We start from the raw sequence: 56,732 nt of genomic DNA, 5'->3' as shown, positions 1-56,732 counted from the left end.
ACCGACTGCTATCGCCTGTTCCATGGCAGCCAGGAAGGCGCCGGCGGCCTGACCGTCGACCGTTACGGCCCGCAATTACTGGTACAGAGCTTCCACCAGAGCCTGAGTCGCGACGAACTGCTACAACTGGCCGAGCAGTGCCAGGCCAGCCTCGGCACACAACTGCTACTGGTCTACAACGACCGCTCCCAGGGCAACTCGCGGATCGACCGCACTGATGCGATCTACCAGGCCGAACCGGCTGCACTGGAAGACCTGATCGGCCATGAATGGGGCCTCAACTACCGCGTACGTGGCCGCCATGCTGGGCAAGATCCGCTGTTGTTTCTCGACCTGCGCAATGCCCGCGGCTGGGTCAAAGCGCACAGCGCCGGTAAATCGGTGCTTAACCTATTCGCCTACACCTGCGGCGTCGGTTTGAGTGCGGCCGCTGGCGGAGCCAGCGAAGTCGTCAATCTGGACTTTGCCGAAGGCAATCTGGCGGTCGGTCGTGAGAATGGCACACTCAATCCGCAGCTGCAGCCCATGCAGTTTGTCCAGTCAGACTACTTCCCGGCGATTCGCCAACTGGCTGGCCTGCCGATCAATGCGCGGCGCGGGCAGAAGTTGCCGCACTATCCGCGCCTTGAGCAACGTCAGTTTGATCTGGTGCTGCTCGATCCACCCGCCTGGGCAAAGAGCGCTTTCGGTACGGTTGACCTGCTGCGCGATTACCAGAGCCTGCTCAAGCCAGCGATTCTCGCCACCGCCGATGATGGTGTGCTGATCTGCTGCAACAACCTGGCAAAAGTCGCCATGACCGATTGGCGCGAACAAGTGCTGCGCTGCGCGGAAAAGCTCGGCCGCCCGGTGCGCGATTGGCAGGTGCTGGCACCGGCCCGCGACTTCCCCTCACAAGATGGCCAGCCACCGCTAAAAACCCTGATCCTGCAGTTCTGATCCACGCGCAAGTTCGCAGAAAATCCCCGCGCAGAGCCTCTGCGGAACTGCACACGCGTGCCATACTCCAAGGCACTTCTCGTCGGGATAGATGACGTTTTTATGCTTAAAGGAATAAAGCGCGCTGCCAGCGCCATTGCCATCGCCGTTGCACTCTACAGCCTGCTGGGTTTTCTGATTCTGCCCGGTATCGGCCTGCGCATCGCCAACCAGCAGTTGGCGCACTACGCCGAAGTACCCGCCACACTGCAGCGCCTGCAACTCAACCCGTTCAGTCTGGAGCTCAGCCTCTGGGGCCTGCAGATTGGCGAGGCCGAACAGCAGCAGATCGCCTTCGAACGCCTGTATGCCAACCTGCAACTCGATAGCCTGTGGAGCGGCGTATTGCACCTGGCTGATATCGAGTTGGACAAGCCACACAGCGAAGTGCTGTTCGGCAAGGACGGTCGGCTTAACCTGACCCAACTGTTCAAAGTGCCGCCCAGCCCGCAACCAGCAGTCGAAGAACCGGCCGGCGAGCCGTTCCCGCTGCGTATCGCGCGGATCAAGCTGAGCGGCGGCAACGTACATTTCCAGGATCTGCGCCCCAGCGAGCCCATCGAGTTTATCTACGACGATCTCAATTTCGAGCTGTTCAATCTCAGCACCCTGCCCGACGACAATGCCGACATGAGCCTGGTCGCCACCGGCCCCACCGGCGGGCGGATCGACTGGACCGGGCGCATCAGTCTGGTGCCAATCAGCTCCAGCGGCAGTCTGAAAGTCACTGACGGCAAACTTAAAGCCATCTGGCCCTATGTGCGCGATGCGGTGCCGCTGGTCCTGGAGGACGGCACCGTCAATCTGAGCAGCGACTACAGCCTGAACCTGGCTAAAGGCACCGAACTGCTACTGAGCAATACCCAACTCAGCGTCAGCAGCTTTGCCATCAAGAGCCCGGCGGATAAAGCGTTGCTGCGCCTGGAAAGTCTGGATATGAGCGAAACCAGCGTGGACCTGGCTAAGCAGCAGGTCATCGTCGGCAAGATTCGCAGCCAGAAGCTGGAAACCTGGGCTGCACGCGAGGCCGATGGCCAGCTCGACTGGCAGAAGCTGCTGGCCGGCCAACCCGCCAAACCAGCTCCAGCTCCAGCTCCAGCTCCAGCTCCAGCTCCAAATGAGGGTGGCTCAGGCTCCGCAGCCACGGAAGCCGAACCGGCAAAAGAGCCAAGCGAACCGACCACCGCAGAGCAATCCGCTGACCTGGAAACCGCCACTGCCGACCAGCCGGAAGAGCCCAGCAAACCCTGGCAGGTAATCCTGCGTGACGTGCAACTGCGCGACTATCAGGTGCATCTGGCCGACCGCGCCGGCGGCGCGGAAGTCAAAATAGACCTGGCCCCGCTTAATCTCGACCTGAGCGACTTTGACAGCCTGGGCACTTCACCCTTCGGCCTCAAGCTCGACACAGGAGTGAACAAGACCGGGCAGATCAAGGCCGACGGCCAGGTGCAACTGACCCCGACCACGGCCAAGCTGCAGGTTGCCACCCGCGATATCGACCTGCGCCTGGCGCAGACCTACCTGAGCCCCTTCGTGCGTCTGGAACTGCGCAGCGGTAAGCTCGGTAGCGACCTGGCGGTTGATCTGCAGAGCGTGGAACCGCTGGCCTTCAGTATTGGCGGGCAAGCCGAGATCAACCAGCTGCATACTCTCGACACGCTAAAGGACCGCGACTTCCTCAAATGGCAGCAAGTGCTGGTGGAAGGAATCGACTATCAACACGGCAAGGGCTTGGTGATCGGCCAAGTCAAACTGCAGCAGCCTTATGTGCGCTTTATCATCAATGAAGACCTGACCACCAATATCAGCGATCTGATGATTCCACAGCCGGCAGAGGCCAACGCCAAGCCCGCAGCGGCAAGTAAACCGCTGCCGATGCGCATCGGCGGTATCAGCATCAAGGACGGTTCGGCGAACTTTGCCGACTTCAGTCTGACGCCTAACTTCGCCACGGCTATTCAGCAACTCAACGGCCAGATCGGCACACTCGACAACCAGAGCCCGAAAACCGCCAGCGTCGATATTAAGGGCAAGGTCGATAAGTACGCACCCGTCAGCATCAAAGGCAAGCTGACGCCGTTCGACCCGATGAACAGCCTGGATATCGCCACCAGCTTCAAGAATGTCGAACTGACCACCCTCACGCCCTACTCCGGCAAGTTCGCCGGTTTCCGCATACGCAAGGGCCGCCTCAACCTCGACCTGCATTACCAGATCGAGAAAGGCCAGCTCAACGCCGAGAACAAACTGCTGCTGGAAGACCTGCAACTGGGCGAGAAAGTCGACAGCAAAGACGCCATGGACCTGCCAATCCGCCTAGCCATTGCCCTGCTCAAAGACACCGACGGCAATATCAGCATCCAGCTGCCCGTGCAGGGCGACCTCAACAGCCCGCAGTTCAGCGTTATGCCCATCGTCTGGCAAACCCTGCGCAATCTGGTGCTGCGCGCCGCGCAGGCACCGTTCAAATTTATCGGCGGCCTGGTCAGCGGCGGCAGTGATGTTGACCTCAGCACCGTGCGTTTCAATGCCGGTGACAGCGAACTCGACGGCGACGCGCAGAAAGCGCTGGATACGCTGGCCAGCGCCCTGAAGGAGCGTCCGACACTGCGCCTGGAAGTCGAAGGCATGAGCGCGCAGAGCAGCGACGGCCCACCACTGGCTGCTGCGCGCCTGGAGCGCGAATACCAGAACACCTGGTACAAGATGCTGCAACGCCGTGGGGAGGATGTACCTGCCGAAGCCAGTGAGCTGGTGGTGGATGAGGACGACAAAGCCGTACTGCTCGAAGGCATCTACCGCACCCGCCTCAAACAGCAGCCGCCAGCCGAGTGGGCCGAACTGCCCGACGAAGAGCGCAGCGTGAAGATGCGCGAAGGTGTGCTGCAATCCTGGGCACAAAGTGAACTGCTACAGCGTCAGCTGGCACAGGCGCGAGCTGCAGAAATAAAGAGCTATCTGGTCGAGCGCGGCGGCCTGGCCGACGAACGTATTTACCTGCTGGATGTCAACATGGCACAGGCTGACGCCAATGGCCGCGTCGCCACTACCCTGCATCTCGGCAGCGAGTAAGGTCTCCGTCATATGCGTGCATTGGCTACAACGCTGCTCCTCGCCCTGACGGGCGCGTCGTCTCTGGCTCAGGCGGAGACCATGCGCTGCGGCAGCCAACTGGTCAGCCTGGATGACCGACGCTTCGAGGTGCTGCAGAAATGCGGCGAACCAGCCTTCCGCGATCTGGTCGGCTATTCGCTCGGGCCAAATGAACGGCGCGAATACCAGATCGAGGAATGGGTCTACGGCCCCGATAACGGCATGCTCAGTATTCTCACCTTCGAAGGCACGCGCCTGCGCGCCATCGAACGCCGTCGTAGCCGCTAGCATCTGCCCCGGAAAATTTGATGAAACGACTAATCTGCAGCCTACTGATACTGCTCCCTCTCGGCGCGTACGCCTCATCCACCCTGCGCTGTGGTAGCGCGCTTATCAGCCTGGAGGACTCGTCCAGCGTCGTCAGCAGTAAATGCGGCGAACCGATCAGCCGCGAGTTTGTTGGCTACCGCGAAGTGCTCGATGAATACGGCTTTCGCCATGAAGTGGTCGTGGAAGAATGGGCCTATGGTCCGCGCAACGGCATGTATCAGTTTCTGCGTTTCGAAGGCAATCGCCTGATAAAGATCGAGAGCAAACGAGGTAGATAACAACAGCTCCCATAGTCGCGCACAAAAAAGCCCGCAGGTTATGCCTGCAGGGCTTTTTTACGCCTGATTACAGCTTGCTGCTGAAATCACGCAGCTCGTCCTGAGCCTTTTCCTTGGTCCAACCGTAACGCTCTTGCAGCTTGCCGGCCAGGTACTCGCTATGGCCTTCAGCAACATTCAGGTCGTCATCGGTCAGGTTGCCCCAACGCTCCTTGATGCGACCATTGATTTGCTTCCACTTGCCTTTGATTACGTCAGCATTCATCTGCTTGTCCTCGTCGTTGAGTGGCTGCCAGGCCCATCGCAGCGCCTTGCACGCTTCCATGGATTACTGAGCGGTTTTCAGAGCTTCAGCGGATACAGCACTCACACCTTTGATCTCGCCGGCCTTGGCAATGGCCAGATCACGTTCGGCGGAGCTGGCAACAACCCCGGAAAGCGTAACAACGCCCTTATTGGTTTCGACCTTGATGTCGATACCGCTCAAGCTGCTGTCGGCCAGGAAGGTCGACTTCACCTTACTGGTGATCCAGGTGTCGGAAACCGCATCTTCTGCTTTATCCATCGTCTCACTGGCGGCCAGCAGGGTTGGTTGCACGGTCGGGGTGTCCGCAGCCATAACCGGCCCGGCGAGCAACAGACCCAGCGCGGTAGCGGTCATGGCGGTTACTGCGAAATGCTTGATTGGCTTTTTCATAAATAATGCCTCCTGCGTGTACTGAACAATCTGCAAGCCACTACGAGCTGCAGTCTCCCCAGTACTATCGCAAGCGCTATGCCAACCCTCTTAAAACAAAATAATCTATAATTATCAATAACTTAAAAACAAATGAGATCAGCCTGCCTCGTGCAATCTGCATGTTAGGGCCAAACGAGCAAGGCATATTGCACGACAGCTGCGGCCTCTATAGGCGACGAGGGTAAACGCTTTATCTACAGGCAAAAAAAGAGGGCCCCGAAGGGCCCTCTTTTCTGCTGTTAGCGACGCGGCGATTAAACGCCCGAAGCCTTGGCAGCAGCTACATCCTTGATCGACAGCTTGATACGGCCGCGGTTGTCCACGTCCAGTACCAGTACTTCAACTTCCTGACCTTCTTTCAGAATGTCAGTCACTTTCTCAACGCGAGCGTCGCTCAGCATGGAGATGTGCACCAGACCGTCTTTGCCCGGCAGGATGTTGACGAAGGCGCCGAAGTCGACGATGCGCTCAACCTTGCCGACGTAGATCTTGCCGATCTCGGCTTCCGCGGTGATGCCCAGTACGCGCTGACGCGCAGCCTCGGCAGCTTCCTTGGTTTCGCCGAAGATCTTGATCGAACCGTCGTCTTCGATATCGATCGACGCCTTGGTTTCTTCGCAGATCGCGCGGATGGTTGCACCACCTTTGCCGATCACGTCGCGAATCTTGTCCTGGTCGATCTTCATCGCGATCATGGTTGGGGCGTTAGCCGACAACTCGGTGCGCGAAGTTGCGATGATCTTGTTCATCTGACCGAGAATGTTCAGGCGTGCTTCCAGGGCCTGATTCAGGGCGATTTCCATGATCTCTTCGGTGATGCCCTGGATCTTGATGTCCATCTGCAGCGCAGTAACGCCATTGGCGGTACCGGCTACTTTGAAGTCCATGTCGCCCAGGTGATCTTCGTCGCCGAGGATGTCGGTCAGAACGGCGAATTTCTCGCCTTCTTTAACCAGACCCATGGCGATACCAGCAACCGGCGCCTTCATCGGCACACCGGCATCCATCAGAGCCAGGGATGCACCGCAAACCGAAGCCATGGAGCTGGAACCGTTGGACTCGGTGATTTCCGATACAACACGGATGGTGTACGGGAACACGTCAGCAGCAGGCAACATCGCCTGTACCGAACGACGCGCCAGACGGCCGTGACCGATTTCGCGGCGACCGGTAGCGCCCATGCGACCACACTCGCCCACCGAGTAAGGCGGGAAGTTGTAGTGCAGCATGAAGGGGTCTTTCTTCTCGCCTTCCAGGGTGTCGAGCAGCTGTGCGTCGCGCGCGGTACCGAGGGTGGCAACCACCAGAGCCTGAGTTTCGCCACGGGTGAACAGTGCCGAACCGTGGGTCTTGTCCAGTACACCGACTTCGATGTTCAGGCCACGCACAGTGCGGGTGTCACGGCCATCAATACGCGGCTTGCCGTTAACGATGTTCTCGCGCACGGTGCGGTATTCGATTTCGCCGAAAGCGTCTTTGACTTCAGCAGCAGAAGGCTGGCCTTCTTCACCGGAGAACTTGGCAACGATTTCATTGCGCAGCTCACCCAGACGGGCATAACGCTCGTGCTTGACGGTGATGGTGTAAGCCTGGGAGATCGCCTCGCCGAACTCGCTACGGATAGCGTTCAGCAGTGCAGTGTTCTCAGCTTTTGGCTGCCAGTCCCACGTCGGTTTGGCGGCTTCAGCAGCCAGCTCGGCAACAGCGTTGATCACCACCTGGAATTCGTCATGGGCGAACAGTACAGCGCCCAGCATCTGGTCTTCGGTCAGCTCTTTAGCTTCCGATTCAACCATCAGTACGGCGTCTTTAGTGCCGGCTACGACCATGTCCAGGCTGGAGGCCTTGAGTTGCTCGTAAGTCGGGTTCAGCAGGTAGCCGGTTTCCGGGTGGAAGGCTACGCGCGCAGCACCGATCGGACCGTTGAACGGGATGCCGGAGATGGCCAGCGCAGCCGAGGTACCGATCATCGCAGCGATGTCCGGATCGGTCTTCTTGCTGGTGGAGATCACGGTGCAGATGACCTGCACTTCGTTCTGGAAACCTTCTGGGAAGAGCGGACGGATCGGACGGTCGATCAGGCGCGAAGTCAGGGTTTCCTTCTCGGAAGGACGGGCTTCACGCTTGAAGAAACCGCCGGGGATCTTGCCGGCTGCATAGGTTTTTTCCTGGTAGTGCACGGACAGCGGGAAAAAGCCTTTGCTTGGGTCAGCAGTCTTGGCACCGGTTACGGCGACCAGTACGGCGACGTCGTCGTCAACGGTGACCAGTACTGCGCCGGAGGCTTGACGGGCGATACGGCCTGTCTCGAGGGTAACGGTCGATTGACCGAACTGGAACTTCTTGATTACCGGGTTCACGGTGTTTTCCTTCTCTTTGTTGCCCTTGGGGAAAGCGTTTCTTGCAGCCGTTGTTCAGCATATGAACAGACGGGTCTTACAGAATGAGTGGGCGGTTACGGGAATCGGACCCGCTATCGTCCAAAACAGCTAAAGCAGAAAAGCAAAAGCTGGAAGCAGGGTAAACCCCACTTCCAGCTTCGGCAGTCAGCTACGCGTAAGCATTGCTTAGCGACGCAGACCCAGGCGACCGATCAGGGCGCTGTAACGACTGGTGTCCTTACCCTTCAGGTAGTCCAGCAGCTTACGACGCTGGTTAACCATACGGATCAGACCACGACGGCTGTGGTGATCTTTACCGTTGGCCTTGAAGTGGCCTTGCAGCTTGTTGATGTTGGCGGACAGCAGTGCAACTTGCACTTCCGGGCTACCGGTGTCGCCAGCAGCTTGCTGGTAGTCAGTTACGATTTGGGCTTTTTCTTCAACGCTGAGTGCCATGGGGCAATCCTCTCAGTTAAGAAACGGCTGCAAAGCAACCATTTCAATAGGCCGGGAATCGCTTCCCGTGTTTTTAAGTGAGGTATGACCGTGCCTATTAACAGCCACCCTCGATACACGCACACCAGAGCCGAAACCCCAGGCCTGCGCTACGGTCATGCTGACCGAATCAAACGACGCGGCGCAATGCGCCCGTCTTCGCTCACTTCACCGATACCGATAAAGCGACCGTTGTGATCTTGCACCCGAACCATGCCGAACTTCGGCGCTTCCGGGGCGCGTACCGGCTGCCCTTGCAGCCAGTAGAACGAACTGTGCTCGGAGAACTGCAGCAGCGGCCAGTGCTGCAAACCGCTGTCGACCGGTTGCAGGAACTGGTCAACAGCCTCATTACCACCTTCGCCATGCACCCGTTCCAGCTCTTCGAGCGTTACGGTGCGGCTCAAATCGAATGGACCGGCTTTGGTTCTGCGCAGCTCTGCCACGTGTGCACCGCAACCCAGCAGGTGGCCAATGTCTTCGACCAGCGTGCGGATATAAGTGCCTTTGCTGCAATCGACCGCCAGGCGCGCTTGCTCCGCTTCGCAGTCCAGTAATTCCAGGCGCGCAATAGTAACAGAACGCGGCTCACGCTCCACTACTTCGCCGGCACGGGCCAACTTATAAAGGGGCTGTCCGTCACGCTTGAGCGCCGAGTACATCGGCGGTATCTGGCTGATTTCACCACGAAAACCGGGTAGCGCCGCTTCAATATCGGCGCGACCAACGGTCACTGGGCGACGCTCCAGCACTTCACCTTCGGCATCAGCCGTGGTGGTGGTGACGCCCAGCTGCATCAGGGTTTCGTAGCCTTTGTCGGCATCCAACAGGTACTGGGAGAACTTGGTCGCCTCGCCGAAGCACAATGGCAGAACGCCGGTGGCCAGGGGATCGAGGCTACCGGTGTGCCCAGCCTTTTCGGCATTCAGCAACCAGCGCACCTTCTGCAAGGCGGCGTTGGAGCTAAAGCCTTTGGGCTTATCCAGCAGGATGATGCCATCGACGGCGCGACGAATACGTTTGACCTGGGCCACGCGCTTACTCCTTGGCCTCGGGTTCATCTTCGTGCTGGCGGTCTTCACTGACCGCGCGCTCGATCAATGCCGACAACTGCGCACCGCGAATCACGCTTTCGTCGTAATGGAAACGCAGGTTCGGCACGCTGCGCAGCTTCATTGCCTTGCCCAGCTGCATGCGCAGGAAGCCGCTGGCATCGTTGAGCACCTTGATGCTCTGCACGACGGGATCGACACCCTCCTCAGGCTCACCACCCATGATGGTGACAAACACCTTGGCGTGGCTGGAGTCGCGGCTAACTTCCACCGCAGTGATGGTCACTAGGCCGCCAAGACGCGGGTCTTTGACTTCCAGGCGGATCAACTGCGCCAATTCGCGCTGTATCTGGTCGCCGATGCGCTGAGCCCGGCTAAATTCTTTGGCCATTTCTTACTACCTTCACTCGTCGCGCTGCCTGAAAGCAGCGGACCTAAAAGCGGCAAACGCCCGGCCGCGCAAATGCGGGGCCGGGCGCTGCGTGTTGCGACTCGTGCTTACAGGCTACGAGCCACTTGGACTTTCTCGAACACTTCGATCTTGTCGCCGACCTTAACGTCGTTGTAGCTCTTCACGCCGATACCGCACTCCATGCCATTACGCACTTCGGAGGCATCGTCTTTGAAGCGACGCAGGGATTCCAACTCGCCTTCGAAGATCACCACGTCGTCGCGCAGTACACGGATTGGACGGTTACGGTAGACCGTACCTTCAACCACCATACAACCGGCAATCGCACCGAACTTCGGCGAACGGAACACGTCACGCACTTCGGCAATACCCAGTATGTTCTCACGAACATCGCTGCCGAGCATGCCGGTCAGAGCCTTCTTAACGTCTTCGATGATGTCGTAGATCACGTTGTAGTAACGCATATCCAGACCTTCCTGCTCGACGATCTTGCGCGCGCCGGCATCGGCACGTACGTTGAAGCCGAACAGTACAGCGTTGGAGGCCAGCGCCAGGTTGGCATCGGACTCGGTGATACCACCGACGCCGCCACCGACCACACGCACCTGCACTTCATCGTTACCCAGGCCGCTGAGCGAGCCTTGCAGCGCTTCCAACGAACCACGGACGTCGGATTTGAGGACGATGTTGAGCGTCTTCTTCTCTTCCTGGCCCATGTTCTCGAAGATGTTTTCCAGCTTGCCGGCGTGAGCACGGGCCAGCTTCACTTCGCGGAACTTGCCTTGACGGAACAGCGCAACTTCGCGGGCTTTCTTCTCGTCAGCCAGTACGCTCATGTCGTCGCCAGCATCCGGAGTGCCGTCCAGGCCGAGAATCTCGACGGGGATCGACGGGCCAGCTTCTTTGATCGGCTTGCCGTTCTCATCGAGCATGGCGCGGATACGACCGAAGTTGGAACCGATCAGCACCATGTCGCCTTGACGCAGGGTACCGTCCTGAACCAGCACGGTCGCAACCGGACCGCGGCCTTTATCCAGGCGCGATTCAACCACAACACCACGACCTGGAGCCGATGGAGTGGCTTTCAGCTCGAGGATCTCGGCTTGCAGCAATACAGCTTCGAGCAGTTCGTCGACACCGGTACCGACTTTCGCCGACACAGAGACGAACGGCGTTTCACCGCCCCACTCTTCCGAAGTCACGCCGTGTACCGACAGTTCGCTACGAATGCGATCAAGGTCAGCACCGGGCTTGTCGATCTTGTTCACCGCAACAACCAGCGGAACGCCAGCAGCCTTGGCATGCTGAACAGCTTCAATGGTCTGCGGCATCACGCCGTCGTCCGCTGCAACCACCAGGATCACGATATCGGTCGCCTTGGCACCACGGGCACGCATCGCGGTAAACGCGGCGTGGCCCGGGGTGTCGAGGAAGGTAACCATGCCGCGCTCGGTTTCTACGTGGTAGGCACCGATATGCTGGGTGATACCACCGGCTTCGCCAGCAGCAACCTTGGCACGGCGGATGTAGTCGAGCAGCGAGGTCTTACCGTGGTCAACGTGACCCATTACGGTCACAACCGGCGCACGAGCAAAGGTTTCACCTTCGAACTTCAGCGACTCAGCCAGGGAGTCTTCCAGGGCGGTGTCGCTGACCAAGGTAACTTTGTGACCCAGCTCTTCAGCAACCAACTGGGCAGTTTCCTGATCCAGCACCTGGTTGATGGTCGCAGGGGTACCCAGCTTGAACATGAACTTGATGATTTCAGCGGCTTTGACCGACATCTGCTGAGCCAGATCGCCCACAGTGATGGTCTCGCCAATCTTCACTTCACGCACGATCGGGCCTGTCGGGCTCTGGAAGCCGTGAGCATTACGCTTCTTCAGCTTGGCCTTGCCACGACCGCCACGACGGAAGCTGTCGCTTTCTTCGTCGATGGTGCGCGGCGCAACACGTGGTGCCGGGGCCTTTTCCTTGACGGTCGGGCGATGCTGAGTGGTCTTGCGCTCGCCACCACGACGGTCGGCGTCATCATTGCGGGCCTTATCAGGACGACGAGGCTCGTCTTTCTTACGCTCGTCAGCCACCGGGGCAGCCACTACCGGTAGCTCAACTGCTACAACCGGAGCGGCTTCAACCACAGCCTCACCCGCTACAGGTGCAGGACGCTGTGCTTCTTCTGCGGCGCGGCGCTTAGCTTCTTCGTCAGCTTTTGCTTTGGCAGCTTCAGCGACAGCACGCTGTTCAGCCAGCTCACGCTGCTTTTCAGCTTCGATCTCTTCAGCGCTGCGCTTAACGAAGGTCTTCTTCTTGCGCACTTCAACACTGATGGTCTTACTGCCAGCAACCCGCAGGGTGCTGGTAGTTTTGCGCTGCAAAGTAATTTTGCGCGGCTCTTCTGTTTTGCTGTCGCCGTGACTGCTCTTGAGGTGGGCCAACAGGGCCTGCTTCTCACTGTCAGTGACTGCTTGATCAGCACTTTTGTGTGGCAAACCTGCCTCACTCATCTGCTGCAGCAGGCGTTCAACCGGTGTATTGACCACTTGGGCCAGTTCTTTAACCGTGACTTGCGTCATGCATTTCTCTCCTCAAGCCGCAACTGCTTACTCGAACCAATGGGCTCGGGCGGCCATGATCAACTTGCCGGCTCGCTCAGCGTCGATACCGTCGATGTCGAGCAGGTCATCAATAGACTGCTCGGCCAGGTCTTCGCGGTTAACAACGCCGCGCACTGCCAGTTCATGCGCAAGCGCCTTATCCATCCCCTCAAGCGAGAGCAAGTCTTCGGCTGGGTGGGCATCTGCCAGCTTTTCCTCATTGGCGATGGCTTTGGTCAGCAGGCGATCTTTGGCACGGGCGCGGAGCTCGTTGACGATATCCTCGTCAAAGCCATCAATGCTGAGCATTTCTTCCATCGGTACGTAGGCAATTTCTTCAAGGCTGGTGAAGCCTTCTTCGACCAACACCTGGGCCAGTTCTTCGTCGACTTCCAGCTCATCGATAAAGCGCTGCAGGATGTCGCCTGTTTCTGCTTGCTGCTTGGCCTGAATGTCCGCCTCGGTCATCACGTTCAGGGTCCAACCAGTCAACTGACTGGCCAAACGCACGTTTTGACCGCCACGGCCAATAGCCTGAGCAAGGTTGTCTGCGCCAACAGCGATGTCCATGGCATGGGCATCTTCGTCAACGATGATGGCTGCAACCTCGGCCGGCGACATGGCGTTGATCACGAACTGCGCGGGATTGTCATCCCACAGCACGATGTCTACACGCTCGCCCGCCAACTCGCCGGAAACCGCCTGCACGCGAGAACCACGCATGCCGATACAGGCACCCTGCGGGTCGATACGCTTGTCTTTGGAACGCACAGCCAACTTGGCGCGCGAACCCGGATCACGGGACGCGCCCATGACTTCGATCAGCTCTTCGGCAATTTCCGGCACCTCAATACGGAACAGCTCGATGAGCATTTCCGGGGCGGTACGCGAAAGGATCAACTGCGGACCGCGGTTCTCGGTGCGAATTTCCTTGAGCAGAGCACGCAGGCGCACACCAACACGGAAAGTCTCGCGGGAGATGATGTCTTCGCGCGCCAACATGGCTTCGGCGTTGTTACCCAAGTCAACGATCACGCTGTCACGGGTGACTTTCTTCACGGTGCCGGAGATGATTTCACCCAGGCGCTCGCGGTAAGCCTCGACCACCTGAGCGCGCTCAGCTTCGCGGACTTTCTGCACAATCACTTGCTTGGCGGTTTGCGCGGCAATACGACCGAACTCGATGGACTCGATCTTCTCTTCCAGCACGTCACCAACTTTGGCGTTGGCTTCGACTGCACGCGGCATGTCCGTGGTGACCTGGTGTGCAGGGTCATCAAAGTCACTTTCTTCAACCACTGTCCAGCAGCGGAATGTTTCGTAGTTGCCAGTCTGACGATTGATCGCCACACGCAACTCCACTTCGTCTTCAAAACGCTTTTTGGTAGCAGTGGCTAAAGCCAGCTCCAGCGCTTCAAAAATTACGCTCGCCGGTACACCCTTTTCGTTGGATACCGACTCAACAACCAGCAGTACTTCTTTGCTCATCGTACGCCTCGCCTTTCGCAATCCATTGGATCCGCGCTATCCGCGCCACTTGCGCGGGATCCGCGTCTCAATCAAACCTGGGGATAATGTTGGCCTTGTCGATCATGTCGATCGGCAACAGGAATTCATGGTCATCCACCTGCACCACCACGTCCTGCTCTTCCACACCGCGTAGAAGGCCCTGAAAATTGCGTCGACCTTCAAAAGGTGACCGCAGCTTGATCTTTACTTGCTCACCGGCATGGCTGGCGAACTGTTCAAGTGTGAACAGCGGCCGATCCATACCTGGCGAGGACACCTCAAGGGTGTACTCAGCGCTGATCGGGTCCTCGACATCGAGCACGCCACTGATCTGCCGACTGACAATTTCACAGTCCTCGATCAACACGCCGTCAGGCTGTTTATCAATATAAATTCGCAGCAGAGAATGCCGCCCTTGTGACAGGAACTCGACACCCCAACATTGGTAGCCAAGGGCCTCGACTACCGGGGCCACCAAGGCCTGCAACTGTTCTAGCTTGCTCGACACCTGAACCCCTCGCGCATGCTGTAGAAATAAAAAATGGGCGAATCGCCCATCATCGAACCGCCCTCTAAAGGCCGGTAAAGCTGTCATCCAGCTAGCAAAAAGCCCCTTGAAAGGGGCTCCTCTGCAACTCAATGCGGGGGCTGGTTTAACCCAGCCAGCTTCGGACTTAACATCCGAGGAGCGACTTTGCTGCTCATTCCCACATCAAAGCTGGAGGCGGATTATACGACCTAACCCTGCACAGGGTCAATCGACACTCCAGCAACAAAAAGACCCGCATCAAGCGGGCCTTCCTGAAAAATGGTACCGAGAAGGGGACTCGAACCCCTACAGCCTATGGCCACTACCACCTCAAGGTAGCGTGTCTACCAATTCCACCACCTCGGCAAAATCGTTTACTGCATACAACCTATTACTGCTGCTCTGGAGCCTGAGGTACGTCCGCCGCTTCAACTGCCGGCTTAGCTGCATCAAGAACAGGTACATCTTCAACAGCCGGCTTAGCCTGCTGCACTTCCAGGACTGCTGGATCAGGCAAACCAACCTGAGCCATGCCATCAGCTTTGTCTTTAGCAAAGAACGCTAAACCCAAGCTAGTCATGAAAAAACCGGCGGCAAGTATAGCAGTAACTCGACTCAGAAAGGTAGTACTTCCTTGGCTACCGAATACGGTAGAAGAAGCACCCGCACCGAACGAGGCACCTGCATCTGCGCCTTTACCCTGCTGCAACAAAACCAGCGCAACAACACCGATGGCGCCCAGCAGATGAAGAACAACGATAACTGTTTCCAGCATTTCTTTAGCTTCCTGCGGCGCGACAAATCGCACCGAACTCATCCGCATTCAGAGAGGCTCCACCTACAAGCCCCCCATCGATATCCGGCATACCGAACAACTCGGCAGCACTGGCGGCCTTGACGCTGCCACCATAAAGAATTCTTACCTTGCCAGCCAACTCAGGACTTTTCGCCGCCAACTGCGCACGAATCGCAGCATGCACTTCCTGCGCTTGCGCAGGCGATGCAGTCAAGCCAGTGCCAATAGCCCAAACCGGCTCATACGCGATGACCGCAGCGGAAAACACTTCCACACCCAAAGCATCAGTCACGGCAGACAACTGCGCCGCAACCACCTCAAGTGTCTGCCCCGCCTCACGCTGAGCAAGGGTCTCACCGACACACAGCACCGGGAGCAAACCCGAAGACTGCGCCGCAGCAAATTTACGCGTCACAACTTCATCACTCTCACCCAGCAGCAACCTACGCTCGGAGTGACCGACCAGCACCAGCGAACAGCACGCGTCATGCAACTGACTTGCCGCCACTTCACCAGTCAAAGCACCTTGCTGCGCTTCGGTTGCGCAATCTTGCGCGCCTACCGCAACAGCCCTGCCTGCCAAACCATCAACCACCTGGCCAAGATGCAAACAAGACGGAAAGACCGCTACATCTACACCAGCAGGCAACGCCTGCTGATTGAGACCGTTGATCAGCTCTACGACGCTGGCGCGGGTACCGTGCATTTTCCAGTTACCAGCAACCATTGGGCGACGCATGCTTTACCTCGTCGGTCAAAGAGGGCGCAGATGTTACCCAACAGCTACCAGACTGGCAAGCCGAATCAAGCACATACATCCGCAACAACTTTAGCCAATTCATCGGCATAGCCGCGCACCTGGCCTTCGTCATCACCTTCAACCATAACTCGCACCAACGGCTCGGTGCCGGATTTACGCAGCAACACCCGCCCACGACCGGCCATCTGCTCGGTTACCCGCGCACTAGCCTGTTGCACAGCCGGGTGCTCCAACGGATCAACACCACCGGCAAAGCGTACGTTCACCAGCACCTGTGGACACTTCTGCATCCCCAGACGAGCCTCACCCAGGGTCTGCTCACGACGCTTGAGCGCCATCAGCACCTGCAGCGCGGCGATAATTGCATCACCGGTAGTGGTGTGCTGGAAACACACCAAATGCCCAGAATTCTCACCACCCAACTGCCAGTTGCGCGACAGCAACTCGGCAATCACGTAACGGTCGCCAACCTTGGCCCGCACAAACGGTATGCCCAGATCAGCCAGAGCCAGCTCCAACCCAAGGTTACTCATCAGCGTACCGACGACCCCGCCCTGCAGCTTGCCGCGCTCCAGCAGATCGCGAGCGATGATAAACAGCAGCTCATCCCCATCAACTACAGCGCCTGAATGATCGACCATCAACACCCGATCCGCATCGCCATCAAAGGCGATACCCAGATCAGCCTGCTGTGCCAGCACTTCGGCCTGCAAGGCCTCGACGTGGGTCGAGCCGCAGTTATCATTGATATTCAAGCCATTGGGCTGGGCTGAAAGCACAGTGACCTGCGCGCCCAACTCACGGAATACGCTAGGTGCAACCTTGTAAGCCGCGCCATGGGCACAATCGACGACGATCTTCAGCCCAGCGAAGTCGGTACTGCTCGGCACACTGCTCTTACAGAATTCGATATAGCGCCCGGCGGCATCGTTGATTCGCGAGACCTTGCCCAGCTGCTCGGACTCGACCACCGTCATCGGTTGATCAAGCAACTCTTCGATCATCAGCTCAATTTCGTCCGGCAGCTTGGTGCCCTGCCCGGAGAAGAACTTGATGCCGTTGTCATGATGGGGATTGTGCGAGGCACTGATAACGATCCCGGCCTCGGCATGGAAGGTACGGGTCAGGTAGGCAATTGCTGGCGTCGGCATCGGACCGAGCAGCATCACATCCGCGCCGGCCGCGGACAAACCAGCCTCCAAGGCAGACTCGAACATATAACCGGAGATGCGCGTATCCTTGCCGATCAGAATGCGGCACTTGCCCTGCTTGCGAAATGCCATCCCGGCTGCCCAGCCGAGCTTGAGCATGAATTCCGGGGTAATAGGGAAGTCACCGACACGCCCACGAATACCGTCAGTACCAAAATATTTTCTACCCATCCCACAATTCCTTCTAACTTATTCGGCCGCTTCAACCGCGGCGATCATCCTTACCACATCAACTGTTTGCGCCACATCGTGCACTCGCAGGATGTGCGCGCCCTTGCTCAGAGCCAACGCAGCTAAGGCCAGACTGCCATATAGGCGCTCGCCCACTTCATGCCCTAGCACCTTGCCGATCATACTCTTGCGCGACACCCCGACCAGCAAAGGCCGACCCAGCGCATGTAGCGCCTGCAGGTGCTTGAATAGCGACAGATTGTGCTCCAGGGTTTTCGCAAAACCAAAACCCGGATCAAGAATGACGCGCTCAGCCCCAACCCCAACCGCTGCGCAGGCCGTCAGCCGCTCAAGCAGAAACTCGCGCACTTCTGCCACGACATCAGGGTATTGAGGGTTCTGCTGCATAGTGGTGGGCTCACCGCGCATATGCATCAGGCACACCGGCAAACCGCTATCCGCCGCCGCATCCAGCGCACCATCGCGCTGCAATGAACGCACGTCATTGATCAACCCAGCACCCAGCCGCGCAGTTTCGCGAATGACTGCTGGCGTTGAGGTGTCCACCGAAATGATCACATCCAGCTCGCGGGCAATGGCCTCAACGACGGGCGCAACCCGCTCCAGCTCCTCAACGGGAGAAACCGCACGAGCGCCAGGGCGCGTCGACTCACCACCCACATCAATCAGTGTCGCCCCCGCCTTAAGCATCGCCTCGGCATGACGCAAAGCAGCATCACGCTGGCCATAGCGCCCACCATCGGAGAAGGAGTCAGGAGTGACGTTGAGGATGCCCATCACTTGCGGACGGCTTAAATCAAGAAACCGGCTGCCACAGGGCAGCCGGTCGAAGGTTGGCGCAACAGACATGGAAAACCTTATAGCTCGGCGGCTGGACCACCAATTGGCTTCTCTGTGGACTCAGCGACTTCGACTGGCGCAGTCGGCGTGCCGTTGTTGTCGTCACCGCCCTGCCAGCCTTTCGGCTCACGCGGCGCGAGGCCATTCATGATGTCTTCAATCTGCTCAGCATCAATGGTTTCGTACTTCATCAGCGCTTCAGCCATCGCATCGAGCTTGTCGCGGTTTTCCTGCAACAGGCGCTTGGCGGTGCCGTAGCACTCATCAATGATGCTGCGTACTTCCTGATCGATCAATTTTGCGGTGTCGGCAGAGACGTTGCTCTGATTACTACCCATGCTACGACCAAGGAAAACTTCACCCTCTTCTTCCGCATACATCAGCGGACCGAGTTTTTCCGACAAACCCCACTTGGTGACCATGTTCTTAGCCAACTGGGTGGCGCGCATGATGTCATTGGACGCACCAGTGGTGACGCCATCGAAGCCTAGAGTCATTTCTTCGGCGATACGGCCACCGAACAGCGAGCAGATCTGACTGGTCAGTGCACGCTTGCTCAGGCTGTAACGATCTTCCTCGGGCAGGAACATGGTCACGCCCAAAGCACGACCGCGCGGAATGATCGACACCTTGTAAACCGGGTCATGCTCAGGCACAAGGCGCCCGACAATCGCGTGGCCGGCTTCGTGGAAGGCGGTGTTGAGCTTTTCCTTGTCCGACATGACCATGGTCTTGCGCTCGGCGCCCATCATGATCTTGTCTTTGGCCAGCTCGAACTCTTTCATCTCGACCACACGCTTACCGGCACGGGCAGCGAACAGCGATGCCTCGTTGACCAGGTTGGCCAGGTCGGCACCGGAGAAGCCCGGCGTACCACGCGCAATCACTGCTGGAGCAACGTCTTCGCCCATTGGCACTTTGCGCATATGCACTTTGAGAATCTGCTCGCGACCACGGATGTCCGGCAGACCCACCACAACCTGACGGTCGAAACGGCCCGGGCGCAGCAGCGCAGGGTCGAGCACGTCAGGGCGGTTGGTGGCGGCAATGACGATGATGCCGTCGTTCATTTCGAAGCCATCCATCTCTACCAGCAACTGATTGAGAGTCTGCTCACGCTCGTCGTGACCGCCACCCATACCAGCGCCACGATGGCGACCCACAGCGTCGATCTCATCGATAAAGATGATGCATGGCGCGTGCTTCTTGGCTTGCTCGAACATGTCACGCACACGGGATGCGCCGACACCAACAAACATTTCCACGAAGTCCGAACCAGAAATGGTAAAGAACGGCACCTTGGCTTCACCGGCAACCGCCTTGGCCAGCAGTGTCTTACCGGTACCAGGCGAGCCCACCATCAGCACGCCGCGCGGAATACGCCCACCGAGACGCTGGAATTTGCCTGGATCACGCAGGAATTCAACCAGCTCGCTGACTTCTTCCTTGGCCTCGTCGCAACCGGCGACGTCAGCGAAGGTGGTTTTGACCTGATCCTCCGAGAGCAGGCGCGCCTTGCTCTTACCGAAACTCATCGGCCCGCCTTTACCGCCTGCACCACCTTGCATCTGGCGCATAAAGAACATGAACACAGCGATGATCACCAGAATCGGGAAGCTGGCGACCAGCAGCTGAGTCCAGATACTCTGCTGCTCAGGCTGCTTGCCGACGATCTCGACGTTGTTGTCCATCAGATCCTTGATCAGGCCATTGTCCTGAATCGCCGGACGCACGGTCTCGAACGAGGAGCCATCGGTACGTGTACCGCTGATGATGAAGCCATCAACTGTCACTCGCTTAACGCCGCCATCCTGAACCTGCTGGATAAACTGCGAATAATTGAGTTTGTTCGACTCAGTTGGGCTGGAAAAATTGTTCATCACCGTCACCAAGACGGCGGCGATGATCAGCCACAGGACCAGATTCTTTGCCATGTCGTTCAATTAGCTACCCTCTGAAGCAGGCCCCGTGTCGAAGCGCGCTTCGCATGACGACCAGTTATGTACCGATCTAACTTACTACACAACGCCCACCCCTGGCAGGCGCCGTCTGTAACCCTTTATTTGTTGTGAGACCACAAGAGCTCAGCACAATTCGCCGAACACCTTGCTGCCTCAGAGACCGCGAAAGCCTCGCGCCAGCAGATATTGCTCGCGAGAGCGGTCACGTGAGGACAGCGGCTTACGCATCTGCACCTTGTCGAACAGCTGACGCACCTGTTTGTGATAAAGATCAAAACCTTCACCCTGGAAGATCTTGATCAGGAAATCACCACCCGGGCGTAACACCCGAGTCGACAAATCCAGCGCCAGCTCGCACAAGTACATCGCCCGCGGCTGATCCGATTCCCTTACTCCACTCATATTGGGGGCCATATCGGAAATCACAAGGTCTACCGGATGATCACCGATGGCTTCGAGAATCTGCGCGAACACCGCATCATCGGTAAAGTCGCCCTTGATAAAGGTGACATCCGGGATGCTGTCCATCTCCAAGATATCTGACGCGATCAAACGCCCCTTGTCACCGATCACCCGACTGGTGACTTGCGACCAGCCGCCCGGGGCTGCGCCCAGATCGACTACAGTGATGCCAGGCCGCAGGATGCGATCCTTCTCCTGAATCTCCAGCAACTTGTAGCTGGCGCGCGAGCGATAGCCATCCTTCTGCGCCATTTTGACGTAGGGGTCGTTGAAATGCTCTTTCAGCCAACCTTGACTGGTCTTGGAACGGGCCACGCAATACCTCGAATGTGCAACGCATGAATATCTGGGCGGCCCCGAAGGCGCTCGGGTAAACTAACCGCCGTTTTTTACCAGATTAAATGCAGGAATCAGATTATGCCGCTCACTCAAGAGCAGAAGAAACAATTCAAATCTATCGGTCACCATTTGAAGCCTGTATTGATCGTGGCTGACAACGGTCTGACCGAAGGTGTGCTGACTGAACTGGAACGCGCACTGAGCGATCATGAACTGATTAAAGTGCAATTACGCATCACTGAGCGCGAAGATCGCCTTACGGCCATCAATGAACTGTGCAAAGCCGGCAAAGCCGAGCTGGTGCAGGTGATTGGCAAAATGGCGTTGATCTACCGCAAGAATCCGAAAGTGAACAAAAACCTGTCCAACGTTCACCGTCATCACGGCTGATCTATCAGCCGTTGCAAGGCGCGCTCAGCGCCTTTGCAACCCACCTAGCCTACCCAATCTTACTGCTTAGAGCTTGTGCCTGAGCTTTGCGGCAGCGGCTGCAACACCAGCAACAGGCCACAAAAGGCCATGACCAAGTAACTGAACATCAACCACAGTTCAGCCTCTGGCAGCAGTTGGCGCACAGCAAAGTAACTGCCCGCCATCGCTACTACAACCAATAGCAATTGCCCGCGGGTATCACGCCACAGGCTTGCCAGGCGTTCGGCACGAATCAGTACCAGCACCTGGAGTCCGGCGCAAACCGCCGCCAGGCCAACCAGCAATGGCCGCAAGGTATTGCCGATTTCTTCCACCAGCAATGAGGCCAGGCCGATCTTGGCAATTGCAGGCAGCAGCAAAAAATGCAGCAACCAGAGGCCGCCAACCCAGAGCGTCTGAGCCAGCAGCCAGCTGATTGCGCCAGCGTCACGCACCAGCGGCTTAGAGATGGCGAACCTCGACAATCTCATACTCCAGCGCACCGCTCGGCGTCTGCACCACGACCACATCCCCCTCACTCTTGCCGATCAAGGCGCGGGCGATAGGTGAGCCTACAGAAATCTTGCGCTGCTTGATGTCAGCTTCGTCCTCACCCACGATCTGGTAAGTGACGCTTTCATCGGTTTCGCAATTGGCGATTTCCACGGTGGTGCCAAAAATCACCTTACCCGTGTGTTCAATCGTGGTGACGTCGATGATCACCGCATTCTGCAGGCGGCCCTCGATATCACGGATACGCGCCTCAACCATGCCCTGCTGCTCGCGCGCGGCATGGTATTCAGCGTTCTCTTTGAGGTCACCGAGCTCGCGCGCAGTGCCGATATCCTGGCTCAGTTTGGGACGCACCACCTTGGTCAGGTGAGCGTGCTCCTCTTCCAGGGCGCGCGAGCCCTGGACGGTCATTGGGTATTTGATCATGCGTTGATTCCTGCATGCAGATCCTGCAGACGGCGCACAGTCTTCTCGGGACCGAACTTCAGCGCCTCACAGATTGCCTGCCCCGCCGCAATGGTGGTGGTGCAGTAGATCTTGTGCTGCAGAGCGTTACGACGAATGGAGTAGGAGTCAGCAATCGACTGACGACCTTCGGTGGTGTTGATAATCAGAGTGACTTCATCATTCTTGATCATGTCGACCACGTGCGGGCGACCCTCAGTTACCTTGTTGACGCGACGCACGGGCAAACCCGCCGCCTCGATCAGCTTGGCGGTACCGGCAGTGGCCACCACTTCAAAGCCCAGTTCAATCAGGTCACGCGCCACGCCAGCCACCAGCGGCTTGTCATCGTCACGCACGCTGATAAAGGCCACGCCGGCATTTGGCAGAATCTCACTGGCCCCCGACTGTGCCTTGGCGAAGGCTTCACCGAAGGTATCGCCCACGCCCATCACTTCACCGGTGGACTTCATTTCTGGGCCGAGGATCGGGTCGACGCCTGGGAACTTGGCGAACGGGAACACCGCTTCCTTGACGCTGAAGTACGGCGGAATGATCTCGGCGGTGTAGCCGGCTTCAGCCAGAGTTTTGCCGGCCATCACGCGCGCAGCCACCTTGGCCAGCGAAACGCCGACGCACTTGGAGACAAACGGTACGGTACGCGAGGCGCGCGGGTTCACTTCAATGACGAAGATATCCTCACCCTGCACGGCCATCTGCACGTTCATCAGGCCAACCACGTCGAGCTCCAAGGCCATTTTCTTGACCTGCTCACGGATCTCGTCCTGGATGTGCATTGGCAGTGAGTACGGCGGCAGCGAACAGGCGGAGTCACCCGAGTGCACACCAGCCTGCTCAATGTGCTGCATAATCGCGCCGATCACCACGGTTTCGCCGTCGCACACCGCATCCACGTCCACTTCGATGGCGCAGTTGAGGAAGTGATCGAGCAGCACCGGGCTGTCGTTGGAGACTTTTACCGCTTCGCGCATATAACGCTTGAGCTCGTCTTCCTGGTAGACGATTTCCATCGCCCGGCCGCCTAGTACATAGGAAGGACGCACCACCAGCGGGTAACCGATGGTTTTGGAGTGTGCCAGGGCTTCATCTTCGCTGCGCGCAGTGGCGTTAGCCGGCTGACGCAGACCGAGACGCTGAACCATCTGCTGGAAGCGCTCGCGGTCTTCGGCGCGGTCGATGGCATCAGGCGAGGTACCGATGATCGGTACGCCGGCTTCTTCAAGGGCGCGGCAGATTTTCAGCGGAGTTTGGCCGCCGTACTGCACGATCACACCTTTTGGCTGCTCGACGCGGACGATTTCCAGCACGTCTTCCAGGGTTACCGGCTCGAAGTACAGGCGATCGGAGGTGTCGTAGTCGGTAGAGACGGTTTCCGGGTTGCAGTTGACCATGATGGTCTCGTAACCGTCTTCACGCAGCGCCAGTGCCGCGTGTACGCAGCAGTAGTCGAACTCGATGCCCTGGCCGATACGGTTCGGCCCGCCACCAAGGATCATGATCTTGTCGCGGGTCGACGGATTGGCTTCGCACTCTTCCTCGTAGGTCGAATACATGTAAGCGGTGTCGGTGGCGAACTCGGCGGCGCAAGTGTCGACGCGCTTGTACACCGGCAGCACTTTCAACTTGTGGCGCTGGCTACGCAGGGTTTTCTCGGTCACGCCCAGCAGCTTGGCCAAGCGAATATCGGAGAAGCCTTTACGCTTGAGCTTGTACATCGAGTCACGATCAATGCTCGACAACGCCAGGGTCTTGATGCGCTCTTCGTCCTTGATCAGGTCTTCAATCTGCACCAGGAACCATTCATCGATATTGGTCAGTTCAAAGACTTCGGCCACGGTCTTGCCGGCACGGAAGGCATCGCCGATGTACCAGATACGGTCAGCGCTTGGCACGGTCAGTTCGCGACGCAGGGTGCTTTCAGCTTCAGGATCGGCCAGATCGAGCATCGGGTCGAGGCCCGAAACGCCCACTTCCAGACCGCGCAGGGCTTTCTGCAGGGATTCCTGGAAGGTACGGCCGATGGCCATGACTTCACCGACCGACTTCATCTGCGTAGTCAGGCGGGCATCAGCTTTCGGGAACTTCTCGAAGGCAAAACGCGGGATCTTGGTTACGACGTAGTCAATGGCTGGCTCGAACGAGGCCGGGGTGCGACCGCCGGTGATGTCGTTGCTCAGCTCATCAAGGGTGTAACCCACGGCCAGCTTGGCGGCGATCTTGGCGATCGGGAAGCCGGTGGCCTTGGAGGCCAGCGCCGAGGAACGCGACACGCGCGGGTTCATCTCGATCACAACCATACGGCCAGTGTTCGGGCAGATGCCGAACTGCACGTTGGAGCCGCCGGTTTCCACGCCGATCTCACGCAGTACCGCCAAAGAGGCGTTACGCAGGATCTGGTATTCCTTGTCGGTCAGGGTTTGCGCCGGAGCCACGGTGATCGAGTCACCGGTGTGCACGCCCATCGGGTCGAAGTTTTCAATGGCGCAGACAATGATGCAGTTGTCCTTTTTATCGCGGACCACTTCCATCTCGTACTCTTTCCAGCCGATCAGCGATTCGTCGATCAGCAGTTCGCTGGTTGGCGACAGATCGATACCGCGGGCGCAGATTTCTTCGAACTCTTCACGGTTGTAAGCAATACCGCCACCGGTGCCGCCCATGGTGAAGGACGGACGGATGATGCACGGGAAGCCAACCTTCTCCAGCACGCCGTAGGCTTCTTCCATGTTGTGCGCGATGCCGGAAACAGGGCAGGCCAGACCGATGTCTTTCATCGCCTTGTCGAAGCGCGAGCGGTCTTCGGCCTTGTCAATGGTGTCGGCGTTGGCACCGATCATCTCCACGCCGAACTTTTCCAGAACGCCGTGCTTCTCCAGGTCCAGCGCGCAGTTCAGCGCGGTCTGGCCACCCATAGTTGGCAGCAGCGCGTCTGGGCGCTCCTTCTCGATGATCTTGGCCACAGTGGACCATTTGATCGGCTCGATATAGGTGGCGTCCGCCATGGCCGGGTCGGTCATGATGGTGGCCGGGTTGGAGTTCACCAGAATGACGCGGTAACCCTCTTCTTTCAGCGCTTTACACGCCTGGGCACCGGAATAGTCGAACTCGCAGGCCTGGCCGATAACGATCGGGCCAGCGCCGAGGATCAGGATGCTTTTGATGTCTGTACGTTTTGGCATAGCGGTTACTCGAATCCTTGGGTCAGTCGGCGAGGTTTAGCGGCGCTTGGCCATGGTTTCGATAAAGCGGTCGAACAGCGGGGCCACATCGGCTGGACCGGGGCTCGCTTCAGGGTGACCCTGGAAGCTAAAGGCATCCTTATCAGTACGCTCAATACCCTGCAGAGAACCGTCAAACAGCGACTTGTGGATAGCGCGCAGATTGCTCGGTAGGGTGGCCTCATCCACAGCAAAACCGTGGTTCTGGCTGGTGATCATCACCACACCGGTGTCGAGGTCTTGCACAGGGTGGTTAGCGCCATGGTGACCGTGACCCATCTTCAAGGTTTTGGCGCCTGAGGCCAGAGCCAGCAACTGATGACCGAGGCAGATACCGAACACCGGAATATCAGTTTCCAGTACATCCTTGATTGCCTGGATCGCGTAGTCACAAGGCTCGGGGTCACCAGGGCCGTTGGACAGGAACACGCCATCAGGATTCAGCGCCAGCACCTCAGCGGCCGGTGTTTGCGCCGGCACTACCGTCAGGCGGCAGCCGCGCTCGACTAGCATGCGCAGGATGTTCCACTTAACCCCGTAGTCGTAAGCCACCACATGGTATTTCAGCTCACTGGCTGGAATTTCGGGGTGACTGTCGTCTTTCAGGTTCCACACGCTAGAGCGCCACTCATAGCGCTCAGTGCAGCTCACCACTTTGGCCAAGTCCATGCCTTTCAGACCAGGGAAGCTACGCGCCAACTCCAGGGCTTTTTCTTCAGTGGCGTCATCGCCGACCAGAATGCAGCCGTTTTGCGAGCCTTTCTCACGCAGGATGCGGGTCAGGCGACGGGTGTCGATGCCAGCAATGGCGACGGTGCCGTTTTCTTTGAGGTATTCATCCAGCGGCTGTTTGTTGCGCCAGTTACTGGAGGTCAGAGGCAGGTCACGGATAATCAGGCCAGCTGCCCATACGCGGTTGGATTCGGCGTCTTCCGGCGTGGTGCCGGTGTTGCCGATGTGCGGATAGGTCAGGGTAACAATCTGCTGGGCATAGGAAGGATCGGTAAGGATTTCCTGATAGCCGGTCATGGCGGTGTTAAAAACCACCTCTCCAATAGTTTGGCCATCGGCACCGATGGCCTCGCCGCGAAAAATACTGCCATCAGCAAGAGCCAAAATGGCAGGTTTAAGGGCTGGCTTACTCAAGAAAACCTCCGAAAATCAAAACGTGAAGCAAACGCAGATTGTAAAAAAGCGGGATGACGTATCAACCGTCACCCCGCTTTTTTATCTGATTCATTCTGCGCAACTTTAGTGGACACACTAAAGCAGAAAGCTTACAGGAAAAGCTCAAAACCCGAAAGTAGCGCGCTCTCAAAAAGCCTAGAAAAAGCAGCAAAAACGCCGAAGCCAAACACACGCACGCGGCCAGACAGGGTTGACACTGCCGCACCAGCACCTAAAAATGGTACTCACGGCAGGCTTCGTAGAGGAAAGCAGGAATGAGTACCAAAATCAGCATTTCAGATGCTGCTCATATGCTCAACGTCAGTGAGCAACACGTAAGAGCACTATGCCGTGATCGCGAACTAAACGCAGAAAAAATAAGCGGCGCATGGATCATTGACCCCGACAGCGTAACTAATTACGGGCTAAGGACAGCACACATGGTCGCAGAAGATCATGCAGCCTACAAAGTTGAAACGAAGAGAAAGAACAAGCCGATAGCATTGAGTTTCTTCTCCGGAGCCATGGGCCTTGACCTAGGGATCGAGAAAGCGGGTTTCGACATTCGCTTAGCTTGCGAGTTTGACAAGTATTGCCGCCAAACCATCGCACTTAATCGCCCTAATACAGCTTTGCTTGGCGACATCAACACCTGTACACCAGAACAGGTCTTGAAGGCAGCGCAGGTAGAGCGAGGCGACGTAGACCTTATTGTAGGCGGCCCGCCCTGCCAAGCATTCAGCACTGCTGGCAAACGCCAAGCATTCAATGATGATAGAGGCAATGCTTTTCTCAAATATATTGATCTGGCGATCGAGATAAAACCGAAATTTATTGTCGTTGAGAATGTACGCGGCCTGCTGTCATGCCCCATGGATCACCGCCCTCATAGTCAACGCGGGGCCGAATTCCCTGATCTTTCCCTTGATGAAATGAAAGGCGGCGCCCTCAACTTCGTTCTGAGCGTACTCAAAAAAGCGGGCTATACCTGCACATTCAACCTCTACAACTCAGCGAATTTCGGAACCCCGCAAATTCGTGAGAGAGTGATCATCATATGCTCACGAGATGGTAAAGCTGCGCCGTTCCTAAAGCCGACACATTCAGAAGACGGCTCTCATGGACTACCGAAGTGGCGAAAACTCCGCGACGCACTAAATGGTATAACCACGCACGCACACCTTAATTTTCCAGAGAAGCGACTTAAGTACTACCGAATGCTTAAGGCTGGTCAAAATTGGCGCAATCTCACAACTGAACTGCAACAAGAGGCACTAGGTAAATCTTATTTCTCCGGCGGAGGGAAGACAGGTTTCTTTCGCCGCCTAAGCTGGGATAAACCTTCCCCCACACTGGTTACACATCCGGCGATGCCTGCAACGGACTTAGCGCATCCAGAAGAAGACCGCCCACTATCGATCCAGGAATATAAACGAATCCAAGAGTTTCCAGATAACTGGCAGCTAGCGGGCCCGCTAATTCAGCAATACAAACAAATTGGGAACGCGGTTCCAATCAGCTTAGGCTACGCAGTTGGAAAGTTGATCAAAGACCTCCTTGAAGAGAAAGCAGTTACTCCGCCGATAGACTTCAAGTTCTCTAGGTATCAAGCGACATCGCACAATGAATGGATGCGAACTTTTGAACAACAGAAAATAAAAGCTCAGCACGCCCTTGAACTTGATCGGTAAACTCGAAGAGGGGCGTCAGTGACGCCCCATTAGTCATGCTTCCGATGCGGAGTTCAACTGAACAAGAAGCTCCCAAGCTATAGAACCGTTCTCATCACAGAAGTCCGATGTAAATTCACGAGTAAATTTATTGACCATCTGAGAGTAAGAGACCAAAAATTCTTCATTTCTCTCTGAAGCCTTGAAGCCTAGTGGCTCAATCAATTCGACATAAAGATTTGCATCCCCCGAGACGAACTCCCAGAAGCGCTGACCACAGAGCTTGAAATAGTCACCTTTATCTGGATTATTGTCGCGACCGTAACAACATCCATTAACAGCTACAATATGCAACCCTGACTGACTTGTACGCAAAGTCCTCTGTGCGGTTTTGAAATTAGTGCGCATCTGGCCAATCTGGGAGCTATTACCCCAATTCGGCCCTGATTTGATAGCTACGATGTGACGACTACCATCTTTATCAAACTCCAAATCAACGCCAGCAATTCCTGACTTCCACCCGCCATAAGTCCGGCTATTGATAAAAATGGCTAACCCTTCGAGCCAATCACCAAAAAGAGTCTCTTCATTCGACGAAATATGCGCATCAAGAATACCGCGAACAATCTGCTCGGCAGTTTGCACATTCTTCGCCTTGAACATGTACGGGTTTTTGCGCTTCAAAACAGCTTTAAGCTTGAGCCTGGACAGACTATCTATGCGCTTCTGATGGAAACCACCAATGTTTTCTTCAACATATCTAGCAACGTCATCAAGATTCAGCAACTGCATGATTAAGTAAATCCCTATGCTCAAAAACACCTGTGATTGGCCGAGAAGCGCTCAACCTTGAAATAATACGATTTAGCAGCTCAGTTCAGCCCCAGAACGTCCTGCATGTCGTATAGACCAGGCTTACGACTCTGCAGCCACAACGCAGCGCGCACCGCACCTTTGGCGAAGGTCATGCGACTGGATGCTTTGTGGGTGATTTCCACGCGCTCGCCATCGGCAGCGAACAACACGGTGTGATCACCGACCACATCACCTGCGCGCACTGTGGCAAAACCGATGGTTTCGCGCTCGCGCGCACCGGTCTGGCCTTCACGGCCATAGACGGCGACCTTCTGCAGATCACGCCCCAGGGCATTGGCCACTACTTCACCCATACGCAAGGCGGTGCCGGACGGCGCGTCGACCTTGTGACGGTGATGGGCTTCGATGATTTCGATATCCACGTCATCACCGAGCACCCGCGCCGCAGTGTCGAGCAACTTAAGACACAGATTGACGCCGACACTGAAGTTGGCGGCAAACACGATGGAAATCTGCTTACCGGCCTCAGCCAACAGCTGCTTTTCTTCCGGGGAAAAACCGGTGGTGCCGATCACCATGGACTTACCGGCCTGACGGCAGATTTCCAGGTTCTTCAGGGTGACCGATGGATGAGTAAAGTCGATCAGCACATCGAACTGATCAAGCACCGCATTCAGATCGCCGGACAGATTGACGCCAATCTTGCCCTGCGCCACCAGCTCACCAACATCCGCACCAACCAGGCTGCTGTCGGCACGATCAATCGCCGCGCTCAGGCTTGCGCCATCGACCAGCTGCACGGCTTCGATCAGGGTCTTGCCCATGCGCCCGGCGGCGCCCATCACAGCAATACGTTGCATAGCTATCAGCTCCAAGCTGTCGCCACAGACTGCAGCAGCCGCTCAGCGGCCCGTAGTCTGTCAGCGGGATTTACAGGTCGCCAAAGAAGCGCTTAACGCCTTCGAACCAGCCATTGGCCTTCGGCGAATGCGAGCTGTCGCCTTCCAGGGTTTTGCGGAACTCATCAAGCAGTTCGCGCTGACGCTTGTCCAGGTTGACCGGGGTTTCCACCGCCACCTTGCACATCAAGTCGCCGGCACCACCGCCACGTACCGGGGCAACACCCTTGCCACGCAAACGGAACATCTTGCCGGTCTGCGTGCCTTCCGGGATCTTCAGCTTGACTCGACCATCCAGGGTCGGCACTTCCAGCTCGCCACCCAGGGCCGCATCGGCAAAGCTGATCGGCACTTCGCAGTACAGGTGCTTGCCGTCGCGCTGGAAGATCGCGTGCTCGCGCACATTCACCACCACATACAGATCGCCCGCTGGGCCACCCATGGCACCCGCCTCGCCTTCGCCAGACAGACGAATGCGGTCGCCGGTATCGACGCCAGCCGGCACTTTAACCGACAAGGTCTTGTGCTCTTCGACCCGGCCGTGACCGTGGCAGGAGCCGCAAGGATCGGTGATCATCTTGCCGCTGCCGTGGCAACGCGGACAGGTCTGCTGCACCGAGAAGAAGCCTTGCTGCATACGCACCTGGCCAATACCACCACAGGTGGTACAGGTCACCGGCGTGGTGCCCTTCTTCGCGCCCGAGCCATCGCAAGGTTTGCAATTGACCAGCGTCGGTACGCGAATGGTCACCGTAGTGCCACGCACCGCCTCTTCCAGGTCCAGCTCCAGGGTGTAACGCAGGTCACTGCCGCGCTGTGCGCCGCCACGTTGACCGCCACGACCACCGCCACCGAAGAAATCGCTGAATACATCACCGAAGATATCGGAGAAGTTGGCCCCGCCCGGACCGCCACCGCCGCCACCCATTTGCGGGTCGACACCGGCGTGGCCGTACTGATCGTAAGCCGAACGCTTGGCCGCATCGGAAAGCACTTCGTAAGCCTCGTTGGCTTCCTTGAACTTCTCTTCGGCGGCTTTATCGTCCGGGTTACGGTCGGGGTGATACTTCATGGCCAGACGGCGGTAGGCTTTTTTCAGCTCCGCTTCGCTGGCGCCGCGCTCGACACCGAGCACCTCATAAAAATCGCGTTTAGCCATAAGTCTTCAACACCTTTAAATCGTCTACTCCAGACACGCCAACGCGGGAGCAAGCTCCCGCGCGGCGGATCATGCCGAACGCGACTCGCGTCACGCCCGGCCAGAGCGGCATAAGCTTGCGCCTATTTATTTGTTGTCTTTGACCTCTTCGAACTCAGCGTCGACCACGTCGTCGCCTGCGTCCTTGGCTTGCTCAGCACCCGGGGCTTGTGCACCTGGCTGCGGTTGCTCGGCGTACATCTTCTGCGCAAGCGGTGCAGTCACTTCGGACAGCGCGGTCATCTTGGCGTCGATTTCAGCTTTGTCGTCGCCCTTGATCGCCACTTCCAGCGCGCTCAATGCGGTTTCGATAGCAGTCTTCTCGTCAGCAGTAGCCTTGTCGCCAGCCTCGGTGATCATCTTGCGGGTGGCATGCACCAGCTGATCGCCTTGGTTACGCGCGGTCGCCAGCTCTTCGAACTTGCGATCTTCCTCGGCGTTGACTTCGGCATCACGGACCATCTGCTGAATTTCTTCTTCAGACAGACCGGAGTTGGCCTTGATCACGATCGACTGAGTCTTGCCGGTGGCCTTGTCTTTCGCGCCGACGTGCAGAATGCCGTTGGCATCGATATCGAAGGTTACTTCGATCTGCGGTACGCCACGCGGAGCCGGTGGAATCTCAGCCAGGTCAAATTTGCCCAGGGACTTGTTACCGCTGGCTTGCTTGCGCTCGCCCTGCAGCACGTGAATGGTCACGGCGCCTTGGTTGTCGTCAGCAGTCGAGAACACTTGCGATTTCTTGGTCGGAATCGTGGTGTTTTTCTCGATCAGTGCAGTCATCACGCCGCCCATGGTTTCGATACCCAGGGTCAGCGGGCTGACGTCGAGCAGCAGCACGTCTTTGACGTCGCCCGACAGTACCGCGCCCTGGATAGCAGCACCCATGGCCACGGCTTCGTCCGGGTTAACGTCTTTACGCGCTTCTTTACCAAAGAAATCAGTAACCAGCTTCTGTACCAGCGGCATACGGGTCTGACCGCCGACCAGAATCACGTCGTTGATCGCACCGATGTCGATACCAGCGTCTTTCAGCGCAATACGGCACGGCTCGATGGTGCGTTGCACCAGGTCTTCAACCAGCGATTCCAGCTTGGCGCGGGAGATCTTCACGTTCAGGTGCTTAGGACCGGTGGCGTCTGCAGTGATGTACGGCAGGTTGACGTCGGTCGACTGGCTCGAGGACAGTTCGATCTTGGCTTTCTCAGCGGCTTCTTTCAGGCGCTGCATGGCCAGCGGGTCACCCTTGAGGTTCATGCCGCTTTCTTTCTTGAATTCGTCAACGAGGTAGTCGATCAGACGAATATCGAAGTCTTCACCGCCGAGGAAGGTGTCACCGTTGGTGGCCAACACTTCAAACTGGTGCTCGCCGTCAACTTCAGCAATTTCGATCACGGATACGTCGAAGGTACCGCCACCCAGGTCATAAACGATCACGGTGTGATCGCCCTTGGCCTTGTCCATACCGTACGCCAGAGCAGCTGCGGTAGGCTCGTTGATGATGCGTTTTACATCCAAACCGGCAATACGGCCGGCGTCTTTGGTAGCCTGACGCTGGCTGTCATTGAAGTAGGCCGGCACGGTGATCACCGCCTCGGTCACTGGCTCGCCGAGGTAATCTTCGGCGGTTTTCTTCATCTTCTTCAGAATTTCAGCCGAGATCTGTGGCGGCGCCATCTTCTGGCCGTTCACCTCAACCCAAGCGTCACCGTTGTCCGCCTTGGCGATCTTGTACGGCACCATTTGGATGTCTTTCTGCACGACGTCTTCTTCAAAACGACGACCGATCAGACGCTTTACCGCATACAGGGTGTTATGCGGATTGGTCACGGCCTGACGCTTGGCCGACTGGCCGACGAGGATTTCACCGTCGTTGGCATACGCGATGATCGACGGCGTAGTACGCGCGCCTTCAGCGTTTTCGATAACTTTAGCGACACCGTTTTCCAGAACCGAGACGCACGAGTTGGTGGTCCCCAGGTCGATACCAATAATTTTGCCCATCTTCACTCTCCCGAAACTTTGATAATCCCGCCACTGATCGTTGCCAGCGGCGGTAGCACTAAAACGCTTGACTGTTTAATGGGGGCAGCTCGGCGAATTTCAAGCCTGCTCATCGATCGATGGCGGCGCTTCTACCGGCGCCTTGCTGACCACCACCATGGCGGGGCGCAGCAGACGACCATTGAGCATGTAGCCCTTCTGGAACACCTTGAGCACGCTGTTTGGCTCGACGCTGGTGCTTTCCTGCATCGCCATCGCCTGATGATGCTCGGCGTTGAACGGTGCACCATGCGGGTCAATGGCTTCCAACTGGTGACGCTTGAGGGTGTCGCCGAACAGCTTGAGTGTCAGCTCCATGCCCTCACGAATTGCCTTGATCGCCTCATCATCCGGATTCGAAAGTTCAAGACCGCGCTCCAGACTATCCACCACCGGCAACAGGTCGTTGGCGAATTTCTCCAGAGCGAATTTGTGCGCCTTCTCTACATCCTGCTCGGCGCGGCGGCGCACATTCTGCAGATCGGCAGCCATGCGCAGCGACTGATCCTGCGCAGTAGCCAGTTGCTCTTCCAGCGCTTGCACGCGGGCAACCAGGTCATCGCCCGCAGCCGCTTCGGCAGCTGTTTGTACATCGGGATTCTGCGTATCCAGGGTCTGTTCGTCAGCCATGCGTCTCTCCTCTTATAAATCCGACGCGAGCCTTAACTCACGTACCTGGCTGCTATATGGGGTCAAAAAATGTGGTTTCAAGGACAACAGACGGATTGTCAGCCCACAAAAAAACACTGTATAAATAACCAGACATGAACTTGGGAGGCCCTCGCCATGCTGGTGCACCTGTCCGTACATAACTACGCCATCGTTGAACACCTTGATCTAGAGCTGGACGCCGGCATGAGCGTGATCAGCGGCGAAACCGGTGCCGGCAAGTCGATCATGCTCGACGCCCTCGGCCTGACCCTGGGCGATCGCGCCGACAGCGGCGTGGTGCGTCCCGGCGCGGATAAAGCGGACATCCTCGCCAGCTTCGACCTGCACGACATCCCCGAAGCCCGCGCCTGGCTGGCCGAGCGTGATCTGGACAACGACGGCCCGTGCATCCTGCGTCGAGTGATCACCGCCGAAGGCCGCTCCCGCGGCTACATCAACGGCTCACCCTGCCCGCAAGGTGATCTCAAAGCCTTGGGCGAGCTGCTGATCGACATCCACAGCCAGCATGAACACCAATCCCTGCTCAAGCCCGATACCCACCGCCGCCTGCTCGACGAATACGCAGGCAGCCAGGAACTGGCGCGCCAGGTGCAGCTCGCTGCACAGCGCTGGAAACAGACGCGCAATGAGCTGGAACGCATCGCCAACATCGGCGACGAGCAACGCGCACGCCACCAATTGCTCAGTTATCAGCTCGAAGAACTGGATAACCTAGCCTTGGGTGAGGACGAGCTAGAACAACTGGAGCAGGAACATAAAAACCTGACCAACGCCGAAAGCCTGCTCAGCGCATGCCGCCTGGTGATCGAGCAATGCAGCGAGAATGACGCTGGCAACGTGTTATCCGCCCTGACCAGCAGCCTCAATCGCCTCAGCGCCTTCCAGGGTCAGCCCGGCGCACTGAGCGAAGCCACCAACCTGTTGGCCAGCGCCCAAATCCAGGTAGAAGAAGCCGTCGGCGAGCTGAACCGTTTTCTCGACCACTTTGACGCCGACCCCGAGCGCCTGCAACAAATGGAAGAGCGTCTGGACGCGATCTACACCCTGGCGCGCAAGCACCGCATCCAACCAACCGAGTTGGGCGCCATGCAGCAACAGCTGTTTGAAGAACTGGAAAGCCTGAATGCCGACGACCAGGCTGCCGAGCGCCTGAGCGACGAACTGGCCGCCTTCGAGCGGCATTATCAGGAAAAGGCTGCCGAGCTGAGCACTTTGCGTAATAGCGCCGCCGACCAGTTGGCCAGAGCAGTTGAACAGGAAATGCAGAACCTCGGCATGCCGGGCGGGCGTTTCAACATCAAGCTAAGCGCTAACAGCAGTAGCGAGCCACACCCGAATGGCCTGGAGCAGCTGGAGTTTCTGGTCAGCGCCAACCCCGGCCAACCGCTGAAAGCCCTGGCCAAAGTTGCCTCGGGCGGCGAGCTGTCGCGTATCAGCCTGGCGATTCAGGTGATCACCGCGCAAACCTCGCGGGTACCGACGTTGGTATTCGATGAAGTTGACGTCGGCATCGGCGGCCCCACCGCAGAAGTGGTCGGGCAACTGTTGCGCCGGCTCGGCGAGCGCGGCCAGGTGCTGACTGTTACCCACTTGCCGCAAGTAGCCGCACAAGGTCACCAGCACTTATTTGTGCACAAAGTGCGCGACAGTGACGCCACCCGCACCGCTGTCAGCAAGCTAGACAGCGCGCAGCGTGTCGAGGAAATCGCACGCATGCTTGGCGGCGTCGACCTGACAGAGGAGTCATTGGCCCACGCCAGAAAGATGGTCAGCAGCGCTCAAGCCTGACCCCAAAACACAGCACAAAAAAAGGCGACCCCAGGGTCGCCTTTTTCATATGCCGATCAATCAGCTCTTTTTGCGCACATACAGCACAAGGTTGTGATCAACCAGCTCAAAGCCGTGTTCTTTGACGATTTCTTTCTGACGCTTTTCAATCTCGGCATCGAAGAACTCGATCACTTCACCGGAATCGACACAGACCATATGGTCGTGATGGCCGCTGTCCGCCAATTCGAAGACCGCATGACCGCCATCGAAGTTATGACGAACCACCAAACCTGCTGCTTCAAACTGGGTCAGTACGCGGTACACAGTCGCCAAACCTACGTCGTCACCCGCCTCCATCAGTGCCTTGTAGACATCTTCAGCACTCATGTGACGCTGACCGGCAGAGTCGAGCATTTGCAGTATCTTGACCCGTGGCAGGGTCACTTTCAGGCCAGCCTTGCGTAGTTCGCTATTTTCAACCATGGTCTGCTTTCTCACGGAAGCGGCTTCGCAGCTTCCTTTATTGCGGGTATGATCCGGGGTTATATTGCCCAGCCAAGATAGTGGAAGTCGCCCACCGATGCAAAAAACCAAACTCCTGCTGACCAGCCTCACCCTTACGGGGCTACTCGCACTCGCCGGTTGTTCATTCCCCGGGGTTTATAAAATCGACATTCAACAGGGCAATGTCGTCACGCAGGACATGATAGACCAGTTGCGCCCGGGAATGACCCGCAAGCAAGTGCGGTTTATCATGGGCAACCCTCTGCTGACTGACACCTTCCACGCCAATCGTTGGGATTACCTGTACAGCATCCAGCCGGGTGGCGGTAAGCGCCTGCAGGAGCGTGTAAGCGTTAACTTCAATGCCGACGACCAACTGGTTGGCTTGTCTGGCGACTTTATGCCGGGCGTCAGCCGCGACCAGGCCATCCTAGGTGAAGACAGCGGCGTTACCACCCCGCAAGCCACTCAGCAGCCGCAGGTTGAAGAGAAACCCGCCCCAGGCTCGCTGCTTGAGCAAATTCAGCGCGAAGTGGACGACGTGAAAGTCGTGCCGGTACCGACCCCAGAGCCTCTGGAAAGCACGCCGCAGTAACATTTGCTGATAAAAAAGCCCGGACATGTCCGGGCTTTTTTATGCCTGCATCGCTGCTGGCTAACACTTCAGCATTTACTGCGCCGCATCCTCGGCCTTGGCCTGCGCCGCTTTAGCAGCACGCTGCTTGCGCACTTCTTTCGGATCGGCAATCAGCGGCCGGTAGATCTCCACCCGCTCACCCTCTTCCAGCACGCGTTCATCGGGCTTGCTCACTGCCTTGCCAAAGATTCCCAACGGGCTGTTGTGCAGATCCAGATCAGGAAAATGCGCCTGCATTCCGGACTGCACCGCCGCCTGCCGCACCGTGGTGCCATAAGGCAGGCTTAGGCGCAGCAGCTTCTGCTTGGCGGCCAGGGCGTAGACCACTTCGACCACGATGTTTGGCTTATCCAAGATATCCGGAACCCAGCTAACAGTTACTTGTGTTTTATCGTCCACAAATCAATCACTTATCCAATCTAACTATTTTCAGTTTTTTCAATGCACGTAACCAATGAGAGCCTCTGCTATCTGCGCAAGAGTAAATCAACGCTAATCCTCTCATTTAGAGCACTCTCAGGTACTAGAGCTCAGGCCATAATCGGCGGTTTTGTTATGGGACCATTTTTTCTGATCGTGCCTGTATGTTCACATTCGTCACGTTGCGTGTTCTTTAAACGCTGCAACGCGGTCAAATATCTTCTCAGTAAGCCAGATCTATCGTTAGCTATCATGGCCAACATTCATCGGATTGGTCATCTGGGACCTTAGCTCGCCCAAGATATCTAGAACCGATGAGCCTGGATCTTTGATCATGTAGTAGCTCGCTAGAAGGGTTAACGGATGCAGCTCCAGAACAGATGCTAGGGCTTCAATCTTCTCAAGAGTAGGGCTTTTCAGCCCCCGCTCTAAAGTACTTATATACGTCCGGCTGCTGATTTCCGAAAATGCCTCCTGAGAGATGTGCCTTCCCTTTCTTGCGCGCCGAAGGGCCTCACCAAAGGCCTGCTTTCCATCCATCTCGCTGCTCTCTCAAAAGCAACGATGAAGCCTTGTTGAACACTATAGAGCTACAATCTATAGTGTTCATTTTTAGTGGTGGTTATCATGCTCATGACGCACAAGCATGCTGAATTGCTCACTCCGCTAATGCAGGACGAAGACATTCAGTACTGGCAGTACGTAGAGCAGTCCACCATATGGCCTTGGTTCTATGTCGAACAGGTGCGCATTCACGATGGAGACCGCGTCGCTAGCATGCTCATGATTCCGAGCGTGCCAGTACTTGAGCAGATCCTTACTGAACTTAATGGCAGCAAGTGGTTAACGCAGGTGCTCGTTGTCACACCCAGCGATTTAAATGGAAGCACGCGCTGGCAAATGGAACCGCTTATCGAGCTAAGCGTTGCCAGAAGTCCAGAGCTCAAGCCCCTCGGTTATATCTTTCAAGTTGAAGATGGACGTTTATACACAACATGCCCTTGGAGCAGCTGTGACCGAGACCGTTCAATACCCATTTTCTCCGCCGCTAAACATCTACGGTACACCGCTCATTCGAATTAACATGCCATTCGGGGACGGGTTACTCCAATGAGCTCTTCGCGACAGGCTCAGCAATTCTGCTCTGATTCAAGCTCTCCCCTTGAGGCGCTGCTGAACGGGCGTGAGGCTGCTTCTGGCAGTTACTCCGTCTACAAGCTGGTGGAAAGCTTGACGTTTGATGACCTGGCTCGGATGGCCAGAGCGGCCGATGAGTCCCGGGAAAGCCAGATGGTCGCTGCCGTTTTAGGGGTGTCTCCGAGTACTGTTAGGCGGAGATTCAAGCATCCGGGCAAACTGCTTAATCCCGATCAAGGGGGGCGTGCCCTACGTTTTTCACAGGTCCTAACAAAGGCACAGGATATTTTGGGTGACCGGCTAACAGCATCTCGTTGGTTTTTTGAGCCTGCAATCGGTTTAGGTGGCGAGGCACCGGCACGGCTACTTTTGAATCCGTTCGGATACGAACTGGTAGTAGATCTAATGACGCGCATCGAGTATGGCGTCTATCACTGACCAAAGATCTGTAACCGTCCGGCAAAGACTTCTGGTTGGCGAGGCAGCCTTCAGCTAAGCAGTAACGGAGTGCCCCGTTAAAATGGACGACAGTCCGCTGTTCTTCGTTAGGTAGGAGTAACCCATCTTGATCTGCCCAATTGAAAACCGGGTTATCACGGTTCATGTCCCAGCGCCGTTGGCTGAGAGGGTCGATCAGTTGGCCGCACGTGTGGGCCGCTCCAAGGACTGGATTGTCAAGGAAGCCTTGGCTACGTGGATCAATCGGGAAGAAGAGCGCGGCGGCCTGACCCACGCAGCCCTAGCCGATGTGGACGCCGGCCGCGTGATCGGTCACCAAACAGTTCAGGTCTGGGCCGACAGCCTGAGCACCGAAGCACCGATACCGATCCCTCGCTAAAGGACGCTTGAGCGGACGAACAAAGTTGCTCGCCCGCTGCCCGTTGAGCGATTGGTAGCCTTGTAATAAGTGCTCGCCTTCAGTTCGGTGCAGCTACGGTAAGTGTGTGGAGAGCATCGATGGTACATCATGCCGATATGCCACCGATGTGGCAGAAGCTATGCAATTTCACTCGCTCGCTGCGTCGGCAGTCGTGTCAGCACATGCACCAAAGCTTTCATGCGGTTGGCGCGGCGATTGGCGAAGAGGTAGGCGCAGTAAGGCTTCGCCGCACCAAACACCGCCACTACGCGGGCCAACGCGGTTTCAGTGCCAGACCGCATGTCCATCGGACCGGTGGCGAGCCAGATAGTATCGATGCGGATCACTGGGCGAGCCCACGGGCAAAGCGGGCGCATCCTTCAGGATCGGAGGCTGGCCATCTCGCCGTGACTGATTACTTAAGCCTAAGCGGTGTGAAATGGACAAGAAAGGGTGCGTCGCTATTTAGTAGTTGCGTTCTGGCGTGATCATCGCGATTTGGTCATAAACAGGCTGATTACGGCGCGCTAGGAATGGCAGAAACGATCCATAATGGAAACCAGCGGCCGAACCCAGTGCCTGATGTGGTGACCTTGGCAAGTTAGATTAAGCATGGCGGAGCGCTTGGAGCATTCCTTCAGTCAATCCATCGACGGGCTACGTTAGCTTCATGCCATCTCCGATAGAAAATGACTGCATCCTCGTGTTGTCGGCAGCCACCCTCGTAACTATCAGGGTCGCTAGCCAGCAACTCATCCAAGCGCGCTTTCCACTCAAGGGCAGATGCTAATCGGTTCGCCTTAATAGCCTTACACACGTCGATGAAATCAGGGTGGTTTGGACCGTGGAGTCGAAACCAAGCTGCCATCTCCTGAAAAACCTTCATGTGGTGGTGGTCAAGGTTTCGCAGACCGCCCGCGTCCAGGGGAGAAATGTCCCCTTCGTACATGGACATCGCGAACGCCCTAAGAAAGCAGGCGGCCGAGTAGAAACCGTCAACTAGGATGCCGCGGTGCGCTACAAAGGGAGATTCGATCATCAGAAGGCACCTCTTCGAAAAGACCTACTGCAGTATTGAACGGCCCTTTGGGTGGGTAAATTGCTACGAATTTGCCAGTCTGCTGGCCTTACAACGTATTGAATTTCCATCATCAAGTTCTCCTTCAAGAACCCTAGGCTTTGGCAATGCTTGTTGTGCGACAACAATCGGCTGACGGTTAATCAACAGATGCCTCTTCTGCTCCAGACTGAGAAGCATCATCCCAACGCCCCAAAAACATTAGCAGGGTCAAGTGATGGCGGCCAATTAGATGTGCACCACTTGGCCGCACGTTAGTGTACTGAATGACGACTCGAATACTCGGGAATGCGTTTCCACGCCTACCGGCTGAAATCGACCCGAAACTGCCGGTCGCAGAAGCTGGTGGACAAGTAAACGTTGTCCACCCTACAAAACGCCCGAGATCGCACAGGGTGGAAAACCGCAAAGCGTTTCCCACCAAAGAACATCCGGCTACCTTGCTGTATTCAGTTAATGGATTGGAAATATACGCAGGCGCTCCTTCCGGCCACCTAATTAGCCGCAGAAAGAACCTTCAAACTTGTGCGCACCGACTGCCTATCGGTGACGAGCACCGACAGTGATTAGCCGCTCAGGTGTGAGCCGAAAAAACCAGCCACTATGGGAGCGGCTGGTCGGCCAGCTACTTAGCCAAGCTTCACGTTCATGGTGATGCGTGCGGTAAAGACTTTCACGCCAGCCTCGTCGAAGATTTCGACCGGAACGACTTTGTCGCCCGCCGATTCCCAATCAACTTCGCTGCCGTCGGCGATTGCATGAACGGAGGTCTTGGCTTTAGCTAGATACTCGACGGTCATGCCTTTGGGAATCCATTTTGCGCCGCTAGGAATGGATACCTCGGTCATCATGCCGCCGGCGAGTTCTGCAGCGTTACACAGTGCGATAGCGTGAACAGAGGCGAGATGGTTGGTGATTTCTTTGCGAAAAGGCACTTTCACTTCGGCGCGACCGGGAGTCAGTACGGAAATTTCCGGAGTGATAGTGCCGAAGTAGGGGGCCATTTGGCAGGCCATGTTGCTGAAAGCGGAAGCGCCAACACTTTGGTACATGCCGAGAGTCTGGTTCATGAAGGGCGATCTCTGATCTAGTGAACGGTAGAGTGAAATACAGAATTTGATTCTGTTATAGAACAATATTCTTATTTTCACAAACCGTCAACGGCTCGTATGTGTTCTCCGTTTCACTTACCATCGCGTTTTTGCCCGGACTGAAGAATGGAACCCACTGATCTCCTTGAGCGCTGTTATCCTGGGCGACGTGCCGAGTCCAAACGGCAGATTCTTCGCTGTGCCCTACGGCTGTTCAATGAGCACGGAATCGATGCAACCACCATCGATATCATCCGAGCCGAGAGCGAGACGAGTGTGGGATCTATCTATCACCATTTTGGGAACAAGGAAGGCGTGATAGCAGCGCTCTATATGGCGGCGCTGGACGACCAAGCGCACCTGCGAAACAGCTATGTAAGCGGTGTGAATGCGACCAAGGAGTGGGTCTACGCCTTGGTCTTTAGCTATGTCGATTGGGTCGTTGGCCAACCAGATTGGGCGCGCTTTCAGTACCAGGCCCGCTACGCAGTCGCACAAAGTGCCTTCGGCGATCAGCTCAAAGAAGCCAATCGCGTCAGGAACGCCCAGATGAGAGATTGGTTTAGCGACCCGGCTCATCGCCGTGACCTGAAGGATCTGCCGCGCGAGCTCATACCCTCACTAATTATCGGGTCGGCTGAGAGTTACTGCCGTGCCTGGCTCTCGGGTCGGGTCAAGCAAAGTCCAGCGCTCCACAGACAACTGCTTGCAGAGTCCGCGTGGCTGAATGTGGGGAATAACGATTGAGAGAGCTTTCCGCTCACAGCCCGTCTTAGGTTTCATCCGCGTCTAAAAACGTCCGCTTCTGGCCGACTCCAGCCAGCCGCGACTGACTACTCCCGGCCAAAAGCGGACGATCACAAAATAAGCTGTAAGGAGTTCAGCCCCCCAAATAATCGTCTACAGACCTAACGGTGCCATAGCCGAACTCAAAGGCGGCCATCATCGCTGCATGCGTATGGGCGGCAGGCACGGTTACGCCGCGAAATGTCAGCTCCAGCGTGGCACAGGCGTCATGCAGCACAGTGACCGGATATCTCATGTCCACCGCGGCGCGAACCACAGCGTCGATGCACATGTGGCTCATTGCACCTATCACCACGAGCTCCTGAACATCACAGGCATCCAACTGCTGCTTGAGATCAGTGTCCCTGAAAGCGTTGATATGTTTCTTAACGATCACGGGTTCTTGATCGATAGGGGCTACTGCTTGCTGAATCTGTGCGCCGCTGCTGCCTTTGACGAATATTGCAGCACCCTCATGATCTGATTCGTGCCGTACGTGAAACACCGGAATACCGCTTCTGCGCGCATGACTGATCACCAGGCTAGCCTTCGCCACAGCGTCTTCGATGCCACTCAAAGGCAATTTGCCAGTCGGCAGGTATTCGTTTTGTAGATCAACTACTACCAGTCCTCGTTTCATGAACGCTCTCCAGTCAATTACCAACGTGATGTTGTCGATAGGGCGGGCAAACGCCAATACCCTCAGCAACGAGCTGTGTGCTTTGCGTCAGAACGCCAACGAAGCGCCATCTTCAGGTATATCCACGCGGCTCTCGATGCCGCGCTGCTTGACGTAAGTGCGCAACTCTTCTCGGGTCAGGGACATGTGGTTGACCGCATCCATGTGCACGGCGACGATTTTCACGTCTGGCGCCGCCTTCGACGCGCGCAAGACGTCTTCCTCGCCCATGATGATTGCCCCCTCGAATCCCGTCATTTTTGCCTTTCCTGCGTTGAGCACGATTACTTCCGGGCGATACTTGTCGATAGCCTGATCGACTTCTTTACGCCAGATCGTGTCACCTGCGAGATACAGGGTCTTATAGCCAGGGGCCTGAAAAACGACGCCCATCGCTTCGCCTAATGGCTTCGCGAGCGCCGGCACGGCATACATTTCGTCAGTGCCATGCTGGCCACCCGTCTTGGTGATCTTGACGCCAGCGAATTCCGCTTCGTCAGTCAATACGCGTACATTCTTGAAGCCTTGGGAACGAATCAGCTGCGCATCTTCTTCATGCTGGGCGAACAAGGGAATGTCCTTCGGTAGGGCGTTCTGCGCAGCCTCATCCCAGTGATCAAGGTGTGTGTGCGTGACGATGACTGCATCAACACCCGAGATGATTTTTGCTGGCGACTCGGTCAGATCAACCAGAGGGTTGCGCAGGTGGCTGCGGTAGGTGCCCTCAAAACCTGGGTAGGCACCTTTTTTAGCCAGCATGGGATCAATCAAGAAGGTCGTATCGCCGTATGAGAGCTTAACCGTTGCGTTACGAACCAGCTGTAGATCCATTTTATGCGCTGCGTCGGCGGCATCGGTTACGTCCGAGCCCGCAAACGCGGGCGCAGTGACTGCGCCATATGCAATGCCGAGGGTAAGGGCAAGGGCTTTGAGTTTCATAAGATCAATCCTCTTGATAGATACATCGAGAAGCCATTCTTGCCGAGCGCTGCAGAGCCCGAAAGTGGCCTGAATGACATATTTCGATATAATCAGGCCAATGTCGTAGCCCATCCCATCTACAGTCCTATCAACCCAATCCAAGGTTCCTGATGCAGCCCATCCGCGTTGCTGTTCTCGCTTTCGATGGCGTAAGCCTTTTCCACCTTTCCGTACCGGGCGTGGTGCTAGGAACAGCTCAAGCCGCGCCTGGTGAGCCCCGCTATGAGATCAATTACTGTGCAGAAAGGCCCGGAACGGTGAGCAGTGATCAGGGCATCGGGCTGTCGGTAAACACCGGTCTGGAACTGATGGAAACATCCGACGTAATTATCATTCCGGCATGGGGTGATCAGTCGGTCGTTGCATCTGCAACGCTCGTGAAAGCGCTGCAGCACGCCGACGCCCAAGGCAAACTCCTGGTGGGCTTATGTCTAGGCGCGTTTGTACTTGGCGATGCGGGCCTGCTTGATGGGAAGGAAGCAACCACTCACTGGGCCGTGCGAGGCGAGTTTGCTCGACGTTTTCCCAAGGTCCGTTTTAGGCCAGAGGATCTTTACGTCAGTGCTGGCAATATCGTGACGTCGGCGGGGACTGTCGCGGCAATTGACTGTTGTCTGCATCTGGTACGCCAGCGCTTCGGTGCCGAGGTGGCAAATCGCACCGCAAAGATGCTGGTGACTCCGCCGCACAGACAAGGCGGCCAGGCCCAATATGTAGAACATCCTGTGCCGCAATTATCTAGCGAGACTCATTTTTCTGACGTCCTGGCATGGGCACGAACGAATTTGGCCAGTGATCTGTCGCTCGACGTTCTTGCCAGTATGGCGAAAATGAGTAGGCGCACGTTTACTCGCCGGTTTAAGGAGTCCACCGGCACCACCGTGTCCAAGTGGATTAGTGCTGAACGAGTCGTCAGGGCGCAGGAACTGTTAGAAACGACTGGGTTGCCTATTGAATGCATCGCCAGTGAAGTAGGGTTCGGAACATCCCTGTCGTTGAGGCAACATTTCGCTGCTCAGCTCGGGATGTCGCCAACGGACTATCGGAAGAATTTTTGTTTTGGCATACAACCAAAGAACTGAGCGAGAGAGCGGCAACCACTGGCTCAGTCGCATTCCTGACAGACGCTCGCTTCTGGCTGAAATCGCTCAATAGTGGACTACACCCACTCTGATAGACATCCCCGGCCTAAGCCTCAGGTCAGAGTCATGCACTCAAGCCAACCTGACCCTAGCTAGAAGCTATCTCTGCCCTCAAACCCATGGCGTTACGCTCATAACCACGATGGGCAATACTATGCCAGCCAACAGTGTCTGCCCCGCAATAATGCCCGCCATCAAGGGTGCATCACCACCCAGCTGACGCGCCATGATGTAAGACGATGAGGCCGTTGGCAGCGCCTGGAACAGGATGGCTGCGATGGCCGCCTCACCTTTCAGTCCAAACACGTGGCAGAAGCCTAAAGTGGCTAGAGGCATTATCAGAAACTTAACGATGGATGAAAGGCCTATGGGCTTGATCCAGCCTCCTGCAGCGCCCAGGTTCAATGCCGCACCGACACACAACAGCCCGAGTGGCAGCGACGCCTGGCCGAGCGCTTTAAGCACTGCGTCGATACCCACGGGGATACCGAACCCACTAGCCTGAACCGATATTCCCAGCACGCAGGCAACCACCAGTGGATTGAGTGCCAGTTGCCGGCATATGGCGTTGAAGGGCAATCGACCGTGGGAACCATAACGCGCGAAAACCAGCACACAGAGCACATTTACCGTCGGCACTATCGCGGCGTTTGCCACGGCGGCAAGGGCAATACCCTGAGCACCGAACAGGCCAGCCACAATCGACACACCAACGTAGTTATTGAAGCGTACGCCGCCCTGAAACAACGAGGTGAAAGCCGGACCATCGAGACTGACTGCACGTCGCAGCGCGACAAGAAGCCCTGCCACCAAGACGGTAGAAAGCACCAGCGTCAGAATCATGTCCCGTACCGGCACTTCACCCAATTGCGCCGTGGCCAGGCTGTGAAAGAACAGTGAGGGCAACAGCACGTAGTACCCCAGTCGCTCGGCCTGGGGCCAGAACGACTCCTGCAGAAAAGTCGAATGACGCAGCCAGGCGCCCATGCTGATCAATAAAGCGATAGGCACCAATGCGAGCAACAACAAAGTGGTCATTGCGCGTGCCCCAAGGCAGTCACCAATCGACGACAGCCCTCCACCAGGTTGGCCTGATCGGTAGCGAACGAAAGTCGCAGGTGCCCCGACATACCGAATGCACTTCCCGGCACGGTGGCGACGCCTGCCTTAAGTAGGTCGAGGGCCAACACTTGATCATCCTTAACGCCCTCGATTCGGGGCAAAAGATAAAACGCACCCTCAGGACAATTCACCTCCAACAGCGTGCAAGCACGCAAGACCTCTAAGGCGGCATCTCGACGTTGGCGGTAGATCTCGTTGCGCTCGCGCAAGAATTCCCGAGGTCCGTCTAACGCTGCAATGGTAGCGAGCTGGCTGAGCGTGCTGGTCTGCGTGCAATTCTGTGACTGCACAGAGGTTATCGCCGCGATCAACTCGCGCGGCCCGCATCCCCAGCCTACTCGCCAGCCAGTCATGGCGTAGGCTTTGGACACACCGTCGACGAGCAAGATGCGCTCGGAAAGATCCGGCGCAACCACTGCCAACGTTACGTAGGGCTCCTCGGTATAACGAATTTCCGCATAGATATCGTCGGAGAGAATCATCACGCCTGGATAGTCACGCAGTACCCGCGCCAACGCCTCCAGCTCCTGTTTGCTATAGAGAGAGCCAGAGGGATTGCCTGGGGCATTGAGTACCAGCCAGCGAGGACTTTTGGCGGACCTTAGGGCGCTAGAGAGGTGCTCAGCAGTCAGCCGAAAACCTTCTGCCGACGTGGTAGGCAAAATAACTGGGCATGCGCCGCACATGCGGATCATGTCTGGATAACTGGCCCAGTAAGGCGCGGGAACCAGCACCTCGTCCCCGACCTGCAGCGTAGCTGTGAAAGCATTGAAGATGATCTGTTTAGCACCGCAGCCAACGGCGATCTGATCGTCCAGATAGTGCAAACCACGATCGATTTCCAAGCGCCGCCGAATAGCCGAACGCAGCGCGGGTAGGCCATTGGCAGGAGTGTAACCGAGGCGCTCTTGCAGCGCGTTGCGCGCCGCATTCAGCACATATTCAGGCGCGTTGAAGTCCGGCTCACCAAGGGTCAGATCAACTATATCCTGCCCTGCGGCACGCAACTCGGCGGCACGACGCGCCATCAGCAGGATGGGCGACTGGGGAGCTTGATAGCTGGAATTACTGTGCATGATGGGCGCTCGTGTGAACTAGAATGAGCGCTACAGTAACGATGTAATTACGTGATAAAAAACGATATTAAATTGATCTTTATTCAAGTATTTCTTATTGGTTAGTGCCGCACGCTTGGTTACGAATAGATTCAACCAAGGCGCTGGCCAAGCGCCCGGCCGGTCGATCCTCACGCTCCAGCAGCACCACTCGGCGCATGCGCTGTGGATCTGCAAAAGGTAGTTTCACAACCCCATCCAGCGCCTCTAGGTCGCGAGTCGAGAGCGGAATCACCGCCACCCCAAGCCCGCTTGAGACCATCTGGATAATCGCGTCCTGGCTGTCCAACTCCATGCTGGTCTGCACCCGCAAACGCATGCGCCGCAGCTCCTGTTCGATGGTGCGCCCTGCCCAGGCGCGGCGGTCGAAGCGGATAAATGGATTTTCCTGTAGAAGTCGTCGCGCATCACTGTCGTTCACGCTGGCCGGCGCGATAATCCAGAAGCCCTCTTCGTACAACAGGGTACTCACCAGGCCATGAGGGTACGGTTTGACCGGCTCAGTCGTCACAGCAGCATCCAGTTCTCCCGACTCAATGCGAGTCGCCAGCTCTGCGGACATTCCAGACGAAACGTTCACTCGCAGATTGGGGTGCTCGCGGCTCAGGCGGGCCAGAGCGACCGGCAGCACGCCGGCCAACGCAGTCTGGATTGCCCCCAGCTTCAAACGCCCGCGAAGTTCGCTGTCGTCACCCAGGTCGGCCGCAATGCTGTCGTAGATGGCCAGGATTTCCCTTGCCCGCCCCACAGCAAGATGCCCGGCTTCGGTGAGCACAGGCAGTCGCCGTGAGCGGTCGAACAGGAGAGCATTAAACTCCGCCTCAAGGCCTCGCACATGCAGGCTGACGGCGGACTGGGTGAGGTGAACGACTTCCGCCGCGCGAGCGAAGGAGCCGTGCTGGGCAATCGCGATTAGCGTACGTAATGCGCGCAACGACATGCTTAGTCCAGGTCAGAAGATTTTTACCGCACAGAATATTGAGCTGCGCGCATGGCGAGTATTCCATGGAACGTTTTAGCCAGAAAGCTCAGCAGTACTCACACTAACGCGCCTTTGCACTTAGAGCCTAAGTGCAGGCATTCGTCGAAGGCGCAGGTTCACTCACCAATGCAACATCAAAAGTATCGCTTTCATGAACCAACTTTCGCCAAAAGTTAAAAGCTTTACGACTACAAGCATGCAAGGCTCATCGCTCAAGCCGACTATTATTTTAGGTCAGGAAAAGAATTCAACTTCTCCACCATCAAGCTTATAGATAGCACCTACGATTTTTATTTTCCCGTCCTGCTCAAGTTTATTCAGAACAGGGCTTTGTTGACGGATGCCAGTCAACGTCATTTTTATGTTGGTGCGGGCGACGGCATCGACGAAGTCATAGTTGTCAGCCGTACGCTCACCCTCATATACCGTCTCAGCAATTGCCGGTTTGATTTTATTCAGCAAGCCAGTCAGGTTTCCCAGTTCCGCGTTGGCAATAGCACCCTTCACCGCGCCACAGGAAGTATGCCCCATCACCACTACTACCTTTGCGCCTGCAAGTGCGCAGGCAAATTCCATACTGCCTAGAATATCTTCGTTTTGAACATTACCAGCTACACGATTATTAAACGTTTCACCAATGCCAGCATCCAGCAGGATTTCCGCCGGGGCACGCGAATCAATGCAGCTTAGAATTACCGCTGACGGATACTGCCCCTTCTGGCTCGCGCGCTTTTGCGCGAGATAGTCATGCTGTTTCATCTTGCCTTCACGGAAACGCAGATTTCCCGACTTCAGGCTTTCAATGACCTCATCCGGTGTCATCGCATCTCGCACTTCTTTGCTAAGCGCTGCGGCAAAAGAGACTGAAGGTGCGGTTAAGCCTGCTACTCCAGTAATCGCTAACGCAGAAAGTGCAGCTCCGCGCTTGAGCAGCAACCGACGAGAAGGGTGTTGCAGATCAGATTGGATCATTTTCTTTCAGTTCCTAAGTTTTAACGCAAGGGGCAGGGAATGAGTACCACGATAGCAATGTGTTTGCGTGCTAAGAAACGATATTAAATTGAGGATTACCCAAGAATTACTCATAAATTACTGCCTGGAGTACCCCACTCCGATAGACATTTCCCGACCTTATAATGAGGCGTTCTCAAACGCCTCGGGCTGATACCACACAAGTGGCTGCGCACCAGACAACACCCTGCGCTAGGCGCTCGCTTTGCAATGCCACCCTGAATATTCGTAGATCAGCACTCGGGCCTCGCTATCAACGCGCTCTGCTCACGGCTTTTCGAATGCCGAAACCGCATCAAATACTCGCGCTGTGTAGACCAGAGCAGCGCCGGCATTCAACGCGATTGCCACGCTCAGTGCCTCGGCGATTTCCTCACGAGTCGCGCCGTGTTTCAGCGCAGCCTGCACATGTACCGCAATGCAGCCGTCACAACGTGTGCTTATGGCTACAGACAGGGCGATCAGCTCATGAATCTTTGGCTCAAGATGCTTGGCGGGCGTGCTGCTGATTGTGTTGAGGCCTCGCATAGTGTCAGGTGCGAGCTTGGCAAACTGACCAACGTTTTGCATCAGTTCGGTTGAGTACTTGTTCCAGTCATTCATTTGGTTGTCACCTCTCAGTTGCGGCCGGCAGTGACGCCGCCATCGACCGGCAAAATGGTGCCGGTAATCCATGCTGCCCCGTCAGAGGCAAGAAATAAGATCGCTTGAGCAACATCGGAAGGCTGGCAACTTCCTTATGCTCTACACCTGATACTTTTTATTTGCCAGATCGCGTCGTTGATGCGTATCTTTAGTCAGCACTTACGGCACATCAAGGCAGAAAATCTTTGCCAGCGAGAAAGAAAAACTATCAATGAATGCCACGTCTCATCTCAATGCACTGCGCGCTTTCGAAGCGGCAGCCCGGCATCAAAGCTTTTCTGCTGCTGCAACCGAACTGAACGTCACACCCGCGGCAGTCGGACAGCAAGTAAGGGCATTGGAATCCTGGCTGGAGGTGCCGCTGTTCACCCGATTAGGCAATGGAGCTACGCGGCTCTTGCTCACAGATGCGGCCCGCGCCGCGCTGCCGGACATACGCGAAGGATTTGATCGCCTGAGCATGGGGCTGGCCCGCCTGAAGGACGCAGGCGCACATGCTGAGTTGACCGTCACGGTGAGTCCCGCTTTTGCATCGAAGTGGCTGTTGCCACGCATCGAGCGATTCCAACAGGCATACCCCAATATCAATGTCCTGCTGGACACCAACTCCCGCGCAATCGACTTACAGACTGAGCATGCCGATGTCGGGGTGCGCTACGGGGCTGGAAAATGGAATGGGCTGACAGCCATCCACTTGATGGATGAAGTGATATTTCCTGTTTGTTCGCCTGACTTTCCGCTTCTCCGGCAGGGAATGATGGCGCCTGAGGCGTTGGGAGCGTGCACGCTTATTCACGACCTCACTATGGCCGATAACCCTGATTACCCAACCTGGCGAATGTGGCTGGATGCCTCTGGATACAGCCATATCCCTACGAATCATGGGCTGAGGGTCAACAACTCGGCTGCTGTGTTACAGGCGGCAGCAGAAGGTCAAGGTCTTGCCCTAGCTCGCAGCGTGATGGTGGGAGACGACTTAGCTGCCGGGCGCCTGATCCGTCCCTTTGCTGATAAGGGTTTGGAGTGTCCGCTGACACAGGCCTACTACGTCGTCTATCGGACTGAGTTCAGCGAGCTGCCCAAGGTACGGGACTTTCGTGACTGGGTGCTCACCGAGGCAGGCAAATGCGCTTTAGAAAGTAATCACTCGGCAACCACCGCGACTCTCAGGTGAAGTCATTCATGGCCCAGCCCCTCCCCACCAACGTAACAGATGGCAATGCAACTCGGTTTCGATGCCTTCGGCCACAACCGTCAGGTTCAGATCCCGCATCACATAAGAGGACTGATTCTGATGCGCCATAATTTCGATATTTTGTTGCCGCGTGACGGGACAAACGCCTTAGCTGTCGACGGCTATGGAAAGTACCTGTTTAGTCCCGGTAGCGAACCACTCACACTGGATCGTCCACCGGAAGACATCATCCAAATGTGGGTCGCCGATATGCAGTTTGCTGCCCCGCAGGCAGCTCTGGATGCAATGGCAGATCGGCTCAGACACCCAATCTTCGGCTATACGATGAACCTTGATGACCAGCTCTATGACGCTTTTTGCGACTGGTGTGAACGGCGCTATGGCTGGAGTTTTCCACGTGAACAAATGGTGGTTTCGCTCGGCGTCATACCTGCTCTATTTGCGCTTGTTCACTACTTGTGTGGTCCTGATGACAAGGTTCTGACCCTGAGCCCCTCCTACGGATACTTCAAGCATGCCACCGTTAAGAGCGGCCGAACCATTGTTACGTCACCGCTCGTTGAGCAGAACGGGCGTTACGAACTGGACTTCGTAGATTTCGAGAAGAAAGCATCCGATCCGGCGGTCAAGGTGTTCTTTCTATGTCATCCGCACAACCCAACCGGTCGGCTTTGGACAGACGCCGAACTGGTTCGGATGACAGAGATCTGCCTAGCTAATGATGTAAAGATCATTTCAGACGAGATCCATTGCGATCTCCTGCGTCAGGGTTGCAAGCACACGCCCTTGGCTAAGCTGTTTCCTGAAAGCCGCGACATCATTACCTGCATGGCCGTGAGCAAGACATTCAATCTCGCGGGCATGATGATTGCCAGCATAATCATTCCCGATCCAGCGCTACGTGCGCTCTGGAACGATCTGCACTATCCGTTTATCAATCCGATCAGCCTGGCTGCCGCTATCGGTGCCTACCGCGATGGTGAAGCCTGGCTCGAGGACCTGTGTACTTACCTGGACGGCAATTTCGTGCTGTTGGCCGACTACATACGAGAACATCTACCTGAAGCCCGCTTGGTGGTTCCTGAAGCGACCTACCTAGCATGGCTGGATGTACGAGCCTATTTCCCTGGATCGGTAAATCTGACTCGTTTCTTCCTTGAACGCTCCGGTGTGATCGTTGAGGGGGGAGAAATGTTCGTCGATAACGGCGAAGGGTATGTTCGCCTAAATCTCGCATGTCCACGTCCGGTGCTTCAAGACGCTCTGGACCGCATGCGCACCGCAATTCAAGGGATTCAGCGGGACATTTGATCTCCTGAGTCAGGGCAACCTTAAATCAATTCGGTTGGCTAGGCGTCTGGAAGCTTTGTGCAGCGCTTGCGGTATAGCGCGGGGGTCAGCCATAGGCCCGGAGGAACCAGCGCCCAAAATGGCTTTGGTCAGCGAAACCCAGAGCTATGGCAACCTCGACTGGCTGCTCCCCAAGCGCCAGTAGCTTAGAGGCCGCCATGCTGCACGCTCAACTTACGCTCATCAGTCATCCACTGTGCACGTTCGTTCAGCGAGCGGCCATTGTGCTAATGGAAAAGAATGTGCGCGTTGAGAGAGTCGACGTCGACCACGCAGCCTGACGTGAGTGGCTGCTTTTGGCCGGTTTAAGTCATTTGCGAGCGGCCGCTTCGGGCCGAAGTTGCTGCAAAAGTCCCGTCGCGATTTTTACCCATAAAAGTGCGCTTTCGACGTTGAAATTTGGTTCGTTCAGAAGACGAAGCTGTCTTGGTTTCTAGGTAGCAACGCCCGACCTAGATCTATCCTCGTACGCAAATCACCTCCTCCCAGCGCGTGGTGTATCGCTGACTTAACATGTCTCGGCGCATAGCCCACTTCGGCTTCTTGGGCACCCGGCCGAACCGCAGGGTGCCCCGGCCGTTCTTCTCATTGATCTGGTCAACAATGGCCATCAATCGCTCCGCGCCTGGACGCGGCCCTAGTGCAAACAGGTCGCCAGTCAGTTCGCCGCGCTGGCTCAAGTCCATCAGCAAGATTGAGCATTTCGAGAAGGGATAACCTGGCCGGAAGATTTGCTCCAGGCCACGCTGGGCGAGCGCCAGAATCTCGCGGGTGTCATCGGTCGGGGCCGGGAGGGCTAGGGTCATAGAGTTGGCATAGCGCGGACCGTCGAGGTCGGCCAGTTGTGTCTGTAGACCAACTTGAATAGTGCTGCACAACGAGTTCTGGCTGCGGAGCTTCTCAGCCGCCCGGCTCACGTAAGCAGTGAGTGCCTCACGAATCGGCGGCAGCTCCTTTTGACGCTTACCAAACATTTTGCTTGAGCAAATAGCCTGCTTCGGTGGCGGTCCCTGCTTGAAACCAATACAACTAACTCCACGCAGCTCCCTAGCCGTGCGCTCCATGGTTACACCGAAGGTCTTGCGTAGCGTTGCCGCATCGAACTGCGCCAGATCCCAGGCCGTGGAGATATTCAGAGTGGCCAACTTGGCTGCCGAACGGTGGCCTACACCCCATACCTCACATACCGGTGCCAAACGCAGTAACTTTTCCTGACGCACTGGGTCAGTCAGGTCTAGCACGCCACCAGTTGCCTTCCATTTCTTCGCAGCCCAATTCGCTAACTTAGCCAGCGTTTTGGTGGTGCTGATGCCCACTCCCACCGGCATACCAATCTCCTGCGCCAAGCGGTCACGGATATTACAACCAAGCGCCTCCGGGTCGGCTACTCCGGTCATATCACCCCAGGCCTCGTCAATGGAGTAAACCTCGATCCCTGGAAGCATCTCAGCCATTACTCGCATAACTCGATTGCTGATGTCGGCATAAAGGGTGTAGTTGCTGGAGCGCACTACAACGCCATGCTTGCTTAGCTCCTTTCGAACATCCTTAAACGACGCGCCCATGGGAATGCCTAAGGCCTTAGCCTCTGAGGTGCGCGCAATTACGCAACCATCATTGTTGGACATCACAACCACTGGCCTGCGCTTCAGACCCGGCTGGCAAATGCGCTCGCAGCTGCAGTAGAAAGAATTACAGTCGATCAGCGCGAACACACGGCGGGAAGTGTTCATGGCGCTAAGCGGCTGACCACCCAGCTCACTACGCCCCACACCTCGATAACCACATCTCCATCCAGCTGCACGTCCGGCACAATCGGATCGGCCGCCTTCAACCATCGCCCGCCAAACAAATCCCGCGCAACCAAGCGCACTCGATAACCCTCACCGCCCAAGTCGACTACTACAAATCGGTTATCTAGCTGGCATGCCGCACGATTCACGATCATCCGGTCACCCGGGAAGATACCAAAACCGAGCAGCGTGTCATCCAGCACCTGCACGCCCCAGATATGAGGCGCACCTAGACCAGTTAGGCGGTCGAGGGAGAGCCCCTCCTCCTTTTCGTCCTCAGCAGGCGATTGGAAACCGGTTATGCGCAGGTCAGCCACATCGGTGAGAAGGCGTTCCCGCAGGCGCTCACCACGAGCAAGAATGGAAAGAGACATCAGAGCACTTCCAAAATACTGTATATGAATACAGTATTCGAGAAGACGCCGAGCTGGTCAACCGAGACCAGGAGGGCGCCGACAGGAGGCGCCCTCGCAAGTATTCAGGCGTTGATAAGCTCCTCGCGGAGAATGGTGATCTGTTTGGGCGCATCGATGCTGATGCGGGCTCGGCTATGGCATTCGGTAAAGCCCACATGGATGGTGATCCCGTCTCGTAGCAGCTGCTTAAGGAGCTTTTCGGGATCAACTCCGGGATCGATAGTGAGGCGGATCATTTCGCCTTCGCGGCGGGTGACGGTCAGAAATCCCATGGGGGCAAGTCCTTTGCTGATTGAGGGAATGTGCGTCCTGCATCGGGAGTCTAGAACAAGGTGACGGAAGTCGAGCCTGCAGCGGCAGGCAATGTGGGAGGGCCAGTTATGTGCGGAGGAGTAGAAGCTCGCCAGGCGGACAAGGTTTGGAGGATCTATTTCCCCAATCCCAAAGCGGCAATTCCTGTTCAATTAAAGGGTAGCGGTCAGCTGGATTGGATTCACTGGGGTAGACGCAAAGAGGAGCCAGGCAGCAGCCCGCATGGTGGTTGGGCGCGTCTCGGCACAGTTAAGGCTGGTGGTTGGGATAGGTACAAGCCGTGCCGTGGCTTCGGCATGGTGGAGCGCTTCATGGAAAAGGAAGGCCGGCTAGGTGACAAGAACCGGCCGTCACACTGGTTCGACGTGCCGCAGGGGTATGCGTTGGAATGTCTGATAATTGGTGAAGGGGAACAACGGCGGGTGTATGTGGTTACCACCGATCCGCCGGAGGAGTACGCATGGATTCATGATCGGTGGCCATTGCTGGCAGAGCTTAAAACCACCTAGAGCAATCTAATATCTAGAATCCAGTCGTCCATCGTCGGCATAGGCTGCTTCCGGCCTAAAGTGGGCGAAGCGAATCGGACGTCCAAAATAGGACTCCATAATTGACTATAAACGCCTATAAAGCTCTCCCTAGAGCGGTCAGGCCCTAAGCCGGCAAGCCGTGCTCGATCGCGTGAATCACTTGCAGTACTGCCCTACGGCCCGGCTCAGTAACGAGCAGATCGATCGGCCGCTCGGAGGCTAGCGTCAGAACCGGTGAGGTCAGCCAGCGGAGCGCGCCATCGAGATCTCCCTCATGGAGTTCCAATAGGGCATCCAAGGTCTCGACTAGACGACAAAACACCTCGGCTGTCCGGACAGACATCACGGAGTGTCGAAACGAGGTTCCCACCCACCTTGCGACCTGTGTGCGACGCAGCCCCAGTTCATGCGCCAGATCCGCAACCAGCGTAACCGGTAGCCCGGCCAGCACCGCCTTATGCATCCGATAATGAGTTTTTGGCAAACCTAGCCGATCGTAGAGCTTTTGCATTAGTAGACCACTACAGTTTTCTCTACCAGCTTGGTCTGGCGTTGGGCGTGAAGCGCGTGTTTCCATGCGACCCCGGCAGCATAGCCCTTGAAGTGCTGAGGCGGATTCCAAACCAACTGAATCGCCCCGGGTTTTCTAGACACTCTCCAGGCTCAGGAAATAGCGCTTTTCGAACTCTACCGGCGATAGCTGGTTGTTGAAACTATGCCGGCGTTTTGGGTTGTAGAACATCTCGATGTAATCGAACACATCGGCTCTGGCATCCTGCCTGGTGCTGTAGATCTTTCGTCTGATCCGCTCCCGCTTTAGCAACTGGAAGAAGCTTTCTGCCACCGCGTTGTCGTGGCAGTTACCGCGTCGGCTCATGCTTCCAAGCAAGTTGTTGGCTTTTAGGAAACTCTGCCAGTCACCACTGCTGAACTGACTACCCTGGTCTGAGTGAATCATCACTTCCTGCTTGGGCTTACGCCGCCAAACGGCCATCAGCAATGCATCAATAGCCAGATCGCTGGTCATCTGCGGCTTCATCGACCAGCCAATTACCTGCCGTGAAAACAGATCGAGCACCACCGCCAAAAATAACCAACCCTCATAGGTGCGGATGTAGGTTATGTCCGTGACCCAGACTTTGTTGGGT

The 56,732-nt window shown here is 56.6% G+C and carries 58 protein-coding genes, 1 tRNA gene and 2 pseudogenes (1 of these 61 running past the window's edge); 16 read left to right on the top strand and 45 right to left on the bottom strand.

What is annotated here, in order from left to right:
- From BLO50_RS19720 to BLO50_RS19705, 4 genes are all read left to right on the top strand, one after another.
- Nucleotides 1-939, top strand: the 3' portion of a protein-coding gene (locus tag BLO50_RS19720; RefSeq protein ID WP_090255990.1) for a class I SAM-dependent rRNA methyltransferase. 78 nt of this gene lie to the left of the window's left edge; the window shows 939 of its 1,017 coding nt (coding positions 79-1,017); its start codon lies beyond the left edge, outside the window; it ends in the stop codon at nt 937-939.
- A 102-nt stretch (nt 940-1,041) separates the two neighbouring features.
- Nucleotides 1,042-4,053, top strand: a complete 3,012-nt coding sequence (locus BLO50_RS19715) for a DUF748 domain-containing protein (RefSeq protein ID WP_090255989.1) — start codon at nt 1,042-1,044, stop codon at nt 4,051-4,053.
- Between the two features lie 12 nt (nt 4,054-4,065).
- The gene (locus BLO50_RS19710) at nt 4,066-4,362 is read left to right on the top strand and encodes a DUF2845 domain-containing protein (RefSeq protein ID WP_090255988.1); all 297 of its coding nucleotides are present in this window, start codon (nt 4,066-4,068) and stop codon (nt 4,360-4,362) included.
- A gap of 20 nt (nt 4,363-4,382) precedes the next feature.
- A complete protein-coding gene (locus tag BLO50_RS19705) occupies nt 4,383-4,682 on the top strand; it encodes a DUF2845 domain-containing protein (protein ID WP_090255987.1) in 300 nt (99 codons plus the stop codon).
- Nucleotides 4,683-4,749: 67 nt separating this feature from the next.
- Here the strand turns inward: BLO50_RS19705 and BLO50_RS19700 are convergent, their stop codons facing one another.
- The 16 genes from BLO50_RS19700 to rlmE form a co-directional block, all read right to left on the bottom strand.
- Complete coding sequence (locus BLO50_RS19700; RefSeq protein ID WP_090256042.1) at nt 4,750-4,947, bottom strand: CsbD family protein; 198 nt, start codon at nt 4,945-4,947, stop codon at nt 4,750-4,752.
- Nucleotides 4,948-5,010: 63 nt separating this feature from the next.
- A complete protein-coding gene (locus BLO50_RS19695) occupies nt 5,011-5,379 on the bottom strand; it encodes a BON domain-containing protein (protein ID WP_090255986.1) in 369 nt (122 codons plus the stop codon).
- Between the two features lie 296 nt (nt 5,380-5,675).
- On the bottom strand, nt 5,676-7,781 hold the full coding sequence (pnp, locus tag BLO50_RS19690; protein ID WP_090255985.1) for a polyribonucleotide nucleotidyltransferase: 2,106 nt from the start codon (nt 7,779-7,781) through the stop codon (nt 5,676-5,678).
- A 207-nt stretch (nt 7,782-7,988) separates the two neighbouring features.
- Nucleotides 7,989-8,258: a 30S ribosomal protein S15 gene (gene rpsO / locus BLO50_RS19685; RefSeq protein ID WP_090255984.1), complete on the bottom strand. Its 270-nt coding sequence runs from the start codon at nt 8,256-8,258 to the stop codon at nt 7,989-7,991.
- 155 nt (nt 8,259-8,413) lie between these two features.
- Complete coding sequence (truB, locus tag BLO50_RS19680; protein WP_090255983.1) at nt 8,414-9,331, bottom strand: tRNA pseudouridine(55) synthase TruB; 918 nt, start codon at nt 9,329-9,331, stop codon at nt 8,414-8,416.
- Nucleotides 9,332-9,335: 4 nt separating this feature from the next.
- Nucleotides 9,336-9,740 carry a 30S ribosome-binding factor RbfA gene (gene rbfA, locus BLO50_RS19675; RefSeq protein WP_090255982.1) on the bottom strand — a complete coding sequence of 135 codons (405 nt, stop codon included), beginning with the start codon at nt 9,738-9,740 and terminating at the stop codon, nt 9,336-9,338.
- Nucleotides 9,741-9,847: 107 nt separating this feature from the next.
- The gene (infB, locus tag BLO50_RS19670) at nt 9,848-12,337 is read right to left on the bottom strand and encodes a translation initiation factor IF-2 (protein WP_090255981.1); all 2,490 of its coding nucleotides are present in this window, start codon (nt 12,335-12,337) and stop codon (nt 9,848-9,850) included.
- Nucleotides 12,338-12,364: 27 nt separating this feature from the next.
- Complete coding sequence (gene nusA, locus BLO50_RS19665; RefSeq protein WP_090255980.1) at nt 12,365-13,846, bottom strand: transcription termination factor NusA; 1,482 nt, start codon at nt 13,844-13,846, stop codon at nt 12,365-12,367.
- A 67-nt stretch (nt 13,847-13,913) separates the two neighbouring features.
- Nucleotides 13,914-14,375: a ribosome maturation factor RimP gene (rimP, locus tag BLO50_RS19660; protein WP_090255979.1), complete on the bottom strand. Its 462-nt coding sequence runs from the start codon at nt 14,373-14,375 to the stop codon at nt 13,914-13,916.
- Between the two features lie 301 nt (nt 14,376-14,676).
- A tRNA-Leu gene (locus tag BLO50_RS19655) sits at nt 14,677-14,762 on the bottom strand.
- 25 nt (nt 14,763-14,787) lie between these two features.
- On the bottom strand, nt 14,788-15,171 hold the full coding sequence (gene secG, locus BLO50_RS19650) for a preprotein translocase subunit SecG (RefSeq protein ID WP_090255978.1): 384 nt from the start codon (nt 15,169-15,171) through the stop codon (nt 14,788-14,790).
- Nucleotides 15,172-15,175: 4 nt separating this feature from the next.
- The gene (gene tpiA, locus BLO50_RS19645; RefSeq protein ID WP_090255977.1) at nt 15,176-15,931 is read right to left on the bottom strand and encodes a triose-phosphate isomerase; all 756 of its coding nucleotides are present in this window, start codon (nt 15,929-15,931) and stop codon (nt 15,176-15,178) included.
- Nucleotides 15,932-15,996: 65 nt separating this feature from the next.
- Complete coding sequence (gene glmM, locus BLO50_RS19640; RefSeq protein WP_090255976.1) at nt 15,997-17,334, bottom strand: phosphoglucosamine mutase; 1,338 nt, start codon at nt 17,332-17,334, stop codon at nt 15,997-15,999.
- Nucleotides 17,335-17,352: 18 nt separating this feature from the next.
- Nucleotides 17,353-18,204, bottom strand: a complete 852-nt coding sequence (gene folP, locus BLO50_RS19635) for a dihydropteroate synthase (RefSeq protein ID WP_090255975.1) — start codon at nt 18,202-18,204, stop codon at nt 17,353-17,355.
- 8 nt (nt 18,205-18,212) lie between these two features.
- The gene (ftsH, locus tag BLO50_RS19630) at nt 18,213-20,129 is read right to left on the bottom strand and encodes an ATP-dependent zinc metalloprotease FtsH (RefSeq protein WP_090255974.1); all 1,917 of its coding nucleotides are present in this window, start codon (nt 20,127-20,129) and stop codon (nt 18,213-18,215) included.
- 180 nt (nt 20,130-20,309) lie between these two features.
- Nucleotides 20,310-20,933, bottom strand: a complete 624-nt coding sequence (gene rlmE / locus BLO50_RS19625) for a 23S rRNA (uridine(2552)-2'-O)-methyltransferase RlmE (RefSeq protein WP_090255973.1) — start codon at nt 20,931-20,933, stop codon at nt 20,310-20,312.
- A gap of 102 nt (nt 20,934-21,035) precedes the next feature.
- Between rlmE and yhbY the strand changes: the two genes are divergently transcribed.
- Nucleotides 21,036-21,347, top strand: coding sequence for a ribosome assembly RNA-binding protein YhbY (gene yhbY, locus BLO50_RS19620; protein WP_090255972.1), 312 nt, complete (start codon nt 21,036-21,038; stop codon nt 21,345-21,347).
- Between the two features lie 59 nt (nt 21,348-21,406).
- On the opposite strand, the gene BLO50_RS19615 is transcribed toward yhbY, so the two are convergent.
- Genes BLO50_RS19615 through carA form a run of 4 tightly spaced genes read right to left on the bottom strand, consistent with a single transcriptional unit; the run spans nt 21,407 to nt 26,710 of the window.
- Nucleotides 21,407-21,859: a DUF4149 domain-containing protein gene (locus BLO50_RS19615; RefSeq protein ID WP_090255971.1), complete on the bottom strand. Its 453-nt coding sequence runs from the start codon at nt 21,857-21,859 to the stop codon at nt 21,407-21,409.
- Complete coding sequence (gene greA, locus BLO50_RS19610) at nt 21,831-22,307, bottom strand: transcription elongation factor GreA (RefSeq protein ID WP_090255970.1); 477 nt, start codon at nt 22,305-22,307, stop codon at nt 21,831-21,833. Before greA ends, BLO50_RS19615 begins: the two co-directional genes overlap by 29 nt.
- On the bottom strand, nt 22,304-25,525 hold the full coding sequence (gene carB, locus BLO50_RS19605) for a carbamoyl-phosphate synthase large subunit (RefSeq protein ID WP_090255969.1): 3,222 nt from the start codon (nt 25,523-25,525) through the stop codon (nt 22,304-22,306). Before carB ends, greA begins: the two co-directional genes overlap by 4 nt.
- Before the next feature lie 36 nt (nt 25,526-25,561).
- Nucleotides 25,562-26,710, bottom strand: coding sequence for a glutamine-hydrolyzing carbamoyl-phosphate synthase small subunit (gene carA, locus BLO50_RS19600; protein ID WP_090255968.1), 1,149 nt, complete (start codon nt 26,708-26,710; stop codon nt 25,562-25,564).
- Nucleotides 26,711-27,006: 296 nt separating this feature from the next.
- Here carA and BLO50_RS19595 point away from each other — a divergent pair, with 296 nt between their 5' ends.
- A complete protein-coding gene (locus tag BLO50_RS19595; RefSeq protein ID WP_090255967.1) occupies nt 27,007-28,422 on the top strand; it encodes a DNA cytosine methyltransferase in 1,416 nt (471 codons plus the stop codon).
- 33 nt (nt 28,423-28,455) lie between these two features.
- Here the strand turns inward: BLO50_RS19595 and BLO50_RS19590 are convergent, their stop codons facing one another.
- The 5 genes from BLO50_RS19590 to grpE all read right to left on the bottom strand — a co-directional run bounded on the left by BLO50_RS19590 (nt 28,456) and on the right by grpE (nt 33,987).
- Nucleotides 28,456-29,193, bottom strand: a complete 738-nt coding sequence (locus tag BLO50_RS19590; RefSeq protein ID WP_090256041.1) for a PmeII family type II restriction endonuclease — start codon at nt 29,191-29,193, stop codon at nt 28,456-28,458.
- An 80-nt stretch (nt 29,194-29,273) separates the two neighbouring features.
- Nucleotides 29,274-30,077 (bottom strand): 4-hydroxy-tetrahydrodipicolinate reductase, encoded by an 804-nt coding sequence (dapB, locus tag BLO50_RS19585; protein ID WP_090255966.1) that lies wholly within the window; start codon nt 30,075-30,077, stop codon nt 29,274-29,276.
- A gap of 70 nt (nt 30,078-30,147) precedes the next feature.
- Nucleotides 30,148-31,275 (bottom strand): molecular chaperone DnaJ, encoded by a 1,128-nt coding sequence (dnaJ, locus tag BLO50_RS19580; RefSeq protein WP_090255965.1) that lies wholly within the window; start codon nt 31,273-31,275, stop codon nt 30,148-30,150.
- Between the two features lie 126 nt (nt 31,276-31,401).
- The gene (dnaK, locus tag BLO50_RS19575) at nt 31,402-33,318 is read right to left on the bottom strand and encodes a molecular chaperone DnaK (protein WP_090255964.1); all 1,917 of its coding nucleotides are present in this window, start codon (nt 33,316-33,318) and stop codon (nt 31,402-31,404) included.
- 99 nt (nt 33,319-33,417) lie between these two features.
- Nucleotides 33,418-33,987, bottom strand: coding sequence for a nucleotide exchange factor GrpE (gene grpE / locus BLO50_RS19570; RefSeq protein ID WP_090255963.1), 570 nt, complete (start codon nt 33,985-33,987; stop codon nt 33,418-33,420).
- A 156-nt stretch (nt 33,988-34,143) separates the two neighbouring features.
- Between grpE and recN the strand changes: the two genes are divergently transcribed.
- On the top strand, nt 34,144-35,817 hold the full coding sequence (gene recN, locus BLO50_RS19565; RefSeq protein WP_090255962.1) for a DNA repair protein RecN: 1,674 nt from the start codon (nt 34,144-34,146) through the stop codon (nt 35,815-35,817).
- A 60-nt stretch (nt 35,818-35,877) separates the two neighbouring features.
- Here the strand turns inward: recN and fur are convergent, their stop codons facing one another.
- Nucleotides 35,878-36,282 (bottom strand): ferric iron uptake transcriptional regulator, encoded by a 405-nt coding sequence (gene fur / locus BLO50_RS19560; RefSeq protein WP_090255961.1) that lies wholly within the window; start codon nt 36,280-36,282, stop codon nt 35,878-35,880.
- Nucleotides 36,283-36,379: 97 nt separating this feature from the next.
- On the opposite strand from fur, the gene BLO50_RS19555 reads away from it, so the two are divergent.
- Nucleotides 36,380-36,898 (top strand): outer membrane protein assembly factor BamE, encoded by a 519-nt coding sequence (locus tag BLO50_RS19555; RefSeq protein WP_090255960.1) that lies wholly within the window; start codon nt 36,380-36,382, stop codon nt 36,896-36,898.
- A gap of 75 nt (nt 36,899-36,973) precedes the next feature.
- Here BLO50_RS19555 and BLO50_RS19550 read toward each other — a convergent pair whose 3' ends face one another.
- On the bottom strand, nt 36,974-37,294 hold the full coding sequence (locus BLO50_RS19550) for an RnfH family protein (RefSeq protein ID WP_090256040.1): 321 nt from the start codon (nt 37,292-37,294) through the stop codon (nt 36,974-36,976).
- A 309-nt stretch (nt 37,295-37,603) separates the two neighbouring features.
- A complete protein-coding gene (locus BLO50_RS19545; RefSeq protein WP_090255959.1) occupies nt 37,604-37,900 on the bottom strand; it encodes a helix-turn-helix domain-containing protein in 297 nt (98 codons plus the stop codon).
- An 87-nt stretch (nt 37,901-37,987) separates the two neighbouring features.
- On the opposite strand from BLO50_RS19545, the gene BLO50_RS19540 reads away from it, so the two are divergent.
- The 3 genes from BLO50_RS19540 to BLO50_RS19530 all read left to right on the top strand — a co-directional run bounded on the left by BLO50_RS19540 (nt 37,988) and on the right by BLO50_RS19530 (nt 39,335).
- Entirely contained in the window at nt 37,988-38,443 is a 456-nt protein-coding gene (locus BLO50_RS19540) for a hypothetical protein (protein WP_090255958.1), read from the top strand.
- A gap of 27 nt (nt 38,444-38,470) precedes the next feature.
- Nucleotides 38,471-38,935 carry an antitoxin Xre/MbcA/ParS toxin-binding domain-containing protein gene (locus BLO50_RS19535; RefSeq protein WP_090255957.1) on the top strand — a complete coding sequence of 155 codons (465 nt, stop codon included), beginning with the start codon at nt 38,471-38,473 and terminating at the stop codon, nt 38,933-38,935.
- A 127-nt stretch (nt 38,936-39,062) separates the two neighbouring features.
- Nucleotides 39,063-39,335: a CopG family ribbon-helix-helix protein gene (locus BLO50_RS19530; protein WP_169852858.1), complete on the top strand. Its 273-nt coding sequence runs from the start codon at nt 39,063-39,065 to the stop codon at nt 39,333-39,335.
- 158 nt (nt 39,336-39,493) lie between these two features.
- On the opposite strand, the gene tnpB is transcribed toward BLO50_RS19530, so the two are convergent.
- The 3 genes from tnpB to BLO50_RS19515 all read right to left on the bottom strand — a co-directional run bounded on the left by tnpB (nt 39,494) and on the right by BLO50_RS19515 (nt 41,504).
- Nucleotides 39,494-39,733, bottom strand: coding sequence for an IS66 family insertion sequence element accessory protein TnpB (tnpB, locus tag BLO50_RS19525; protein ID WP_090255956.1), 240 nt, complete (start codon nt 39,731-39,733; stop codon nt 39,494-39,496).
- Nucleotides 39,734-39,993: 260 nt separating this feature from the next.
- Nucleotides 39,994-40,395 (bottom strand): hypothetical protein, encoded by a 402-nt coding sequence (locus BLO50_RS19520; RefSeq protein ID WP_090255955.1) that lies wholly within the window; start codon nt 40,393-40,395, stop codon nt 39,994-39,996.
- 668 nt (nt 40,396-41,063) lie between these two features.
- On the bottom strand, nt 41,064-41,504 hold the full coding sequence (locus tag BLO50_RS19515; RefSeq protein WP_090255954.1) for a hotdog fold domain-containing protein: 441 nt from the start codon (nt 41,502-41,504) through the stop codon (nt 41,064-41,066).
- 147 nt (nt 41,505-41,651) lie between these two features.
- Between BLO50_RS19515 and BLO50_RS19510 the strand changes: the two genes are divergently transcribed.
- The gene (locus BLO50_RS19510; RefSeq protein WP_090255953.1) at nt 41,652-42,272 is read left to right on the top strand and encodes a TetR/AcrR family transcriptional regulator; all 621 of its coding nucleotides are present in this window, start codon (nt 41,652-41,654) and stop codon (nt 42,270-42,272) included.
- 133 nt (nt 42,273-42,405) lie between these two features.
- On the opposite strand, the gene BLO50_RS19505 is transcribed toward BLO50_RS19510, so the two are convergent.
- Entirely contained in the window at nt 42,406-42,951 is a 546-nt protein-coding gene (locus tag BLO50_RS19505; RefSeq protein ID WP_090255952.1) for a cysteine hydrolase family protein, read from the bottom strand.
- Nucleotides 42,952-43,038: 87 nt separating this feature from the next.
- The gene (locus BLO50_RS19500) at nt 43,039-43,929 is read right to left on the bottom strand and encodes an MBL fold metallo-hydrolase (RefSeq protein WP_090256038.1); all 891 of its coding nucleotides are present in this window, start codon (nt 43,927-43,929) and stop codon (nt 43,039-43,041) included.
- Nucleotides 43,930-44,081: 152 nt separating this feature from the next.
- Here BLO50_RS19500 and BLO50_RS19495 point away from each other — a divergent pair, with 152 nt between their 5' ends.
- Nucleotides 44,082-45,053 (top strand): GlxA family transcriptional regulator, encoded by a 972-nt coding sequence (locus BLO50_RS19495; RefSeq protein ID WP_090255951.1) that lies wholly within the window; start codon nt 44,082-44,084, stop codon nt 45,051-45,053.
- A gap of 171 nt (nt 45,054-45,224) precedes the next feature.
- Here the strand turns inward: BLO50_RS19495 and BLO50_RS19490 are convergent, their stop codons facing one another.
- The 6 genes and pseudogenes from BLO50_RS19490 to BLO50_RS19465 all read right to left on the bottom strand — a co-directional run.
- Entirely contained in the window at nt 45,225-46,151 is a 927-nt protein-coding gene (locus tag BLO50_RS19490) for an AEC family transporter (protein WP_090255950.1), read from the bottom strand.
- On the bottom strand, nt 46,148-47,311 hold the full coding sequence (locus tag BLO50_RS19485) for a pyridoxal phosphate-dependent aminotransferase (RefSeq protein ID WP_090255949.1): 1,164 nt from the start codon (nt 47,309-47,311) through the stop codon (nt 46,148-46,150). Before BLO50_RS19485 ends, BLO50_RS19490 begins: the two co-directional genes overlap by 4 nt.
- 94 nt (nt 47,312-47,405) lie before the next feature.
- Nucleotides 47,406-48,290 carry a LysR family transcriptional regulator gene (locus BLO50_RS19480; RefSeq protein WP_090255948.1) on the bottom strand — a complete coding sequence of 295 codons (885 nt, stop codon included), beginning with the start codon at nt 48,288-48,290 and terminating at the stop codon, nt 47,406-47,408.
- A 276-nt stretch (nt 48,291-48,566) separates the two neighbouring features.
- Nucleotides 48,567-49,304 (bottom strand): carbonic anhydrase family protein, encoded by a 738-nt coding sequence (locus tag BLO50_RS19475; RefSeq protein ID WP_090255947.1) that lies wholly within the window; start codon nt 49,302-49,304, stop codon nt 48,567-48,569.
- Between the two features lie 306 nt (nt 49,305-49,610).
- Entirely contained in the window at nt 49,611-49,946 is a 336-nt protein-coding gene (locus tag BLO50_RS19470; RefSeq protein WP_090255946.1) for a carboxymuconolactone decarboxylase family protein, read from the bottom strand.
- A 14-nt stretch (nt 49,947-49,960) separates the two neighbouring features.
- A pseudogene (locus BLO50_RS19465) lies at nt 49,961-50,071 on the bottom strand (SDR family oxidoreductase); the annotation flags it as partial.
- A gap of 128 nt (nt 50,072-50,199) precedes the next feature.
- Between BLO50_RS19465 and gcvA the strand changes: the two are divergent.
- Both gcvA and BLO50_RS19455 read left to right on the top strand, forming a co-directional pair.
- A complete protein-coding gene (gene gcvA / locus BLO50_RS19460) occupies nt 50,200-51,162 on the top strand; it encodes a transcriptional regulator GcvA (protein WP_090255945.1) in 963 nt (320 codons plus the stop codon).
- Nucleotides 51,163-51,207: 45 nt separating this feature from the next.
- Nucleotides 51,208-52,494, top strand: coding sequence for a MalY/PatB family protein (locus BLO50_RS19455; RefSeq protein WP_208597445.1), 1,287 nt, complete (start codon nt 51,208-51,210; stop codon nt 52,492-52,494).
- A 38-nt stretch (nt 52,495-52,532) separates the two neighbouring features.
- On the opposite strand, the pseudogene BLO50_RS22105 reads toward BLO50_RS19455, so the two are convergent.
- From BLO50_RS22105 to BLO50_RS19435, 4 genes and pseudogenes are all read right to left on the bottom strand, one after another.
- Nucleotides 52,533-52,687, bottom strand: a pseudogene (locus tag BLO50_RS22105) (helix-turn-helix domain-containing protein); the annotation flags it as partial.
- Between the two features lie 304 nt (nt 52,688-52,991).
- Entirely contained in the window at nt 52,992-54,266 is a 1,275-nt protein-coding gene (locus BLO50_RS19445; RefSeq protein WP_090255944.1) for a Y-family DNA polymerase, read from the bottom strand.
- Complete coding sequence (locus BLO50_RS19440; RefSeq protein ID WP_090255943.1) at nt 54,263-54,700, bottom strand: S24 family peptidase; 438 nt, start codon at nt 54,698-54,700, stop codon at nt 54,263-54,265. Before BLO50_RS19440 ends, BLO50_RS19445 begins: the two co-directional genes overlap by 4 nt.
- Before the next feature lie 104 nt (nt 54,701-54,804).
- Nucleotides 54,805-55,014 (bottom strand): carbon storage regulator, encoded by a 210-nt coding sequence (locus BLO50_RS19435; RefSeq protein WP_090255942.1) that lies wholly within the window; start codon nt 55,012-55,014, stop codon nt 54,805-54,807.
- Between the two features lie 60 nt (nt 55,015-55,074).
- Between BLO50_RS19435 and BLO50_RS21930 the strand changes: the two genes are divergently transcribed.
- Complete coding sequence (locus BLO50_RS21930) at nt 55,075-55,563, top strand: hypothetical protein (protein ID WP_208597444.1); 489 nt, start codon at nt 55,075-55,077, stop codon at nt 55,561-55,563.
- 145 nt (nt 55,564-55,708) lie between these two features.
- On the opposite strand, the gene BLO50_RS22405 is transcribed toward BLO50_RS21930, so the two are convergent.
- The gene (locus BLO50_RS22405) at nt 55,709-55,927 is read right to left on the bottom strand and encodes an antitoxin Xre/MbcA/ParS toxin-binding domain-containing protein (protein WP_420875478.1); all 219 of its coding nucleotides are present in this window, start codon (nt 55,925-55,927) and stop codon (nt 55,709-55,711) included.
- Between the two features lie 303 nt (nt 55,928-56,230).
- On the bottom strand, nt 56,231-56,732 hold a 502-nt coding region (locus BLO50_RS19415; protein WP_143003840.1), incomplete at its 5' end, for an IS3 family transposase.

The organism is Pseudomonas peli (genome assembly GCF_900099645.1).
In the GTDB taxonomy this organism is placed as follows: domain Bacteria; phylum Pseudomonadota; class Gammaproteobacteria; order Pseudomonadales; family Pseudomonadaceae; genus Aquipseudomonas; species Aquipseudomonas peli.
Note: the sequence above shows the minus strand (reverse complement) of the source record. Positions and strands in the feature narration are given on the sequence as shown.

Coding starts and splice junctions, on each gene's coding strand:
- BLO50_RS19715 (WP_090255989.1), top strand. CDS start 1,042: ATGCTTAAAGGAATAAAGCGCGCTGCCAGCGCCATTGCCATCGCCGTT.
- BLO50_RS19515 (WP_090255954.1), bottom strand. CDS start 41,504: ATGAACCAGACTCTCGGCATGTACCAAAGTGTTGGCGCTTCCGCTTTC.
- BLO50_RS19480 (WP_090255948.1), bottom strand. CDS start 48,290: ATGTCGTTGCGCGCATTACGTACGCTAATCGCGATTGCCCAGCACGGC.
- BLO50_RS19440 (WP_090255943.1), bottom strand. CDS start 54,700: ATGTCTCTTTCCATTCTTGCTCGTGGTGAGCGCCTGCGGGAACGCCTT.
- BLO50_RS19705 (WP_090255987.1), top strand. CDS start 4,383: ATGAAACGACTAATCTGCAGCCTACTGATACTGCTCCCTCTCGGCGCG.
- BLO50_RS19445 (WP_090255944.1), bottom strand. CDS start 54,266: ATGAACACTTCCCGCCGTGTGTTCGCGCTGATCGACTGTAATTCTTTC.
- gcvA (WP_090255945.1), top strand. CDS start 50,200: ATGAATGCCACGTCTCATCTCAATGCACTGCGCGCTTTCGAAGCGGCA.
- BLO50_RS19475 (WP_090255947.1), bottom strand. CDS start 49,304: ATGATCCAATCTGATCTGCAACACCCTTCTCGTCGGTTGCTGCTCAAG.
- ftsH (WP_090255974.1), bottom strand. CDS start 20,129: ATGGCAAAGAATCTGGTCCTGTGGCTGATCATCGCCGCCGTCTTGGTG.
- rbfA (WP_090255982.1), bottom strand. CDS start 9,740: ATGGCCAAAGAATTTAGCCGGGCTCAGCGCATCGGCGACCAGATACAG.
- folP (WP_090255975.1), bottom strand. CDS start 18,204: ATGTCTGTTGCGCCAACCTTCGACCGGCTGCCCTGTGGCAGCCGGTTT.
- BLO50_RS19710 (WP_090255988.1), top strand. CDS start 4,066: ATGCGTGCATTGGCTACAACGCTGCTCCTCGCCCTGACGGGCGCGTCG.
- BLO50_RS19470 (WP_090255946.1), bottom strand. CDS start 49,946: ATGAATGACTGGAACAAGTACTCAACCGAACTGATGCAAAACGTTGGT.
- BLO50_RS19555 (WP_090255960.1), top strand. CDS start 36,380: ATGCAAAAAACCAAACTCCTGCTGACCAGCCTCACCCTTACGGGGCTA.
- BLO50_RS19595 (WP_090255967.1), top strand. CDS start 27,007: ATGAGTACCAAAATCAGCATTTCAGATGCTGCTCATATGCTCAACGTC.
- secG (WP_090255978.1), bottom strand. CDS start 15,171: ATGCTGGAAACAGTTATCGTTGTTCTTCATCTGCTGGGCGCCATCGGT.
- BLO50_RS19455 (WP_208597445.1), top strand. CDS start 51,208: ATGCAACTCGGTTTCGATGCCTTCGGCCACAACCGTCAGGTTCAGATC.
- BLO50_RS19500 (WP_090256038.1), bottom strand. CDS start 43,929: ATGAAACTCAAAGCCCTTGCCCTTACCCTCGGCATTGCATATGGCGCA.
- BLO50_RS19695 (WP_090255986.1), bottom strand. CDS start 5,379: ATGAAAAAGCCAATCAAGCATTTCGCAGTAACCGCCATGACCGCTACC.
- infB (WP_090255981.1), bottom strand. CDS start 12,337: ATGACGCAAGTCACGGTTAAAGAACTGGCCCAAGTGGTCAATACACCG.
- BLO50_RS19535 (WP_090255957.1), top strand. CDS start 38,471: ATGAGCTCTTCGCGACAGGCTCAGCAATTCTGCTCTGATTCAAGCTCT.
- greA (WP_090255970.1), bottom strand. CDS start 22,307: ATGATCAAATACCCAATGACCGTCCAGGGCTCGCGCGCCCTGGAAGAG.
- carB (WP_090255969.1), bottom strand. CDS start 25,525: ATGCCAAAACGTACAGACATCAAAAGCATCCTGATCCTCGGCGCTGGC.
- yhbY (WP_090255972.1), top strand. CDS start 21,036: ATGCCGCTCACTCAAGAGCAGAAGAAACAATTCAAATCTATCGGTCAC.
- BLO50_RS19510 (WP_090255953.1), top strand. CDS start 41,652: ATGGAACCCACTGATCTCCTTGAGCGCTGTTATCCTGGGCGACGTGCC.
- BLO50_RS19700 (WP_090256042.1), bottom strand. CDS start 4,947: ATGAATGCTGACGTAATCAAAGGCAAGTGGAAGCAAATCAATGGTCGC.
- tpiA (WP_090255977.1), bottom strand. CDS start 15,931: ATGCGTCGCCCAATGGTTGCTGGTAACTGGAAAATGCACGGTACCCGC.
- BLO50_RS19615 (WP_090255971.1), bottom strand. CDS start 21,859: ATGAGATTGTCGAGGTTCGCCATCTCTAAGCCGCTGGTGCGTGACGCT.
- rpsO (WP_090255984.1), bottom strand. CDS start 8,258: ATGGCACTCAGCGTTGAAGAAAAAGCCCAAATCGTAACTGACTACCAG.
- BLO50_RS19495 (WP_090255951.1), top strand. CDS start 44,082: ATGCAGCCCATCCGCGTTGCTGTTCTCGCTTTCGATGGCGTAAGCCTT.
- BLO50_RS19545 (WP_090255959.1), bottom strand. CDS start 37,900: ATGGATGGAAAGCAGGCCTTTGGTGAGGCCCTTCGGCGCGCAAGAAAG.
- BLO50_RS19520 (WP_090255955.1), bottom strand. CDS start 40,395: ATGATCGAATCTCCCTTTGTAGCGCACCGCGGCATCCTAGTTGACGGT.
- BLO50_RS19590 (WP_090256041.1), bottom strand. CDS start 29,193: ATGCAGTTGCTGAATCTTGATGACGTTGCTAGATATGTTGAAGAAAAC.
- BLO50_RS19540 (WP_090255958.1), top strand. CDS start 37,988: ATGCTCATGACGCACAAGCATGCTGAATTGCTCACTCCGCTAATGCAG.
- BLO50_RS19505 (WP_090255952.1), bottom strand. CDS start 42,951: ATGAAACGAGGACTGGTAGTAGTTGATCTACAAAACGAATACCTGCCG.
- nusA (WP_090255980.1), bottom strand. CDS start 13,846: ATGAGCAAAGAAGTACTGCTGGTTGTTGAGTCGGTATCCAACGAAAAG.
- fur (WP_090255961.1), bottom strand. CDS start 36,282: ATGGTTGAAAATAGCGAACTACGCAAGGCTGGCCTGAAAGTGACCCTG.
- dnaK (WP_090255964.1), bottom strand. CDS start 33,318: ATGGGCAAAATTATTGGTATCGACCTGGGGACCACCAACTCGTGCGTC.
- BLO50_RS19485 (WP_090255949.1), bottom strand. CDS start 47,311: ATGCACAGTAATTCCAGCTATCAAGCTCCCCAGTCGCCCATCCTGCTG.
- tnpB (WP_090255956.1), bottom strand. CDS start 39,733: ATGCGCCCGCTTTGCCCGTGGGCTCGCCCAGTGATCCGCATCGATACT.
- recN (WP_090255962.1), top strand. CDS start 34,144: ATGCTGGTGCACCTGTCCGTACATAACTACGCCATCGTTGAACACCTT.
- BLO50_RS19435 (WP_090255942.1), bottom strand. CDS start 55,014: ATGGGATTTCTGACCGTCACCCGCCGCGAAGGCGAAATGATCCGCCTC.
- grpE (WP_090255963.1), bottom strand. CDS start 33,987: ATGGCTGACGAACAGACCCTGGATACGCAGAATCCCGATGTACAAACA.
- dapB (WP_090255966.1), bottom strand. CDS start 30,077: ATGCAACGTATTGCTGTGATGGGCGCCGCCGGGCGCATGGGCAAGACC.
- BLO50_RS19490 (WP_090255950.1), bottom strand. CDS start 46,151: ATGACCACTTTGTTGTTGCTCGCATTGGTGCCTATCGCTTTATTGATC.
- BLO50_RS22405 (WP_420875478.1), bottom strand. CDS start 55,927: ATGTCTGTCCGGACAGCCGAGGTGTTTTGTCGTCTAGTCGAGACCTTG.
- dnaJ (WP_090255965.1), bottom strand. CDS start 31,275: ATGGCTAAACGCGATTTTTATGAGGTGCTCGGTGTCGAGCGCGGCGCC.
- glmM (WP_090255976.1), bottom strand. CDS start 17,334: ATGGGTAGAAAATATTTTGGTACTGACGGTATTCGTGGGCGTGTCGGT.